This window comes from Rhizobium leguminosarum, from assembly GCF_004123835.1.
In the GTDB taxonomy this organism is placed as follows: Bacteria; Pseudomonadota; Alphaproteobacteria; order Rhizobiales; family Rhizobiaceae; genus Rhizobium; species Rhizobium leguminosarum_M.
Genome location: NZ_MZMU01000002.1, coordinates 342081 through 399465 on the forward strand (window position 1 = coordinate 342081; position 57385 = coordinate 399465).

The 57385-nt window shown below is 61.1% G+C and carries 50 protein-coding genes (2 of these 50 only partly in view); 31 read left to right on the top strand and 19 right to left on the bottom strand.

Features of this window, described 5'->3' with window-relative positions:
• Window positions 1-584 carry the 5' portion of an ABC transporter substrate-binding protein gene (locus B5P46_RS03040; RefSeq protein ID WP_129417407.1) on the bottom strand. It extends 433 nt beyond the left edge of the window, so only the first 584 of its 1017 coding nucleotides appear in the window; the start codon lies at window positions 582-584; its stop codon lies off the left edge, out of view.
• A gap of 281 nt (window positions 585-865) precedes the next feature.
• On the opposite strand from B5P46_RS03040, the gene B5P46_RS03045 reads away from it, so the two are divergent.
• Both B5P46_RS03045 and B5P46_RS03050 read left to right on the top strand, forming a co-directional pair.
• Window positions 866-2104, top strand: a complete 1239-nt coding sequence (locus B5P46_RS03045) for a GAF domain-containing sensor histidine kinase (RefSeq protein WP_129417408.1) — start codon at window positions 866-868, stop codon at window positions 2102-2104.
• A gap of 13 nt (window positions 2105-2117) precedes the next feature.
• On the top strand, window positions 2118-2840 hold the full coding sequence (locus B5P46_RS03050; protein ID WP_003562390.1) for a response regulator transcription factor: 723 nt from the start codon (window positions 2118-2120) through the stop codon (window positions 2838-2840).
• A 27-nt stretch (window positions 2841-2867) separates the two neighbouring features.
• Here the strand turns inward: B5P46_RS03050 and B5P46_RS03055 are convergent, their stop codons facing one another.
• A complete protein-coding gene (locus tag B5P46_RS03055) occupies window positions 2868-4193 on the bottom strand; it encodes a PLP-dependent aminotransferase family protein (protein WP_129417409.1) in 1326 nt (441 codons plus the stop codon).
• Window positions 4194-4293: 100 nt separating this feature from the next.
• On the opposite strand from B5P46_RS03055, the gene B5P46_RS03060 reads away from it, so the two are divergent.
• The 7 genes from B5P46_RS03060 (at window position 4294) to B5P46_RS03090 (ending at window position 12057) form a co-directional block, all read left to right on the top strand.
• A complete protein-coding gene (locus B5P46_RS03060; protein ID WP_129417410.1) occupies window positions 4294-5256 on the top strand; it encodes a nitrate ABC transporter substrate-binding protein in 963 nt (320 codons plus the stop codon).
• A 72-nt stretch (window positions 5257-5328) separates the two neighbouring features.
• Entirely contained in the window at window positions 5329-6219 is an 891-nt protein-coding gene (locus B5P46_RS03065) for an ABC transporter substrate-binding protein (protein WP_129417411.1), read from the top strand.
• Window positions 6216-7145 carry an amino acid ABC transporter permease gene (locus tag B5P46_RS03070; protein WP_129417412.1) on the top strand — a complete coding sequence of 310 codons (930 nt, stop codon included), beginning with the start codon at window positions 6216-6218 and terminating at the stop codon, window positions 7143-7145. Before B5P46_RS03065 ends, B5P46_RS03070 begins: the two co-directional genes overlap by 4 nt.
• Entirely contained in the window at window positions 7142-7921 is a 780-nt protein-coding gene (locus B5P46_RS03075; protein ID WP_129417413.1) for an amino acid ABC transporter ATP-binding protein, read from the top strand. The genes B5P46_RS03070 and B5P46_RS03075 overlap by 4 nt, the downstream gene beginning before the upstream one ends.
• Before the next feature lie 71 nt (window positions 7922-7992).
• Window positions 7993-9183, top strand: a complete 1191-nt coding sequence (locus B5P46_RS03080; RefSeq protein WP_129417414.1) for a M20 aminoacylase family protein — start codon at window positions 7993-7995, stop codon at window positions 9181-9183.
• A 129-nt stretch (window positions 9184-9312) separates the two neighbouring features.
• Window positions 9313-9792 (top strand): MEKHLA domain-containing protein, encoded by a 480-nt coding sequence (locus tag B5P46_RS03085; protein ID WP_129417415.1) that lies wholly within the window; start codon window positions 9313-9315, stop codon window positions 9790-9792.
• 147 nt (window positions 9793-9939) lie between these two features.
• On the top strand, window positions 9940-12057 hold the full coding sequence (locus B5P46_RS03090) for a carboxy terminal-processing peptidase (protein WP_129417416.1): 2118 nt from the start codon (window positions 9940-9942) through the stop codon (window positions 12055-12057).
• 39 nt (window positions 12058-12096) lie between these two features.
• On the opposite strand, the gene B5P46_RS03095 is transcribed toward B5P46_RS03090, so the two are convergent.
• The 5 genes from B5P46_RS03095 to B5P46_RS03115 are packed head-to-tail and all read right to left on the bottom strand — an operon-like array spanning window position 12097 to window position 17485.
• Complete coding sequence (locus B5P46_RS03095) at window positions 12097-13122, bottom strand: ABC transporter ATP-binding protein (RefSeq protein ID WP_129417417.1); 1026 nt, start codon at window positions 13120-13122, stop codon at window positions 12097-12099.
• A complete protein-coding gene (locus B5P46_RS03100; protein WP_129417418.1) occupies window positions 13119-14090 on the bottom strand; it encodes an ABC transporter ATP-binding protein in 972 nt (323 codons plus the stop codon). Before B5P46_RS03100 ends, B5P46_RS03095 begins: the two co-directional genes overlap by 4 nt.
• On the bottom strand, window positions 14090-15007 hold the full coding sequence (locus tag B5P46_RS03105) for an ABC transporter permease (RefSeq protein WP_129417419.1): 918 nt from the start codon (window positions 15005-15007) through the stop codon (window positions 14090-14092). Before B5P46_RS03105 ends, B5P46_RS03100 begins: the two co-directional genes overlap by 1 nt.
• Window positions 15004-15924, bottom strand: coding sequence for an ABC transporter permease (locus tag B5P46_RS03110; protein WP_129417420.1), 921 nt, complete (start codon window positions 15922-15924; stop codon window positions 15004-15006). Before B5P46_RS03110 ends, B5P46_RS03105 begins: the two co-directional genes overlap by 4 nt.
• 40 nt (window positions 15925-15964) lie before the next feature.
• Entirely contained in the window at window positions 15965-17485 is a 1521-nt protein-coding gene (locus tag B5P46_RS03115) for an ABC transporter substrate-binding protein (protein ID WP_129417421.1), read from the bottom strand.
• 214 nt (window positions 17486-17699) lie between these two features.
• Between B5P46_RS03115 and B5P46_RS03120 the strand changes: the two genes are divergently transcribed.
• Together B5P46_RS03120 and B5P46_RS03125 are read left to right on the top strand one after the other, a co-directional pair.
• Window positions 17700-18485 carry an IclR family transcriptional regulator gene (locus tag B5P46_RS03120; protein WP_129417530.1) on the top strand — a complete coding sequence of 262 codons (786 nt, stop codon included), beginning with the start codon at window positions 17700-17702 and terminating at the stop codon, window positions 18483-18485.
• A 70-nt stretch (window positions 18486-18555) separates the two neighbouring features.
• Window positions 18556-19293: a ribonuclease activity regulator RraA gene (locus B5P46_RS03125; RefSeq protein ID WP_129417422.1), complete on the top strand. Its 738-nt coding sequence runs from the start codon at window positions 18556-18558 to the stop codon at window positions 19291-19293.
• 173 nt (window positions 19294-19466) lie between these two features.
• Here B5P46_RS03125 and B5P46_RS03135 read toward each other — a convergent pair whose 3' ends face one another.
• The 4 genes from B5P46_RS03135 to B5P46_RS03150 all read right to left on the bottom strand — a co-directional run bounded on the left by B5P46_RS03135 (window position 19467) and on the right by B5P46_RS03150 (window position 24024).
• Window positions 19467-20489, bottom strand: a complete 1023-nt coding sequence (locus B5P46_RS03135) for a Bug family tripartite tricarboxylate transporter substrate binding protein (protein WP_129417423.1) — start codon at window positions 20487-20489, stop codon at window positions 19467-19469.
• A gap of 131 nt (window positions 20490-20620) precedes the next feature.
• Complete coding sequence (locus B5P46_RS03140) at window positions 20621-21508, bottom strand: amidohydrolase family protein (RefSeq protein WP_129417424.1); 888 nt, start codon at window positions 21506-21508, stop codon at window positions 20621-20623.
• Window positions 21508-22530 carry an amidohydrolase family protein gene (locus B5P46_RS03145; RefSeq protein ID WP_129417425.1) on the bottom strand — a complete coding sequence of 341 codons (1023 nt, stop codon included), beginning with the start codon at window positions 22528-22530 and terminating at the stop codon, window positions 21508-21510. Before B5P46_RS03145 ends, B5P46_RS03140 begins: the two co-directional genes overlap by 1 nt.
• A 243-nt stretch (window positions 22531-22773) precedes the next feature.
• Window positions 22774-24024 (bottom strand): LysR family transcriptional regulator, encoded by a 1251-nt coding sequence (locus tag B5P46_RS03150; RefSeq protein WP_129417426.1) that lies wholly within the window; start codon window positions 24022-24024, stop codon window positions 22774-22776.
• Window positions 24025-24129: 105 nt separating this feature from the next.
• Here B5P46_RS03150 and B5P46_RS03155 point away from each other — a divergent pair, with 105 nt between their 5' ends.
• From B5P46_RS03155 to B5P46_RS03180, 6 genes are all read left to right on the top strand, one after another.
• A complete protein-coding gene (locus B5P46_RS03155; RefSeq protein WP_129417427.1) occupies window positions 24130-24345 on the top strand; it encodes a hypothetical protein in 216 nt (71 codons plus the stop codon).
• A gap of 82 nt (window positions 24346-24427) precedes the next feature.
• Window positions 24428-25753, top strand: coding sequence for a C4-dicarboxylate transporter DctA (gene dctA / locus B5P46_RS03160; RefSeq protein WP_129417531.1), 1326 nt, complete (start codon window positions 24428-24430; stop codon window positions 25751-25753).
• Between the two features lie 482 nt (window positions 25754-26235).
• On the top strand, window positions 26236-27114 hold the full coding sequence (locus tag B5P46_RS03165) for a DUF6030 family protein (RefSeq protein ID WP_129417428.1): 879 nt from the start codon (window positions 26236-26238) through the stop codon (window positions 27112-27114).
• A gap of 116 nt (window positions 27115-27230) precedes the next feature.
• On the top strand, window positions 27231-28877 hold the full coding sequence (locus tag B5P46_RS03170; RefSeq protein ID WP_129417429.1) for an acetolactate synthase large subunit: 1647 nt from the start codon (window positions 27231-27233) through the stop codon (window positions 28875-28877).
• Between the two features lie 391 nt (window positions 28878-29268).
• Window positions 29269-30393 (top strand): metallophosphoesterase family protein, encoded by a 1125-nt coding sequence (locus B5P46_RS03175; RefSeq protein WP_129417430.1) that lies wholly within the window; start codon window positions 29269-29271, stop codon window positions 30391-30393.
• Window positions 30390-33017: an AAA family ATPase gene (locus B5P46_RS03180; protein ID WP_129417431.1), complete on the top strand. Its 2628-nt coding sequence runs from the start codon at window positions 30390-30392 to the stop codon at window positions 33015-33017. Before B5P46_RS03175 ends, B5P46_RS03180 begins: the two co-directional genes overlap by 4 nt.
• Window positions 33018-33030: 13 nt before the next feature.
• Here the strand turns inward: B5P46_RS03180 and B5P46_RS03185 are convergent, their stop codons facing one another.
• The 7 genes from B5P46_RS03185 to B5P46_RS03215 all read right to left on the bottom strand — a co-directional run bounded on the left by B5P46_RS03185 (window position 33031) and on the right by B5P46_RS03215 (window position 39968).
• Window positions 33031-34299: an MGH1-like glycoside hydrolase domain-containing protein gene (locus B5P46_RS03185; protein WP_129417432.1), complete on the bottom strand. Its 1269-nt coding sequence runs from the start codon at window positions 34297-34299 to the stop codon at window positions 33031-33033.
• 19 nt (window positions 34300-34318) lie between these two features.
• Window positions 34319-35377 carry an ABC transporter ATP-binding protein gene (locus B5P46_RS03190; RefSeq protein ID WP_129417433.1) on the bottom strand — a complete coding sequence of 353 codons (1059 nt, stop codon included), beginning with the start codon at window positions 35375-35377 and terminating at the stop codon, window positions 34319-34321.
• Between the two features lie 13 nt (window positions 35378-35390).
• Complete coding sequence (locus tag B5P46_RS03195) at window positions 35391-36248, bottom strand: carbohydrate ABC transporter permease (RefSeq protein WP_129417434.1); 858 nt, start codon at window positions 36246-36248, stop codon at window positions 35391-35393.
• The gene (locus B5P46_RS03200) at window positions 36245-37096 is read right to left on the bottom strand and encodes a carbohydrate ABC transporter permease (RefSeq protein WP_129417435.1); all 852 of its coding nucleotides are present in this window, start codon (window positions 37094-37096) and stop codon (window positions 36245-36247) included. The genes B5P46_RS03195 and B5P46_RS03200 overlap by 4 nt, the downstream gene beginning before the upstream one ends.
• A 72-nt stretch (window positions 37097-37168) precedes the next feature.
• Entirely contained in the window at window positions 37169-38443 is a 1275-nt protein-coding gene (locus B5P46_RS03205; protein WP_129417436.1) for an ABC transporter substrate-binding protein, read from the bottom strand.
• Window positions 38444-38485: 42 nt separating this feature from the next.
• A complete protein-coding gene (locus B5P46_RS03210) occupies window positions 38486-39496 on the bottom strand; it encodes a LacI family DNA-binding transcriptional regulator (RefSeq protein ID WP_129417437.1) in 1011 nt (336 codons plus the stop codon).
• Window positions 39497-39644: 148 nt separating this feature from the next.
• Window positions 39645-39968, bottom strand: a complete 324-nt coding sequence (locus B5P46_RS03215; protein WP_129417438.1) for an antibiotic biosynthesis monooxygenase family protein — start codon at window positions 39966-39968, stop codon at window positions 39645-39647.
• A gap of 380 nt (window positions 39969-40348) precedes the next feature.
• On the opposite strand from B5P46_RS03215, the gene B5P46_RS03220 reads away from it, so the two are divergent.
• From B5P46_RS03220 to B5P46_RS03255, 8 genes are all read left to right on the top strand, one after another.
• Entirely contained in the window at window positions 40349-42163 is a 1815-nt protein-coding gene (locus B5P46_RS03220) for a putative bifunctional diguanylate cyclase/phosphodiesterase (protein ID WP_129417439.1), read from the top strand.
• Between the two features lie 84 nt (window positions 42164-42247).
• The gene (locus B5P46_RS03225; RefSeq protein ID WP_206735305.1) at window positions 42248-43207 is read left to right on the top strand and encodes an HD-GYP domain-containing protein; all 960 of its coding nucleotides are present in this window, start codon (window positions 42248-42250) and stop codon (window positions 43205-43207) included.
• Window positions 43208-43481: 274 nt separating this feature from the next.
• On the top strand, window positions 43482-44492 hold the full coding sequence (locus B5P46_RS03230; RefSeq protein ID WP_129417532.1) for a LacI family DNA-binding transcriptional regulator: 1011 nt from the start codon (window positions 43482-43484) through the stop codon (window positions 44490-44492).
• 47 nt (window positions 44493-44539) lie between these two features.
• Window positions 44540-45832, top strand: coding sequence for an ABC transporter substrate-binding protein (locus B5P46_RS03235; RefSeq protein WP_062941620.1), 1293 nt, complete (start codon window positions 44540-44542; stop codon window positions 45830-45832).
• A gap of 71 nt (window positions 45833-45903) precedes the next feature.
• The gene (locus B5P46_RS03240; protein ID WP_129417442.1) at window positions 45904-46836 is read left to right on the top strand and encodes a carbohydrate ABC transporter permease; all 933 of its coding nucleotides are present in this window, start codon (window positions 45904-45906) and stop codon (window positions 46834-46836) included.
• Window positions 46829-47722, top strand: coding sequence for a carbohydrate ABC transporter permease (locus B5P46_RS03245; RefSeq protein WP_129417443.1), 894 nt, complete (start codon window positions 46829-46831; stop codon window positions 47720-47722). The genes B5P46_RS03240 and B5P46_RS03245 overlap by 8 nt, the downstream gene beginning before the upstream one ends.
• Window positions 47723-47724: 2 nt before the next feature.
• Entirely contained in the window at window positions 47725-49425 is a 1701-nt protein-coding gene (locus B5P46_RS03250; RefSeq protein ID WP_129417444.1) for a glycoside hydrolase family 32 protein, read from the top strand.
• A gap of 13 nt (window positions 49426-49438) precedes the next feature.
• Complete coding sequence (locus tag B5P46_RS03255) at window positions 49439-50485, top strand: ABC transporter ATP-binding protein (protein WP_129417445.1); 1047 nt, start codon at window positions 49439-49441, stop codon at window positions 50483-50485.
• A 240-nt stretch (window positions 50486-50725) separates the two neighbouring features.
• Here the strand turns inward: B5P46_RS03255 and B5P46_RS03260 are convergent, their stop codons facing one another.
• Window positions 50726-51592 (bottom strand): helix-turn-helix domain-containing protein, encoded by an 867-nt coding sequence (locus B5P46_RS03260; RefSeq protein WP_129417446.1) that lies wholly within the window; start codon window positions 51590-51592, stop codon window positions 50726-50728.
• Between the two features lie 99 nt (window positions 51593-51691).
• Between B5P46_RS03260 and B5P46_RS03265 the strand changes: the two genes are divergently transcribed.
• The 6 genes from B5P46_RS03265 to B5P46_RS03290 form a co-directional block, all read left to right on the top strand.
• Window positions 51692-53008 carry an alpha-glucosidase/alpha-galactosidase gene (locus B5P46_RS03265; RefSeq protein ID WP_129417447.1) on the top strand — a complete coding sequence of 439 codons (1317 nt, stop codon included), beginning with the start codon at window positions 51692-51694 and terminating at the stop codon, window positions 53006-53008.
• Between the two features lie 200 nt (window positions 53009-53208).
• A complete protein-coding gene (locus B5P46_RS03270) occupies window positions 53209-54003 on the top strand; it encodes a DeoR/GlpR family DNA-binding transcription regulator (protein ID WP_129417448.1) in 795 nt (264 codons plus the stop codon).
• Window positions 54000-54959, top strand: a complete 960-nt coding sequence (locus B5P46_RS03275; RefSeq protein ID WP_129417449.1) for an N-acetylglucosamine kinase — start codon at window positions 54000-54002, stop codon at window positions 54957-54959. Before B5P46_RS03270 ends, B5P46_RS03275 begins: the two co-directional genes overlap by 4 nt.
• A 31-nt stretch (window positions 54960-54990) precedes the next feature.
• Window positions 54991-56247 carry an ABC transporter substrate-binding protein gene (locus B5P46_RS03280; RefSeq protein WP_129417450.1) on the top strand — a complete coding sequence of 419 codons (1257 nt, stop codon included), beginning with the start codon at window positions 54991-54993 and terminating at the stop codon, window positions 56245-56247.
• Window positions 56244-57161 (top strand): carbohydrate ABC transporter permease, encoded by a 918-nt coding sequence (locus tag B5P46_RS03285; protein ID WP_129417451.1) that lies wholly within the window; start codon window positions 56244-56246, stop codon window positions 57159-57161. The genes B5P46_RS03280 and B5P46_RS03285 overlap by 4 nt, the downstream gene beginning before the upstream one ends.
• A gap of 23 nt (window positions 57162-57184) precedes the next feature.
• A protein-coding gene (locus tag B5P46_RS03290) for a carbohydrate ABC transporter permease (RefSeq protein WP_206735306.1) crosses the window boundary here: on the top strand, window positions 57185-57385 show its 5' portion. It continues 633 nt past the right edge of the window; the window shows 201 of its 834 coding nt (coding positions 1-201); the start codon lies at window positions 57185-57187; its stop codon lies off the right edge, out of view.

Genomic DNA, 57385 nt, shown 5'->3' on the forward strand with positions numbered 1-57385 from the left:
CCGTGCACGGAGCCGACAATCTTGAACTGCGGGAACTGCTTGACACCCTCGTGGATGCCGGCCGAGATTTCGTCGTCGACGAAGACGCCGGCAAGGCCGCGGATCTCGAGCAGGTTGCCGCCGTCCGGAAGTTTCTTCGACAAGTACTCGACCTCACTGCGGCCCATTTCCTTGAAGTTGACGGCGATGCGCCAGGCGCAGGGTTCGGTCACGATGCCGTCGAAGGAAACGACGGTGATGCCGGCGTCGCAGGCCTCCTTGACCGCGCCGTTCAGCGCCGTCGGCGAGGCGGCGTTGAGCACGATCGCGTCATAGCCCTGCAGGATCATGTTCTGAATCTGCGCGGCCTGTTCCGTCGCCTGGTTCTCGGCGGTGGTGAAAGGGTCGGCTGCGGCAACGGTGCCGGCCTTCACGGCTTCGCCTGTCACCTTGCCCCAGCTCGTCAGCATGGCCTGGCGCCACGAGTTGCCGGCATAATTGTTGGAAAGCGCGATTTTCTTGGCCGACGTGTCGGCAAAGGCGGAAACGGGCATCGCGGCGCATGCGATAGCGGCCGATGCCAGAAGCATCTTGCGGATTGTCATGTCTTCCTCCCTGATGATCGCGCCTGTCGGCGGATCGCTTCACTCCTGCCGGCCCAACTGGGTCCGAGTGAAAATTGTTCTTGCACTGAGCTTCCTCCTCTCAGTAAGGGCAGGATGCGGGAGATCGATCGGCCTGTACAGGGGCAAGGCGGCAATCCGTTTGCGGGTTTTGCGCAACAAGCTGCGGGTTTACGCAAGACGGCGGCGCTTCCGCGGGCGCTTACTGGGAAGGAGTCGCGGCGGGTTGAGGAGCCTGCTGCCGTCTCGGGGAGGAACTGACGATGCTGCATCTCGTACCCGCAGCCATGTTCGACCATTATCTCGGCATTTCCCGGCTGCTCGCGGGTCAGCTCGACTTCCGCTCGGCTATCCGTTCCGTCGCGGCCGAGGTCGCCCATATCATCCCGCACGACCATCTCGATGTCTGCGTGCTGCTTGAGGGCGGCAACTATCACACAGCCTATGAAACGGGCATCGAGACTGCCTGGGGCGGCCTTGCCGGCGCGCCTGTCGTCAACAGCCCCATCCGCTCGCTGCTCTGGGGCGAGGTGGATTTTCTGCTGGCGGACGACGCCATGACCGACCCGCGTTTCCACTTCGAGGGCGCGTTCAAACGGCCGATCGTCGAACAGTCGCTGAGAAGCCGCTTGCATGTGCCGATGAAAGTGCAGGGCACGATCATCGCAGCACTTTCCTGTTCGTCGCACAGGGCGGGCGTCTATACGATGGAGGATATCGAACGCGCCCGCATCATCGCCGACCTGCTGACGCCCTATTTCTTCGCGCTGCAGGCGGCCGAACAGGCGCAACGCTCGGCCATTGTCGAGGCAGAGGCCCGCGCCCGCGAGGAGGGCTTGCGGCAAGGTGCGCTGAAGCTTACCGAAGCGCTGGAGCAGGAACGCCAGCGCATCGGCATGGACCTGCACGACCAGACGCTCGCCGACCTGACGCGGCTCGCCCGCCGGATCGATCGGCTGTCGCGCAACGGCGAGGTGGCGCCCGAGGCGCTGGAGCCGATCTCCCGTTCCCTGCAGCACTGCATGCAGGATCTGCGGCAGATCATCGAGCAGGCAAAACCATCCGTGCTCCAGCTCTTCGGCCTCGCCCAGGCAATCGAGCATCATCTGGACCGATCGACCCGCGACACGGGATCCGGCATCGAATGGGGCCTTGTCGACGAGACGCACGGCGCGCTGGAACGACTGGAACCGACCGTCAGCGTCGCGCTGTTCCGGATCGCGCAGGAGGCGATCAACAATGCAGTGCGCCATGCCGCGCCGCTGGCCGTCATGGTGCGGCTCGAGGCCGACGACGACCGGCTGTCGATCGAAATCTCCGACGACGGAACCGGCCTCGCCAAGGCGAGGGGACGGATCGGCGGCGGCATCGACAATATGAAGACCCGTGCGCGGCTGATTTCGGCGCGCTTCACGACCGGGCCCGGCCACAACAATCGCGGGACTGCGGTGCGCGTCGTGCTACCGCTCGTACCGAACGAGCCGCCGAGCGGGCCAAACTGAGGAGAAGGGCATGATGAAGGTTCTGATCGTCGAGGACGACCCGCTGCACCGGTCCTATCTGCACGAGGCGGTCAACGCGGCTCTGCCCGAATGCGACACGGTGATCGAGGCGGAGAACGGAACCGTCGGCGAGAAGCTCGCCCGTGACCACAAGTCGGCGCATATCGTCATGGACCTGCAGATGGCGAACCGCAACGGCATCGAGGCGGCGCGCACCATCTGGAAGGAGCGGCCGGAGACCCGCATCCTGTTCTGGTCGAATTACTCGGACGAGGCCTATGTGCGCGGCGTCTCCCGCATCGTGCCGGATGGCGCCGCCTATGGTTATGTGCTGAAATCCGCCTCCGACGAGCGGCTGAAGCTTGCGCTACGCTCGATCTTCATCGAGAGCCAGTGCGTCATCGACCGCGAGGTGCGGGGCCTGCAGCAGAAGAGCCTCGGCCAGACGAACGGCTTTACCGATTCCGAATACGAGATCCTCGTCGATATCGCACTCGGCCTCACCGACCGGGCCATCGCCAAACGCCGGGGCCTGTCGCTGCGCAGCGTGCAGAACCGCCTGCAGCAGCTCTACGACAAGCTCGACGTCTACCAGAGCGCCGGCGACGACCACGAGGACGGCCGCTTCAATCTGCGCGCCCGCGCCGTCACCGTCGCTTTCCTGCGCAAACTCCTGAACTATAGCGCTCTGGAGCGGGCGGAGGCGGAGCTGCAGGAGTGGCTTGAGGGAAAGTAGTACGCGGGCTGCAGGCCGCCCCTACCTTCACGGCGCATGAGCCAGCGCGATCGCATCGGCAGCTTCCTCGCAGCGATCGCTGAGCGTGCTGGTCGCCACTCGAATATGACTGCTTGGCAAGACGGAGAATTTGTTGCCCGGATTGACGGCGATATTGCGTGCGGCGAGCGTCACCATCGCGAATGGTTCGGAAACGACAGGCACCCAGAGGCACAGGCCCTGGCCTGCAGGGATCGCTATCCCCCGTTCGCCGAGCGCATCGGCAAGAGCGTCCCGCCTCTGCTGATAGATCTCGCGCGCGTCGCCGATGAGCCGCCAGGTTGCCGGATCGCGCAATAGCCAGGCGGCGGCACCTTGCAGGATACGGCTCGTCCAGCCGGCGCTGAAGGAACGGTAAGACTGGATCTGGTCGACGATCGGCGCGGAACTCGACAGAACCGCGAGACGCAGATCCGGGCCGAGGCTTTTCGAGAGTGAGAGGATATGGATCGTCCGCTCCGCAAATCGGCGGCCCAGCGACTGCGGAGGTGCCGCCGACACGTCGCCGACGCCGTCATCCTCGATAACAAGCGTATCGCTGTCTTCCAGAACATCTCCGAGCTGACCGAGGCGGGATGAACTGACCGTAACGCCGGTCACGGAATGCAGCCGCGGCTGGAACAAAAAAGCCGCCGGACGTTGCTGCAATGCTTCGCGCAGCGAATCCGGCAGGGGGCCTTCTCCGTCGCAGGCGACGGGGATGATTTTCACGCCGAGATCTTCCAGAATATCGAGCAGCCGCATCGCGGTCGGATGTTCGATCGCGACCGACGAACCCGGGGAAACCAGAGCATGCAATATCGTATAGACGGCGTTGTAACCGCCATTGGTGGCCAGAAAGGCTTCCGCCTCATAAGGCCATCGCTCTGAAACGGCGTCCTTCAACTCAGGGACGATCCGGCTGCGCTCATAGCTGTTGAGGTCATCGACGGACGCGCCATAGGCCATGGCTTCGGCCAGGCGGGGAAGAAGTGCTGCATCCGGTCCGGCTAAGGTGAGGTCGAGCACACCTGCCGCATAATTTCCCGAGCTGGCGAGACGTTCCGGCTTGGCGACAAAGCGGTCGCCGCTGACCCAGGTGCCGTTGCGCCCCCGGCCGCTGATGATCTTCTGTCGCCGCAATTCGCCCCATGCTTGGGAGATCGTCGCCGGGCTGACACGCAATTCGTAGGCGATATCGCGGATCGCCGGCAGGCGCGTGCCGACCGGCAGGGCACCGGCGCGGATCAACGCGCTCGTTTCGAGAGCGATCCCCCGGATGCTGCGGTCGGCTATTTTTTCAGCAAACCAGGAGGCTTCGACTGTATCGCCCATTTTTCTCTCACTTTAAATGTTCAATAACGTAATAACATTTGTACTCGTCACTTTGAACATTTAATTTGCCCTTCGTCGAGCCATTCCAGTGAGTTTTTGCATGCCTGTGACGCTTCGCATCGCCCTCCGGGACTGGGATTACATGACACCGCTCGTGCTCGGTGACGTCAGTTCTTCCCGTCTCGACATCAAAGTGGATCGTGTGGGCACGCTGGTCTCCAGCCTCGCCGATGACGCGGCGCATGATGCCGCGGAAATGTCCTTCAGCCGATATTCCCAGATGCGCCATGATGGCGATGATCGGGTCATTGGCATGCCGAACTTCATCATGCGTGGCTTCCGCCATCGCTGCATCATCACCACCAAGGATAGTCCGGTCCGCAAGCTCTCCGATCTGGCTGGCAAGAACATCGGCGTGACGGGCTGGCGCGATTCCGGAAATACCTGGACCCGTGCCGCTTTGCGCCGGGAAGGCGTCGGCGTCGAGGATGCCATGTGGTATGCCGGGCGCCTGACGGAGGTTCATCCGATCGTCGACCGTCTCGATGGTTTTGGACGGCCTGGCCGCATCGAGGCTGCTCCCGGCGAGCGCCCGATGGTCGGTCTTTTGCTGGATGGCGGGCTCGATGCCGTGTTCACCCCTTTCATGCCGAAGGGCTTCTTCGATCAGGAATCGCCGTTCCGCCAGGTGCTGGATGATTTCCGCGCCGCTGAAGTCGCTTACCTCAACGAGGTCGGCTATGTACCGGGCATGCATCTGATCGGCTTCAAGGCTGATATCGTCCAGGAGCACCCTTGGATCATGGATGAACTCAGCGAACTGATCGACGAGTCCCAGCGTCTGTGGCTGGAAAAGCGTGAGAAATACGCCGACACCACGCCCTGGATGATCGACGAACTGCGCCGCTGCGCGGCCGACCTGCCGCCAAGCTGGAACGTCAGCGGGCTTGCCGAGAACGAGGCGATGATCGCCGACTTTGCCGAGGAACTCTACGAACAGAAGATCATGCCGCGCCTTTTGACGCCCGCCGATCTGTTTCCGTGGCACGCCAAGGCCCGATGAACATAGCCGGTGAAACCCTCGCAAACCTCATCGTTGAACCACCATTTTCGCAAACCAAAAAAGGGGAATGACATGCATTCGAAACCGATCGCTTCCGCCGCCCTGCTGGGACTGATGATGACGACGTCGGTCTTCGCCGAGGAGGCAGCCGTACCAAAGCAGACCGTCAACGACGCTCTTCGCGCCCGCCTGCCGGAGAAGATCCGCACGGACGGTAAGATGATCTCCGTCAACAATGGTTCCTTTCCTCCCTATGAGATCGTCACCGGTACGAAATTGACCGGCGCCAGCGCCGATCTGACCGATGCGATCGGCCAGATGCTCGGCGTCGAGATCGAGCACGAAACCGTCAGCGGGTTGAGCGCGTTGCTCGCCGGCATCAATTCCGGCCGATACCAGTTCGCCTTCGGCCCGATCGGTGACTTCAAGACCCGTGAAGAGGCCAATGATTTCGTCGACTGGGTTCAGGAATACGTGGTCTTCTCCGTCCAGAAGGGTAATCCGAAGGCCATCAGTTCGCTCGACAGCGCCTGCGGCAATCGCATCGCCGTCATGGCCGGCGGCTCCGCCGAAAAGGTGATCCAGGCCCAGGTTGAAAAGTGCAAGATGGACGGCAAGCCTGCGCCCGAAGTGCAGTCCTATACCGATCAGCCGAGCTCGATCCTGGCAGTCCGCTCCAAACGCGCCGATGCCTTCTTCTCCTCGCAGGCACCGCTGACCTATTTCGTGTCTCAGGCAAACGGCCAGCTGGAATTGAGCGGCGTCGGCCAGAAAAACGGGTTCGAGGATCTCTATCAGGGCGCCGTCGTGCCGAAGGGCTCGCCGCTCGGCCCCGTTCTGCTCGACTCGATCAAGGCGTTGATGGATAACGGCGCCTATGCCGCCATCATGAAGAAGTGGGGTCTTGAGAACAACATGATCAAGCAGCCCGGTCTCAATCTTGGTGGAGTCCTGCCGAAATGAGCAATGACCGCACGACTGCCGCACCGCCTTTGGGCGGTGTGGACTTCCGGGATGTTGCCCACGCCCACAAGCCTTTTCAAACGGGCCGGCTCGTCCTATGGGTGGCCGTGCTCTTGATTGCCGCGAACTTCCTGTGGATCGTCGCTCATAACGAGAATTTCGGCTGGCCGGTCGTCGCGGCCTATTTCTTCGATCCGACTGTCATCAGCGGCCTTTATGTCAGCCTGGGCCTGACTGTGGTGGCGATGGCCATCGGCATCGTTCTCGGCCTCGGGCTGGCGATCGCCCGGCTGTCGAATGACCGGCTCGCAAGTTCGCTGGCATCGCTGTTCATCTGGTTCTTTCGCGGCACGCCGCTGCTGGTGCAACTGATCTTCTGGTACAATCTCTCGACCCTTTTTCCCGAACTTTCGATCACTATTCCGTTCGGCCCGACGCTCGCCAGCTGGGAGACCAATTCGGTGATCACGCCGATGACGGCGGCAATCGTCGGCCTTGCCTTGAACGAAGCGGCCTACATGGCCGAAATCATTCGCGGCGGCCTGCTCTCGGTCGATCGCGGCCAGTTCGAGACGGCGGAAGCCTTCGGCATGACCAAGGCGAGGGCGCTGTGGCGGATCATCATTCCGCAGGCGATGCGCTCGATCGTGCCGCCGACGGGCAACCAGCTGATCAGCATGATCAAGGCAACCTCGCTCGTCAGCGTCATCGCCATGGCCGATCTGCTCTATTCCGTCCAGTCGATCTACAATCGCACCTTCGAGATCGTGCCGATGCTGCTGGTCGCGGTCCTCTGGTACCTCTTCATCACCTCCATCCTCAATCTCGGCCAGAGCTATATCGAGGCCTATTACGGCCGCAGCGAACGGCGCAACAATGCCGCTGCCGCCAAATCCGAGACACTTGCCGAGGAGGCAAGCCATTGACCGCTGCCGATATTGCAAAACCTCTCGTCAGAGCCCGCAACGTCCACAAGTCCTTCGACCAGCTCGAAGTGCTGAAGGGGATCGACCTCGATGTCATGCCGGGGGAAGTCGTCGTGGTGCTCGGCCCGTCCGGGTCGGGAAAATCGACCTTCCTGCGCTGCATCAACCATCTCGAAGCCATCAACAAGGGGTTCATCGAAGTCGATGGCGAACAGATCGGCTATCGCCTTCGCAAAGACCGGCTGGAAAAGCTGTCCAGCAACGGGATCGCCAGCCAGCGGCGCAAGATCGGCATGGTGTTCCAGCAGTTCAATCTCTATCCGCACATGACGGTGCTGCAGAACATCATCGAGGCTCCGATCGGCGTGCACGGAGAAAGCCGCAAGGCCGCGACCGAGAACGCCCTGCGGCTTTTGGAACGGGTGGGTCTGTCGGAAAAGGCTGGCAGCTATCCCCGCCAACTCTCCGGCGGTCAGCAGCAGCGCGTCGCCATCGCCCGCGCCCTTGCGATCAAGCCCAAGCTGATGCTGTTCGATGAGCCCACCTCTGCGCTCGACCCGGAACTGGTCGGCGAAGTTCTCTCCACCATGCGCGATCTCGCCAAACAGGGCCTGACGATGATCGTCGTGACCCACGAGATCGGTTTCGCCCGTGAGGCGGCCGATCGGGTCGTGTTCATGGATGGCGGCAACGTCGTCGAAATGGGCAAACCCGAGGATGTCATCGGCAATCCGCAACATCCCCGAACCCAGGCTTTTCTCGCCCGTTTTCTCTGACTTGTGTCAGCTCGCTGCTTCGACCCTGGGGCCGGAGCAATGGTTCTCTTCGATCAAGACTGGACGTTCTCATGCCCACGCTCGACAATGCCTATGCCCGCCTTTCCGATTTCGAAGCCATAGAGGCGGAGTTGAAGGCGACCCGCCAGTACCTGCATGCCCATCCGGAACTCTCTTTCGAAGAAGCGGAAACGGCGCGTTACGTCGCGGAAAAGCTGGAAGGCTGGGGTTATGACGTGACCCGCAATGTCGGCGGCCATGGCATTGTCGCTCGGCTCAGCGCCGGCAAGGGCAGCAAGGGCATCGCCATCCGCGCCGATATGGATGCGCTGCCGATAGCCGAGGAAACCGGACTTGCCTATGCCAGCGGCACCCCCGGCAAGATGCATGCCTGCGGCCATGACGGCCACACGACCGTGCTGCTCGGCGCCGCCGAATATCTCGCCCGCACCCGCCGCTTCAACGGCACGGTGACGCTGATCTTCCAGCCAGCGGAAGAGGCGAGCAAGAATAGCGGCGCCCAGGCAATGATCGCCGACGGTCTGTTCGAGCGGTTTCCGTTCGATGCCATCTTTGGTCTCCATAACCACCCCGGCGCTCCCGAAGGCACCATCCTGCTGCGATCCGGTCCGATGATGGCGGCGTCGGACACCGTCGAGATTACCATCAAGGGCAAAGGCGGCCATGCCTCGCGGCCGCACCTGACCGTCGATCCGGTGGTCGTGGCGTGCAACCTCGTCGTCTCGCTGCAGACCATCATCTCGCGCAACCTCGATCCGACCCAGACGGCGGTCATTACCGTCGGCACGATCCATGCCGGCGATGCAGTCAACGTCATTCCGGAATATGCCAAGCTCGCATTGAGCGTGCGCTCCTTCGAGCCTGGCATTCGCGACCTCCTGCAGGAACGCATCACCAAGCTCGCCCGCTCGGTGGCAGAAGGGCACAATGCTTCCATCGAGATCAACTACGATCGCGGCAATCCTGTCGTCGTCAATTCGCCTGCTGAGACGGATTTTGCCCGGATTGTCGCCGCAGAACTCGTCGGCGAAGACAAGGTCGCGACCTGCCCGCTCATTCCCGGCAGCGAGGATTTCTCGCACTTTCTCGAGCACAAGCCAGGCAGCTTCCTGCGTCTCGGCAATGGCATGAATTCCGCCATCCTGCATAGCGCCAAATATGATTTCGCCGATGCCAGCCTGACGGTTGGCGCGGCCATGTGGGCAAGGCTCGCGGAACGCTACCTCCAGGATGACGCCTGAAGTCCGGTTGTCCAGCTTGACCGCGTCGCATTTGGAGCTTGCACTTTCTGTAGCGCAAAAGGATTTTGTAGCCCTTTTCAAGCGAGATCATCACTTCAACATCTCTCGCTGCTATCCAGGACGCGCAGCATGATTGCCAACTATAACGACGCCGGCCTCGACTTGTCTTACGATCTCGAATTTTACGCGCTGATGGCGGAAGGCTTCGAACGAAGCGTGGGACACAGCCTGACGCCGGAAGGCCAGGGTGCTGAATGGCTTTACGACCAGTCGCCGGCAGTTGTCCTTACCCACAATACCGACGCCGATCCGCGCTTCATCTACGCAAACCGCGCTGCCCAGGCCTGCTTTGAATATTCGTGGGACGAATTCATCACTTTGCCATCGCGTCTTTCGGCGGAGGCGCCCGATCGAGCGGAACGTGAGAGGTTGTTGAATGCCGTGGCGGCCAACGGCTTTATCGCCGACTACCGCGGACTTCGCATCGCCAAATCAGGGCGGCGTTTCTATATCGAGAAAGCCATCGTCTGGGATCTCGTCGACCGCAGCGGATGCCGTCGCGGTCAAGCCGCGACATTCGATTCCTGGCAAGACGTGCAGGCGGATTGAGCGCCGGCTGCGGCGACGCCGACCACGCGCCGGATATGTTTCCGCGGCTTCAAACCATGTCGTTTGCCATTTGGTTGCCAAAAAACCATGATTGCGTCACATAGATCGCACATCGACACTCGGCATTAAGAATTGGATCAACGCTGAATGCGCATAGCCTACGTTTTCCTTGGTGCATTTCTTGCAATTGCACAGTCCGCATATGCTGAAGTCGCATCACCGCCTGTTTTGGCGCCGCTAAAGCGACAGGCGCAAGCCGCTGAGTTGAGCGCACAATTTCTTTCGCGGTATAGCTACAAGCCCGTTCCACTCGACGACGCCTTGTCGGCCAGGATCATGGATGGGTTCATCAAGTCACTTGATCCGGACCGCATGCTCTTCCTGCAAGCGGATGTCGACAGGTTCATGTCTGATCGCAGCGAGATCGACGATGCGATAGAACGGAAGGACTTGAAGATCCCGTTTGCGATTTTCAACGCTTATGAACAGCGCGTTGTCGACCGCATGAACTACGCGCGAAGCCTGCTTAAGCAGAATTTCGATTTCAGTGGGCAGGAAAATTATTCGGTGCTGCGCGATAAAGAGCCGTGGCCGCAGTCGGAAGCCGAGAGCAATGAGCTTTGGCGCAAGCGCGTCAAGAGCGACTGGTTGCGGTTAAAACTAGGCGGCAAAAACGACGCGGCGATTCGCGAAACGCTCGACAAGCGTTATGAAAACATACTCGAGCGCGCTTACAAGTTTAAAAGCGACGACGTTTTCCAATCGTTCATGGACGCCTACGCAACGTCGATCGATCCGCACACGGACTATTTCGGTGCGGCCGCTTCAGCCGACTTCAATGTCTCGATGAAGCTTTCGCTGTTTGGTATCGGTGCTGTGCTGCAGGAACGCGACGACTACACGACGATCCGTGAGCTCGTGCCTGGCGGCCCGGCACAGCTGTCCGGCAAGCTCGCGGTCGGAGACCGCATTACTGGCGTTGGTCAAGGCAAGGATGGGGCGATCAAAGAAGTGGTGGGCACGCGCCTTGATGAAGTCGTGCAGATGATACGCGGAAAAAAAGGCTCCGTCGTGCGGCTGGACATCCTGCCGGCAGATGCCGGAGCAGATGGCACGCATCGCGTCATCAGCCTGGTGCGCGATAAAATCAGTCTCGATAAGCAGGCTGCCAGGAAGACTGTGCTGTCGGTAAAAGTGGGCGACGCCACGCGTAAAATCGGGATCATCACGCTGCCGGTATTCTATGAGGATTTTGAAGCCAAGCGCAAAGGGGACCAGGATTACAAAAGCGCAAGCCGAGATGTCGCCAAGCTTCTCGACGAGTTGAAGGAAGAAAAAGCCGACAGCGTTCTCATCGACCTGCGCAACAATGGCGGCGGTTCTTTGGACGAGGCAATTGATTTGACCGGTCTGTTCATCGGCAATGGCCCGGTGGTTCAGCAACGCGGCAGCGATGGCAAGGTCGAGGTGAGGAGCTCGGAGCTTGCAGCGCCTGTCTGGACAGGCTCGATGGGTGTCCTCATCAATCGCGGCTCGGCTTCGGCTTCGGAGATTTTTGCCGCGGCAATCCAGGATTACGGTCGAGGCGTGATCGTCGGCGAACCCAGTTTCGGGAAGGGCACCGTTCAGACCGTCGTCGATCTTGACCGGATCGTCCGCAACAGCAAACCCGAATTCGGCGAGCTGAAAGTGACGATTGCCCAGTTTTTCCGGGTCAACGGCGGGACGACGCAGCTGCGCGGCGTGACGCCTGATATCAGCTTGCCCGGACTTTTCGATCCGGCGAGCTTCGGCGAGACCAGTTATGACAATGCCTTGCCGTGGGCGCAGATCAAGCCCGCGAAATACGCGCCCGCCGACACTGTCACGACGTTGCTGCCGACATTGCAAAGCCGCCATGATGCGCGGGTTGAGAGCGATCCGGACTTCCAACGCTTGTTGCAAGACATTGCCGACCTCAAGGTGCAGCGCGAAAAAGGGGTTATCTCCCTCAATGAAGCCGAACGTCGCAAAGAAGCGACGGCTCGAGAGAAACGGTTCAAGGATCGAGCGCAAGCAAGCGGTGGCGAGGATCCCGGTGGAGATGATGGTCTGGAGGCAGGCGAGCGCAGCCTGAGCGCTGATATTGCCATCGAGAATGCCCGCAAGAACGCGAAAGACGTCCTGCTCGACGAGGCAGCCGCCATTCTTGCCGACGAGGCGGATTTGCAGCAAGGCGCGCTGAAGGCAGCCACGAAACAAACGGGAAAAACGGACGGAAAATAATTATACCCGACCGGCGCAACGCCATGCGCAGCTTTGCGATCACCTTGGCATAATGGACCTGGGTTCAGTTCCCTCAAGGCGAGGGATCTCGTTGGCGATTTCCGGATCGGCGTGATGACAGGCGGTCAGAAGACCAGGGGCCGCCGTTCGCGCGGTCAGGGCAGGCTCCTGTTCTGCGCAGATCGACGTCGCTTTCCAGCAACGCGTTCGAAAACGGCATCCGCTGGGCGGATTTGCCGGGCTCGGCAGATCGCCCTGCAGAACGATGCGCTTGCGCTGCGCGCGACGCCTCGGATCCGGTGTCGGGACCGCCGACATCAGGGCCTGCGTGTAGGGATGAGCCGCCGCGTTGAAGATCGATTGCTTCGGCCCCGTTTCGATGATCTTGCCGAGATACATGACCATGACACGGTCCGAGACATGCCGCACGACGGCGAGATCATGCGCGACGAACAGCATCGCCAGATTGCGCTCGCGCCTCAGTCCGGCGAGCAGGTTGATCACCTGCGCCTGGACCGAGACGTCGAGGGCCGAGACAGGCTCGTCGCAGACAAGAAGTGTCGGATTGAGCGCGAGAGCGCGGGCAATGCCAAGGCGCTGCCGCTGGCCGCCTGAAAATTCCGAGGGATAACGGTCCGCATGCTCGGCGCGCAGCCCCACGGATTCGAGCAGCTTGACCGTCTCTTCACGCCAGTTGCTCTTGGGCACGACCCCCGGGTGCAACGCCCAGGGTTCGGAAATCAGCCGGTCGACCCGCATGCGGGGATTGAGCGACTGGTAAGGATCCTGGAAAACGACCTGCATCTTGCGGCGCAATTCATGCAGCCGCCGGCCACCGGCTGTCGTAATGTCCACGCCGTCGAGCAAAGCGCTGCCGCTTGTCGCCGGCCCAAGCTTCAAGAGCGTCCGAACCAGCGAGGTTTTGCCGCAACCGCTTTCGCCGACGAGGCCGAGCGTCTCTCCACTGGCAATCTCGAAGCTGACATCGTCGACGGCACGCACCGGCGCCGAGGCGCTGCCGAAGTGCCGGGAGAGGTTTTGGACCTTGAGCAGAGGTTCGATCATACTGGTGATACCGGGAAGTGGCAGGCGGCCTGGCGGCCGGGCCCTACGGTTTCGAGATGGGGGACGACCTCGGCACAGAGCCCTTCGGCGCGTGGACAGCGCGTTCTGAATGCGCAGCCGGAAGGCAGGGCGACAGGATTGGGGGCGGAGCCGGGGATCGGCACCAATTCGTCTGCATCCGTGTCCATGCGCGGCTGCGAGGCAAGCAATCCAACGCTGTAAGGATGCCGGGCATCCTCGAACAGTTCGAAGACGCTTGCGGTCTCGACGACGCGGCCGGCATACATGACGGCCACGCGATCGGCGAGTTCGGCGACGACGCCGAGATCATGGGTGATGAAGATCATGCCGGCATCGCTGCGTTTGCGGATCGTCTCCAGAAGATCGACCACCTGCGCCTGGATCGTCACGTCGAGCGCAGTTGTCGGTTCGTCTGCGATGATGACATCCGGTTCCAGTGCCACGGCCATGGCGATCATGATGCGTTGGCGCATGCCGCCCGAAAACTCATGCGGATATTGCCTGGCGCGGCTTTCAGGGTCGGGAATGCCGATGGCCGTCAGAAGGTCGATCACGGCTTTTTCGACACCACCTTCCGGAGTACGGCCGTGGATGCGGAACATTTCATTGATCTGCCAGCCCACGGAATAGACCGGGTTGAGCGCTGCGAGCGCATCCTGAAAGATCAGGGCGATCCGGTCGCCGCAAAGATCGCGCCGTTCGTTCCGCGAGAGCTGCAAAAGCTCGACACCGTCAAAGCGGATCGATCCTTGATTGATTTCGCCCGGCGGGTTGGGAACGAGATCCATGATGGCCGATGCGGTCACCGACTTGCCGGAGCCGCTTTCGCCGAGAAGCGCTAGGACCTCTCCGCGCTCGAGCGAGAAGGAGACGCCGTTGAGCGCGAGGATGCGGCCGGCTGCCGTATCGAAACTGACCTGCAAGTCCTTGACTTCGAGAAGAGCCATCAGCGCCTCCGGCTGACAAGACGCCAGTGCTGCGATGGGTCATTGACGATCCGGAACCAGTTGGCGAGGAGATTGAAGGACATGGTGGTGAGCATCACAGCCAGGCCGGGGAAAAAGCCCAGCCACCAGGCGGATGACAGATATCCCTGGCCCTGCGCCACCATCAGACCCCAGCTCACGGCAGGTGGCTGGATGCCGAGGCCGAGATAGCTCAGCCCGGATTCGAACAGCATGACCATGGCGAGATTGACCGAGGCGAGTGTCAGCATCGTGGGAGCGACGCTCGGGAGAATGTGATTGCGCAATATCCAGACAGGCCCGCCACCAAAGACGCGCGCCGCATCAACGAAAAGCCTCTCCCGGACTTCGAGAGTTTCGGCTCTTGCGACGCGAATATAGGCAGGCATGCGGGTAATGGCGAGCACGATCACGAGGTTGCCGACGCTCGGGCCGAACAGGTAAAGGCCAAAGAGCGCCACCAGCAGCGTCGGGAAACCCAGGATGATGTCGCACACCCGCATGACAAGGTTGCCGATAATGCCACCGAAGTAACCGGCGATCACGCCGAGCAGCGTTCCGCCGATCAGGCTTGTCAGAACAGTCACAAGCGCGATGCCGATCGTCGTCGATGCCGCCTGGATAAGGCGAACGAGAAGCGGGCGCCCGAGGGCGTCGGCGCCCAGCCACAACGTCCAGGACTGGCCGAAGTCGAAGGGCGGCAGGTTGCGCGCCTTCAGGGAAATGCGGTTTTCGCCCAGCAGCGACGATGCATCCGCAAGAATGGCAAGGACGACGATCAGCAGCCAGATTGTCGCAGCGACCGCCATCGGGTCACCCGCGAGCGCGCGCATGAGCCAAAGGATGCGGCGGCTTCGGCGCTCGCGGGCCGGGAGGAAGTCGGCGGACGTGCTGGTCATTCGACCCTCACACGCGGATCGATCGAGGCATAGAGCATGTCGACCAGGATATTGATGAAGAAAATGACGACGGCGACTGCGAAGATCGATGCCTGGACGATCGCGAAGTCGCGCTTCAGGATTCCGTCGATCAGCAGCTTGCCGATGCCGGGAAACCCGAAAACAACCTCGACGACGCCACCGCCACCGGCGAACTGGGCGGCGAGGTCACCGGTCACGGTCACCGCGGGCAGGAGGGCATTGCGCAGCGCATGCACGAAGGTAACCCGGCCGCCGCGCGCGCCCTTGGCCCGCGCAGTCCGGACGAATGTCGCGTTCAGTGCTTCGATCATCGAGCCGCGGACGATCTGCACCAGCGTCCCGAACGGTCTGGCAAAAAGACAGGCAACCGGCAGGACCCAATAGATCGGACCGCCGAAACCCGATGTCGGCAGAATGCGCAAGGTGACGGCAAACAGCAGGACGCCCATCAGCCCGAGCCAGAAATCCGGCACGCTGGCCGCTGCCTGCGACAGCACGTTGACAGCCCGGTCGATCCAGCCGCCGGCATTCACAGCGGCAATCGATCCAATGATGACGGCAGCGATGAAGGCCAGGGTCAAGGCAATGGCACCGAGCGCCAGCGTATTCGGCAACGCCTCCAGGACAACGTCCATGGCCGGGCGGTTGTGCCAAAGCGACGTGCCGAAATCGAGGCTCAGCATGTCCCCGGCCCAATCGAGGAATTGCCACGGGAGGGAACGATCGAGGCCGAGACGGACACGCATGGCTTCGCGGGCCGCATCCGAGGCATCGACGGGCAGGTAGAGATTGACGGGATCGCCCGTCAACCGCACGAGGAAGAAGGCGGATGTCATCAATGCTGCAAGTGCAAGTGCCGCAAAGGCCGCACGTTTCAGGAAGTAGGTGAAGGACATCCGCTCTCCTCAAGGGACGTTCGGCAACCAGTCTGCGCCGTCAGCGGTAGCTGATCGATTTAAGCTTGATCTCGTTGCCGGCCTGCACATCGGGCGTATAGGTGACGTTCTCGGCGACGCGGGCAATCGTGACCATGTGGAACAGCGGCACGATATTGACCGCATCGACGGCGATGTAGCTGAACGCCTCCTCAAACAGTTTCTTGCGTTCGTCGCCGGTCGCCTTCGACGCGTCGGCAATCAATGTGTCGAGCTTGGCATCGGCGATGGTCGCCTGGTTGCCGTCGGTGGTAAAGCGGTTCGGCAGCGTGAATACGGCGTCGCCCTCGGTGTTGTCGATCTGCGTCTGCAGAACCGACGGCTGGCGTTCCTTGTCCCAAGGCTTAAGAAGCTTCTTCAGCCACGGGCTTGTTTCAAGCATTTCGAGCCGGGCATTGAAGCCGGCATCCGCGAGCATCGCCTGAATGGCTTCCAGGCTTTCGGACGAATTGGGATAGATGCCGATGCGGCCGTAGATGACGATTTCCTTGTCGACCGGCACGCCATCGGCTTTCGCCGCAGCGAGCAGGGACTTCGCTTTTTCGGGATCATACGTCCAGACGGGGATGTCGGGATTGAAACCGAAGACGGACGGCGGCACCGCCTGCATCGCCTTTTGGGCATCCTGGTGGAAGATGGTGCCGACAAGTCCGTCCCGGTCGATCGCAAGATTAAGGGCTTCACGCACGCGTTTGTCGTTGAGCGGCGGAATTTCTGCATCGATCCTCAGCAGCGAGGTTTCCGCGTTCGGGAAGGCATGATCCTGTTCCGTGGTGCCGTCCTGGGGTGCTATTTCATAGGCGATCTGCGCTTCACCGGTGGCGACCATTGCCGCGCGAACAGCGGATTCGGCCCGCCAGATGATCGTTGTGTTCTTGATCGCCGGCTTGTCGCCCCAATAGCCGTCATAGGCCACAAGGTCGACCGATTGCCCGGGCGTCCACGCTGCAAGCTTGTAGGGTCCGGTTCCGGCCGGGGAGCGCGACTTGCCGTCGTTCGGGGTCGCCGGCGAACCGATGTCCACGGCGGACATTTTGTTCGGCAGGATCGGCTCGACGATATCAGTTTTGATGAGGAGGGTCGTCGGGTTCACCGCTTCTGCATTGAACTTGACGCCCTTCAACGTCGCAAGTCCGACTTCGCAGGCCAGTGCCGGATCCTGCGCCCGCTTGAGAGCGGCAACGACCGCACTGGCATCGAACGCCTTGCCGTCGTGGAAGGTGACATCGTCGCGGAGCTTGAATTCCCAGGTCAGCTCGTCCACTTGCCGCCAGCCGGTGGCAAGGCTCGGGACGACCGATCCGTCGGCTGGGCTCAGATTGACCAGCGCTTCCGTGATGTTGTTGTGTAGAATGCGAGAGTTGCCCGAAAGGTCGGTATCACAGGGATCGAGCGACTTCGGTTCGTCGGTCACCACCACCGTCAGCTTATCCGAGGCAGCGTCGGCGCGAATTGCGCTGCCCGGAGCCAGCAGAAATGCCAGTCCGATGCTCAGCGCACCAATTCCCTTCATCTTCTTCATGAAATCCCTCCTCCAGATCCAAACGAGCGGCATCCCGTCATCGCAGTGCCGTCTGTGTGAAAACCATCCGGTTGCGCACCGCCTCGGCGGCTATCCAAATGGCTTTACTTCCTCCGCCAAGCGCGTAGTGTCAAATGTGACACTCACACCACTGAGCATGCTCGCTCAGTCCGGCGAAGTCAATATTATAATTCTCATATGGAATTCAAAGTTCATGATTGAACCAAAGCATGGATCACCCGTCGTTGAAAAGACCGCCCACCTGCTTGAGGCCGTTGCCGATGCGAAGACGGGAATTTCCTTGGCCGCGCTGGTTGATCAGCTTGGAGTTCCACGCTCGACGGTTTATCGGATCCTCAATTCATTGGCCGCGCATGGGCTTGTAGCGCGGGTGAATGGTGGAGCGTCCTACGAGTTGGGGCCAAAATTCGTCGAGCTTGCGCGGCGTATCTCGCCCGGCGCCGACAGGGCAACGGTGATCGAGGCGGCGAGGCCGATCCTGACAGCTGCGGCTGACCGCATTTTCGAATCCTTCAGACTGGCCACCCCCGAAGGCAATGAGATGATGACGATATTTGCAGCCTCCAGTCCCGGCGATTATTCGCTTTTCATCAAGGTCGGCAGCCGCTCGCGTAAACATGTCGGCGCCGCCGGCAAGCTCGCTCTTGCCTATTCGGACTACGGTGACATCGAGGCCTATTGCAGCGGAGGACTGGAGTCAAAGACGCCATATACGATTACCGATCCGGAGGCGCTGAAGGAAGCACTCGTTGAAATTCGGCGCAATGGATGTGCCGAGGACAATCAGGAATCCAACCTTGGCCTCCGGGCCTTTGCCGCCCCCGTCTTCGATTCCGAAGGTCGACTCGTCGCGACGATCAGCGTCCCGTTTATTGGTGAAGCGACGCCGGACAGGGCACGGGCAATCAAGCGTGAGGTTGTGGAGGGCGCCGCCAGCTTGACAAAGGCGATCAATGGCAAACAGCCTTTATCCAAATAAGAAACACAAAATTCTTTATTGAACTATCTTCTCGTTGTGCTAGAGCTTCCACCGGACAATGGAGGATCTCATGACGGCTTTGGACCCATCAGTTTACGCAAAGCTTTTGCGGACGAATTCTGCAAGTCTCAGCACTCTGTTGCTGAAGCGTGGCCTGAAGAACACCGCGGTTCGCGGCGTGCGACCGCTGGCCAGCGCCGGCAGGCCGATGATCGGCCCAGCCGTCACCGTACGCTACATCCCCGCACGGGAGGATATCGACGGTTCGACTTACAGTTCGGATCCATCCAATCAACAACGCAAGGCCATCGATACGATCCCTGACGGCCACGTCCTCGTCTTCGATTGCCGCTCCCTGGCGGAGGTCGCCGGCATTGGCGCCATGCTCGCCCGTCGTCTCGTCTATCGTGGCGCCGCCGGTCTCGTGCTCGACGGCGGCGTCCGCGATACGGCCGATATCGCGCAGCTGGGACTCCCAACCTACTGCATGGGACCGGCAGCGCCGGCGAACCTGGTTGCCCACCATGCCTCAGACATGAACCAGCCAATCGCCTGCGGCGGCGTCGCCGTTTACCCCGATGACATCATCTTTGGCGACAGCGAAGCGGTGATCGTTATTCCGCGGGAATATGTTGATGACATTGCCGAAGAAGCTGTCGCGATGGAGGAGCAGGAAGAGTTTCTCAAGCTGGAAATCGAGTCAGGCAAATCGACCTTGGGTGTATACCCGCCAAACCAGGAGACCCTCGAGCGTTATGGGGCCTGGCGCCAAGCGAGATTGCTGAAAAGTTCCATCACCGCCTCCTAGAATAGAATGAAACGCTCTAACGGCAGCCCGAACCCGTCGCTGAAGACGGCGACCGAAAGGATCGTCAGCCGCAGCGACGGGATGATCGCGAAGTGAATGGGTGGACATGCCGGATCGGCTTGAGAAGCGACCCGGCCGGTTGAGGCACGGGAAGGCTGGCGGACGCGTTCCGTCTATTGCCGCGCGATGCCCGCATCCTTTATGACCTTTGACCACTTGTCGATATCGGCCTTCAGACGATCGCCGATTTCCTGCGGCGTGCTGGAACGGGCCTCGACGCCGAGATCCGCAAACCGCTTCTTGACATCGGGATCGCCAAGAACCTCGACGAGCGCCGTGTTCAGTTTGTTCACGACGGCCTGAGGTGTGCCTGCGGGAGCGAAGATACCGTTCCAGGACGTGACATCGAACCCTTTTACGCCTTCTTCCTGGGCCGTCGGAACGTCCGGCAAGAGGATAGAACGGGCGGAGCCAGATGATGCTATCGCAACAGCCTGGTTCTGCTGGAGTGCCGCCTTTAGCGCCGTCTGGCTATCGATGATCAGGTCAAGCTCCCCACCGAGAAGGGCAACTTGTAGATCCGGCGTACCCTTGTAGGGAACGATCGTGAGGTCCACTCCGGCCGTCGATTTGAAGAGTTCGGCCGCAAGGTTCTGGCTGCTCCCGACATTAATCGTCCCGACATTGAGCGCGCCCGGGTTTGCGCGGGCTGCTTCGAGAATATCCTTGAGGGATTTGAATTTGCCATCCGCCTTGGTCACGAATACGAAGTCGAAATAGGCGAGGCTGGATACCGGAACGAAATCGGCGACGGGATCGAACTGCAGGTTTTTGAACAACGGAACGCTGACTGCGGTTCCGTTCGACAGCAGTGCGAGCGTATATCCGTCTGGCTCCCCATTCAGCGCCACCCGTGCGGCGACCGATCCTCCCGCGCCAGGCTGATTCAGGATGACGATCTGTTTCCCAAGCTTTTTGCCGAGAGAATCCGCAACGATGCGCGCAGTGATGTCGGCAATTCCACCAGGGCCGAAGGGAATGACAAGACTGATCTCGCGGCTCGGATAGTCGTTCTCCTGCGCCGGTGCTTCCACCGCCATCGCGAGTACTAGAACGAGCGCCGGGATTATCGATTTCATCAATGTTACGATCCGCCGGGATGGCGTGCTCACTTGTTGTCCTATGCTCATGTTCATAATCTCCTCCTCTTGATAGATGTCGATGCGCGCAGCGATGTCCGCACGACCGATGCATGAATGCGTTGCGCATCCAGATCGGCGCCCTCCACCTGCGTGAAATGCGTCGCCCAGCCATCCCCGAAGGCGGGTTACCGCCAGTAGAGCCGCATAGGATTGTCAACCAGCAGCTTGCGCTGAAGCTCCTCGGACGGCGCGATGCGCGGGATGATGTCCACCAGCGCGCCGTCGTCGGGCATGTGGTCCTTCATATTGGGATGCGGCCAATCGGTGCCCCACAGGACACGCTCCGGGAAGCGCTCGACCAGCGTCCGCGCAAACGGAACGACGTCGTCGTAGTTCGGTGGACCCGATCGCGACAGTCGCTCCGGGCAGCTCACCTTGCTGACGACATTTTCATGCTCGGTCATGAACCGGATAAAGCGGCCGAACTGCGGGCCGTCGACAGGCTGTGAGACATCCGGCCGGCCCATGTGGTCGACCACGACGGTCGTCGGTAGCGAGGTGAAGAAGTCCCAGCGCTCCTCGAGATCGGCCGCCTCGAAGTAGATCACCACCTGCCAGCCAAGCGGTGCGATACGGTCGATGATCGCACGATAATAAGCATTCGGTTTCGGGTCGACCAGGCGGCGAACGAAGTTGAAGCGCACGCCGCGCACGCCTGCGTCATGCAGTTCGGCGAGCTCCCGGTTCGTCACCGTGTCGCGCACCGTCGCTATCCCACGAGCGCGATGGCCGGCCGCATGCAGCGCATCGACCAGGGCACGATTGTCGGCGCCGTGGCATGTCGCCTGGACGATGACGTTGCGCTCGAATCCGAGAAAATCACGCAAGGAGAACAGTTGCTCTTTGCCGGCATCGCAGGGTGTGTATTTCCTCTCGGGCGCATAGGGAAACACATCCCCAGGCCCGAAGACATGGCAATGCGCATCGACTGCACCCGACGGGGGAATGTAGCGCGGTTTGCTCGGGTCGGGATGATAGCGGAGCCAATCGGGATCCATCTGGAAATTTGCCATCACAGCCCCCGTGCCTTGAGCTGTGCATCGAGACGCGGATAGACGCGGCGCGCGTTGAGTTCGAACACCTTCCGCTTGTCCTCATCGGATATCGTCAGAGCTTCGATATAGCGCTTGGTGTCGTCGAAATAGTGCCCCGTCTGCGGGTCGATCCCGCGCACTGCGCCAACCATTTCCGATCCGAACAGGATGTTTTCCACATCGATCACCTCGAACAGCAGGTCGATGCCCGGCTGATGATAGACGCAGGTATCGAAATAGACGTTCTTCATCACGTGTTCGACCAGCGGTGGCCGCTTCAGCATGTCGGAGAGGCCGCGATAACGGCCCCAGTGATAGGGGACGGCTCCGCCGCCATGCGGAATGATGAACCGCAGCGAGGGGAAATCCCCAAACAAATCGCCCTCGACGAACTGCATGAAGGCAATGGTGTCTGCGGCAATGTAATAGGCGCCTGTCGCATGCATCGCACAATTACAACTGCCGGAAACGTGGATCATCGCGGGAACGTCGAGTTCCACCATCTTTTCGAAGAAGGGGTACCAGGCGCGATCGGTGAGCGGCGGCGAATCGAACTTGCCGCCGGAGGGATCGGGATTGAGATTGCAGCCGACGAAGCCGAGCTCGTTGACGCAACGCTCCAGCTCATCGATCGCGTTGGCGATCGAGACCCCAGGGGATTGCGGCAGCTGGCACACGCCCACGAAAGTCTCGGGATAGAGATCGACCACGCGCTTGATCAGATCGTTGGAACGGCGCGCCCAGACCTTTGCCACCAATTCTCCGCCGATATGCGGCGCCATCGCCGAGGCCCGAGGCGAGAAAATAGTCATGTCGGCGCCGCGCTCGCGCAGCAGGCGCAGCTGGTTGGCCTCGATGGTCTCGCGGATCGCATCGTCGGAAATGTCTGGATAGGCGGGATCGATATCGCCGCCCGATTTGATGGCGGCCTCCTGCCGTGCTCGCCATTCGCCATGGAGCGCAGGGGCCGTGGTGTAGTGGCCGTGGCAGTCGATGATCATATCTTTGAGGTTCCTGTAGCGGCAAAGATGCGTTCGCCTCGGCAGCGAATCCAGCGGACGGAGGGGAAGGCATGGGCAGCCAGCCGGCAGTGGCGCGGCTTAGCCTCTGGACCGGCATCCGGTCGAGGTTGCAGCCGGCGCGGGCGCCAGCCCCTTCGGAAAGCCTGCGAAGGCTTTCCGAAACCGGTGAATGCGATCGTTTGGTGCTTGCTCATGCCCCCGTTCTAACGAACAGGACGACGATCAGGCATATCGGAAGGGTTCACGCTCCATTGCTTTTCCTGAAGTCCACTGCGCGCAAACCGTGCGGAAGGTATCCGTGAATGCCGTTTGCAGCTGTGTCGGACGCCAGTCATCGCGCACCGTGAGGCCGATCTGACGACGCAAGGACAGCCCAGCGCCGGCGATTTCGCCGAGCAGGCCAGCACGCCGCTCGAACAGGAACTGGTCGCGCGACATCAGCGTCAACCAATCGTCCTCCAGCATCAGCCCGCGGACCACCAGAACCGAACCGCATTCGATGCGTAGCCGTGGCGGCTCAAGGCCGTGCTCTGTGAACATCTCCTCCCACCGATGACGCACCGGCGCGCCCGTCGCGGCGATAACCCATGGGAAATCCAATAGCCGCGAGAAGGCAAATCCCGGCTTGGACAGCAGGGGATGTCCGGCGCGACCGACGATCACCGGATCATCGATGAACAACGGTTCCTGAGCGATGTCCTTGACCGGCGGGGGGTCGCGCATTGCCCCGATCAGCAGATCCATCTCGCCTTCGCGGAGTCTGGCCAACAGTTCCACATATGGCCCCTCCACCACGTTCACCGACGCCATTGGATAGGCGCGAGCGAAGCGAGCCAATGCCTGCGGCAACAGGATTGCGCGCGCCAGCGGCATGGTGCCGACGGTGACACGTCCGGCGCCCTCCGACCGCAGTGCCTCCAATTCGTCGAACCCAGCCTCCAACTCCGATTGCGCCAGACGGGCGAACCGCAGCAACATGGCGGCGGCCGCCGTCGGCTGAACGGTACGCCCCTGCCGGACGAGAAGCGGCACACCCAGCAACTGCTCCAGATCGCGGCTCGCCCGATGCAATGCCGGTTCAGACAGGCCAATTCGCTTCGATGCCAGCGCAAAGCTCCCCGCTTGATCGACCGCGATTAGCGCGCGCAATTGTCCAAAAGTGATGCGCCGCTCGATATGGGGTAGCGGCGCCAGCCGGGCGCCACGTCGCACGCTTTGGCCGCCGCGCGCCACATAGGCGAGCGCGCGTTCGATGCGGGCCGTGATCAAGCGCCCCGCCTCGGTGCTGGTAACGCCGCTCGGCTGGCGATCGAACAGCACATGGCCAAGCTGCGCCTCGACCTTGGCAACGGCCTGGGTCAGAGCAGGCTGCGACAAATTCATGGTGTGAGACGCGCTGCTGATGCTGCCCAGCCGCGCGGCGGCAGCGACGGCCTCGAGGTGGCGAAGGTTGAGTTCGCGGTGTGCAATCATCGTCACACTTCAGCACAGCTTATGACCGGTGCGCAAATCAAGTTTGCTTTGCCGCTCAATAGTCCCTCCCTTAATTCCCAGCCAGGACAGGAGGGAGGATCGAGCATGCCCGATGTGATTACCCAGATCGAACGCGCCGATACCGCCATTATCCACGGCCTGGCAGATGCCGGAGTGGCCATCGTCCACGATGCGCAGGGACGCACGGGACCGCTGGCCGGCCGGTTGCGGCCGATCTTTGCGGGTGCTCGCATCGCTGCTTCCGCAGTCACCGTTTCGGGGCCCCGCCGGGCACCAATTGGACGGTGCAGTTGCCATTGAACAATTGAAAGATGGGACATCATGGCCGGGCGGGCAGCTTGGGAGGAAATAAAACATGACGTATTTGGAGGCGAGTAAAACGATGACACCTGTGGGTGAGACGCAAAAACCGGCGGGCCGATTTGGCCTCTTTGGCCAATTGTGGTTTCAGGTGCTGGCAGGGACGCTGCTCGGCATCCTGCTGGGTCATTTCGCGCCCGCCACTGCGGTGGGGATGAAACCTTTCGGCGACGCCTTCATCAAAATGATCCGCATGATGATCGGGCCGATCATCTTCGTCACCGTTGTGCATGGTATCGCCGGCATGAACGACATGAAGAGCGTCGGGCGTGTCGCGCTGAAATCCATCATCTATTTCGAGGCGATCACGATCTTGGCGCTGATCTTCGGACTGATCGCAGTCGATCTGTGGCGTCCGGGCGAGGGCATGAACATCGACGCTGCCGCAATCGATACCGCATCGATCAAGACCTACCTCGCGACGGCGCACGACCAGTCCATTTCAAGCTATTTCCTTGACATCATCCCGGACACCTTTGCCAGCGCGCTGACGGAAGGACACGTTCTGCAGGTGCTGTTAATCTCTGTCCTGTTCGGTATCGCCATCGCCGCCATCGGAGAACGCGGACGCCCCGCGTTCCAGGTGATCGAAAGCGCCTCGCAAGGGTTCTTCAAGATCATCGGCTACATCATGTACTTCGCGCCGCTCGGCGCCTTCGGCGCAATTGCCTTTACCGTCGGTCAGTTCGGCACCGCCTCGCTCTGGTCGCTGGGCGAGTTAATCATCGAGTTCTTCGTCGTCTGCGCATTGTTCACAACAATCGTCCTCGGCAGCGTTGCCCATTGGTGCGGTGTCAGCCTGTGGCGCCTGCTGGGCTATCTCTGGGATGAAATCGTCATCGTCGCTGCGACCACCTCGACCGAAACGGTGCTGCCCCGCCTCATCCAGAAGATGCGCAAGGCCGGCTGTGAGGAAAGCGTGGTCGGCTTCGTCATCCCGGCCGGCTATTCGTTCAACCTCGACGGCACATGCCTCTATCTGACCACCGTCGCGGTGTTCCTGGCACAGGCGACGAACACACATCTGACCTTCTGGCACGAACTCGGCCTGATCGCGGTGCTGCTGCTCACCTCGAAGGGAGCGGCGGGCATCGCCGGAGCGGCGTTCGTTGTACTGGCGGCAACGCTGAATACCACCGGAACCATCCCGGTCGCCAGCATCGCACTGATCCTCGGAATTCACCGCATCCTCGCCGAGGGGCTGACTTTTGTGAATCTGATCGGCAATGCGCTTGCCACCGTCGTGGTCGCCAAATGGGAAGGCAAGCTTGACGAGCAGCTACTGGCCACCACTATCGGCAACGCCCGCTTGCGCGCCAGGCACCAAATCCCCCTTGCTGCGATATGATATCGTGAAAGACTCAGCTCTGGTCTGCGATCTATCCTATTGGAAACCGGGGTGTCGGACGGGTGTAGGTTCAGGTCCTTTGACAAAATTAGGGGACGCCACCATGTAACGACAAAATCTTGACGCCGCTTGTCCAGAGGCCAGCGTGCTGCTGAATATACCATCAACCCTGCGACGCGCAGCCTGATCAATCGCGCCGCCTGCTTGACGCTGGACACACGCGACTTCACACTTGCAGTGTCGAAGGTGAGTCGGACAGACTGTACCGTTTTTCGCATTCTTGCTCACCTCAGAAGGAGTCGCCAGCAGGGGCTGATTGATCCACGCGCCGACCGACACCGGTTGGTCGCAAATAGGATCGAGATTGATTGAGCTCGAACTCGCAGCCGCTCCTATTTTGCTTGTGAGGTCGCGCCGTGGATAAAGTGTTATCACCCGTCGATCCTCCTCGCGAGAGTCCACGTTGGCACCGGAATTTCCCGTTGCCGAGCAACCGCCGGTCTCTGCTTTGGCCGGGGCTTTTGATATCAATTTTGCTTCTTGCGGCCCTCGTCGTTTTTTTCCGTGAAGTCCACCACCTCGAAGAGCCGGTCGAGCCCTTTGAATATCGAACTTTCAATAAGGCTGCCCGATCATCTCGTATCGCCGCCCGCCCTGATCCGGTGGCTCCTTCTCCCCTCCCGTCGACGTCGATATCGCTGCAGCTGATCGAGGTCCCGAAGCTGGAATTGGCAAGTCAGTTTCTGCGGATGTGGCGCGTCTCGGGGCGGAATATGTGCGGTGCTCTTCGGGAGGCCGGCATCGAGATGAGCGAATGGAAAGCCGCATCGATGCGCAATCGCAGCTATGAATGTTATTTTCAGCGCATCTACGAACGGGACGAGGTGCGTCCCCTCAGCTCAACCTTCCTTAAGGTTCGTGGAGATGAAATGGGCGATATCCTTGAGATCCGCGCCAAGATCATTGGGCCGACGACCGACGCTCAGGGACGTCTCGCCCCGGCCGTCCTGCGCATTTTCGAGATCATCGTGAAGCAGGCGTGCTGGCGTGATTTCGAGGATACTCTTGCCTCGATCCAAAACCTTCGAAATGTCGAATACGAACGATTCGGCTCCTATCTCAGCTTCACGCGCGAAGCAGGCAGCGCAAATATCTTCAATTTTGTTCTTGGTCTTAAGGCGACTTCAAGTTCGCAGGTGAAGACCAAGACGTATTTTTCGACTGAGCGCTGGCTCCAAATGCCCGTAGTGCTCCCGCGAGCTTCATCCTCAGGGAGCGCTCGGGAACGTCCATATCAGCCAGCGCTCAATGACGGCGCAAGCACCCGGCACGATCCGAGATCCAGCTGGAACTGTGGCTGAACATCGACGATAACCGCCGATGCCGCCGAACACATGGACAGGCTCGGAAAAGAACATATCTTCGAGGGACCTTCCTTTCTGGAAGTCTCGAATCAAACAGCACGGGCACACATCCAATGACCAAAGGCTCCGACCTTCTAGTGGCAGCGCTTGAGAACGAAGGTGTCGACCGCATTTTCGGCATCCCAGGCGAAGAGAACCTCGACGTCGTCGAATCCATCCGAAAGTCGTCGATTGAGCTCGTCCTCACCCGACACGAGCAGGCGGCGGCATTCATGGCCGCGACCTATGGCCGCCTGACTGGCAAGCCCGGCGTCTGCCTGACGACGCTCGGGCCGGGTGCTCTCAACTTGTCGACGGGTGCCGCATATGCCTTGCTCGGCGCGATGCCGATGGTGATGATCACAGGTCAGAAGGGCATCCTTTCCTCCCGCCAGGCGCGGTTCCAGGTGGTCGACGTCGTCGCGTCGATGAAGCCGCTGACCAAGCTCGCAAGGCAGATCGTGTCGCCGCAGATGATCCCGACGACGGTCAGGGAGGCGTTCCGCATCGCCCAGGAGGAAAGGCCGGGGCCGGTGCATCTGGAGCTTCCAGAAGATATTGCGGCCGAAGAATGCCAGGAGGTGGCGCTGATTGCGCCGCATCAGCTCGAACTGCCGACGGCAAGCGATGCGGCCCTCGATCGCGCTGCCGCCCTCATCGCCGCAGCCAAACGTCCGCTTCTGATGTTCGGGGCCGCCGCCTCCCGTCCCCGCTCGACCTCCGACATCGCTCAATTCGTGATCCGCACGCGCATTCCGTTCTTTACCACCCAGATGGGGAAGGGAACGGTGCCCGGCGGAACCGAACTTTATATGGGCACCGCCGCGCTGTCGGAGCGGGATTATGTCCACGAGGCCATCGAACAGGCAGACCTTATCATCACGATCGGGCACGACACGATCGAGAAGCCACCGTTCATCATGGGCAAGGGCGGGCCGAAGGTCGTCCATATCGGATATCAGCCGGCGACCGTCGAGCAGGTCTATTTCCCGCAATCCGAGGTCATCGGTGACATCGGCCCCTCGCTGAAGGCGCTGGCGGATCGCCTCGAGGGCAAGCTACCAAACGCGCAGGCGCTTCTCCATCTCCGGGAGCGCATTCTCGATCGCATCGCCGCGCGGGCGACGGAGGATCGCTTCACCCCACAGCGGCTGGTCCACGATATAAGAGAGGTGATGCCGCATGACGGCATCCTGGCGCTCGACAACGGCATGTACAAGATTTGGTTCGCTCGAAACTACCGGACGCGGATGGCAAACACGCTGCTGCTCGATAATGCTCTTGCGACAATGGGAGCTGGGCTGCCTTCAGCCATGGTTGCCTCGATGCTCTACCCTGAGCGGCGTGTCATGGCGATCTGCGGCGATGGCGGCTTCATGATGAACTCCCAGGAACTCGAGACGGCTGTCCGGCTGAAGCTCAACCTCGTCGTTCTTGTCATCGAGGACAATGCTTATGGGATGATCCGCTGGAAGCAGTCGGTGGACGAGTTCCCGGATTTCGGGATGACCTTCGGCAATCCCGACTTCGTGAAATATGCCGAATCCTACGGCGCCAGGGGAACCAGGGTCGACGATATCGGCCAGTTCAAACAGGTTCTCGAAGAGGCATTCTCAGGAGGTGGCGTCCATCTGGTGAACGTCCCGGTCGACTACTCGGAAAATGAACGCGTGCTGGTAAAGGAGCTTCGCGAACGGCTCCCCGCGATATTGGAGGCCTGAGGATGCCGCCTGCCATGAAGGTCCATAGGCGTTCGACTGCGAGACGCGGCACGATGGAAGAGATGGGCGACGACACGATGATGGTACTCAACGGAGTTATCTAGGATCAGGCGGCATTCCGCCGGAGGTTCTGGGGCGGTATCAGCAGCGGTCCTCATCCGTGAACGGGTGTGGATACGGTGTCAAACATCACTCAAAATTAGACAAGTATTGGATAACGGCTTGTTCGGCCAGGATAGGCTTGCCTCGCCTGTTGCCGGGAGGCATGGTCTGTCCCGGAACAGCGGAATCACGAGACTGCGGACGAGGCCTACTGCCGCGCATCTGAATGACGCGCGGCGCTGTAGACCATGCTCGAAAGCTCGCGGCGCATCGCAAACATGGCTGGTTAATGTTTTCCTTCCTGCACAGTTCGGACCTTCATATTGGCAAGCGTTTTGGCAATCTTCCGGAGGATTTGAGAGGGCGCCTGCGCGAGGCGCGGCATGGCGTGATCGCCAGGCTTGCCGGTGCGGCACGAGAGCATGGGGCTGGTGTCATCCTGCTTGCGGGCGACACGTTCGATACCGAGACGCCAACGCCTGCCGTGCTTCGCCAGGCGCTTGGCGAGATGGCCCGGAATACGCCGCTGCGCTGGGTTCTGCTTCCGGGCAACCACGATTCGCTGCTGGCGGACCAGCTCTGGAGTGCTGCGCGTGGCGTGCTGCCCGACAATGTCATCCTGGCGACGGAAGCGGCGCCTCTTTCGCTTGGACCTGATATCATCCTGCTGCCGGCGCCTTGCACGACCAGGCGGCCGGGCCGCGACCTGACCGAATGGATGACCGGTGCCGGGACACCGGACGGCTCGATCCGCATCGGCCTCGCCCATGGCCCGATCCAGGAATTCTCGGAGGATGCCACGGCCACCAACGTGATTGCGCCGAACCGCGCGGCGCTGGCCGGCCTCGACTATATGGCGCTCGGCGATTGGCACGGATCGGTCGCGGTCGACCCCAGAACGCATTACAGCGGCGCGCCCGAGCCGGACCGTTTCAAACATGACCGGCCGGGACAGGCGATGGTCGTTTCGATTGCCGGGCAGGGAGCGATGCCGACGACCACGGCTGTGGCGACCGCCAGCTTTTCTTGGCAGACATTGCAGCTTCCGCTGCTGGCATCGGAAGACGGTGTTGAAGCGCTGAAGGCCGCACTGCCGGAACCGTTCGCGCGGCGACAAACCCTGTTGCGCGTCACGCTGTCCGGCCGTGTCCGATTGAACGGGCGCACAGCAATGACCAGCCTGCTGCAACAGGTCGCGCCGGAATTTGCGCATCTGGAGATCGATACGGAACTGCTGGGGACCGATTGTGAGAGCGATGATCTCGAGATCATCGACCGAGCCGGTGCGCTGCGCGATACAGCGGAGTTGCTGCTTGCCGAAAGCCTCGACCAATCCCGCTCGGGCGACGACAGGGGCGTGGCGCGCGAGGCGTTGATCCGCCTGTTTTCCTATTGCGAGGCGATCGATCGATGAAACTCAACGCCCTTCGCCTTCACAATGTCAAACGCTTCGCCGGCCGCGGCATATCCGTCGAAGGAATCGCCGACGGCGTCAATGTGCTCAGCGCCGCCAACGAGCACGGCAAATCGACTTGTTTCGAGGCGCTGCATGCGCTGTTCTTCCAGCCGCACGGCGGCACGCCAAAGAGCGTGCAGATGCTGCGTCCCTATAGCGGCGGCAATCCGATCGTCGAGGCCGATATCACCATCGAAGCCGGCCGCTACCGCCTGACCAAGCAGTTCTATGGCGGACGGCGCGCCAGCGTCACCGATCTCGGCAGCGGCCGGCTCGTCGCCCAGGCCGACGAGGCCGAGGCTTTCATCGGCGATCTCATTTCCGGCGGAACTGCCGGCCCGGCAGGCCTGCTCTGGGTGCGCCAGGGCATAACCGGCATCGAAAATCGCAGCAAGAGCGAGGAAGAAAATGACAAGCGGGTGCGCGAAAGCCTGCTGTCTTCGGTGCAGGGCGAGGTGGAGGCGCTGACGGGCGGACGGCGTATGTCGGCGGTGCTCGAAGCCTGCGAGGATGAACTCAATCGCCTGGTCACCGCGACGCTCCGGCCAAAGACCGGAGGCCGCTTTGCCGCCGCGCTCGACGATCGTGACCGGCTGCAGGCGGAGGAGGCGCGGCTGGCCAAGGAGGTGGAGATGCTGCACGGCGCGCTCGACCGCCGCCGCTCTGTGCAGGCGAGACTCAGCGAACTGGAAAATTCGGACGAAGAGGCCGGCCGGAAGGCGGCGATTGCCAATGCCGAGTCGGTGCTCGAGGCCGCCAAACTGCACGACAGGGAACTCAAGGCACTCGATGCCGAAGCTGCCCTGGCCGCCAGCCGTCGCGACGAGGCGCAGCAGGCATTCGACCGCTTCCACGCGGCATTGAACCGCAGTGACGAACTCGCGCGGCGTTTCGCCGTAACGGAAAAACAGCTTTCAAATGCAGCCGAGCGACGCGCGGCATCGCTGGCCGAAAGCGAGGCCGCAACGGCGGAGGTGCAGGCAGCCGAAGAGGAAGAGCGGGTAAACCGCGAATTGCTGACCCGGCTGGAGGGGGCGCTTCGTTCGCGCCACGCCGCAGAGCGGCTGGCGGAGGTTCGTCTGCATCTCGAACAGGCGGAAGCGGCGCGACGGCAGATCGAGGACGGGGAGGCTGCGCATGCATTGCTCGCCATTCCAGCCGATGCGATCGAACGGCTCGAAGCGTTGGACCTCAAGATCATTGGCTTGCGTGCAGCAGCCGAGGTCGGTCTTCCCAGGCTCAGGATCGACTATCTGAAGGACACCTCCGGATCGGTGAGCATGGACCGCCAGCCTTTGCCAGGCGGCGAAGATAGGAGTTTTGCCGGGGTGGCGAGGCTCGACATAGCAGGCGTCGGCACCCTGACGATCCATTCCAGCCGGCAGGCAGAACAGGACGGAGCGCTCGAAACCGCGGAAGCCACGCGCCAAACATTGCTTGCCAGGCTCGGTGTCGACAGTTTGCGGGCGGCGCGACAGCGCGATATTGCCGCCCGGAACAAGCAAGAGGAACTGGTGCGGGCACGCCAGCGGTTCGCCGACGTGGCGCCGAATGGCATCGACCAGCTTCACCTCGATGCCGCACGCTTTGCGGAACTCAGTCAGGGTCCAGTCGAACTCGACGCCGACCCGGAAGAGGTGCGCGCCCGTCTCGCGGATGCGACGCAGCGTATCGAACTGGCGCGAAACCGGGCGCGGGAAGCGTCGGTGATGCGTACTGAGGCCGGCGAGGCAATATTGCGCGCGCAAACGGAGCACGCCAAACTTGGCCAGGACCTCGAGGCCATCGCGGCGATCATCGGTCCCGAAGCCGGCCGACCGGAATTGCAACGGGACCTTGCGGCCAGGCTTTCCAGCGCCAAAGAACAATCCGACGCGGTTGAACTCCGGGCCGGGCCTTTGCGCAGAGCCGGGCGAGACCTCGCCGGCGCGGAAGCCGCCCTTGCCAGGGCACGTTCGGTCGCCGACGCCGCAGCACGTGAAATTGCCAGGTTACGCGAGGAGCTTGCCGACCTCGGCGGTCAAATTCGCACCCGCTCAGACAGTGCGGTGGAAGAAAACTGGTTGGAAACTCGCGGTTTGCTTGACGCGGCGCGGGAGCAGGTGAAGCGTTTCGAGACCGAGGTCGCCGTCCTGGATCGCCTGCGCAAGGCGCTGACGGCGACGCGGGCAGCCGCGCGCGACCTCTATCTCAAGCCCGTCATGAACGAACTCGCCCCGCTGGTCGGCCTGCTGTTCGACGACATCTCGATTACCTTCGACGGCGACACCTTGCTGCCGCAGATCGTGCGCCGCAACGGCCTGGACGAGGATGTCGACCGGCTGAGCGGCGGCATGCGCGAGCAGCTCTCGGTGCTGACCCGCCTCGCATTCGCCCGACTGCTCGCCCGCGACGGTCGGCCGGCACCTGTTATCCTCGACGATGCGCTGGTTTATTCCGACGACGACCGGATCGAGCGGATGTTCGACGCGCTGCACCGCCAATCACGCGACCAGCAAATCCTCGTCTTCTCCTGCCGCCAGCGCGCCTTCGCCAAGCTTGGCGGCAACGTGCTCACCATGCAGCCATGGCAGCCGGATTGATGAGGATCGATGCTCAGGCGAGCACTCTGCCGCGCTCAAGCCACAGATAGGCTGCAGCCGTCCAGGAAAAGCCGAGGCCGCCGCAGCCTTCGCCGGTGACGGGGTCGAAATATTCGGCGAAACCTTCCGTCTCGATCGCCGCAATGGTGGATTTCCGCAGCTCTTCGGCGGCATCCGCATGGCCATTGCGCTTGAGGCCGTCGATCAGGAGCCAGTTGATGATTGCCCAGGCGGGGCCGCGCCAGTAACGCTTCGGCTCCCAGCTGGCGATGCCCGGCTTGGTTGTGGGGAAGGCGACCTTGAGGTCCTTGGACCAGGCTTTCATTTCCGAGACCAAGGCGTCGGCAACCTGCTTGTCGAGGTCCAGCGAGAGGAGGGGAATGAAACCGGCTTGCGTTGCGGCTTCGACATCTTCGCCGGAGATCAGGTCTCGGGAGACGAAGCGCGCGAGGTCCGGCCGCCATTGGGCCATTATCGCCTTGCGAGTGCGGTTGTTGAAGGCAGCGATCTCAATCGCGTCCTCGGTCCGGCCGAACAGGCGGGCAAGGTGCTCGAGGTCTTCGCCGGCCTTGAGCAGGATGGCGGTCGTCTGGATCTCGGCGACCTTGAAGGACGCCTTTTCCCATTGTTTCGCCGGATCCCAGCCACAGGCGGCATAGGTATCGACCAGATGAATGAAGCGGCGGTAATCCTCATCGCGCGGACGCATGTCGGCATCGACATGGCCGGTATCCTTGCGCACCACAGGGGTATCGGTGGTGGTGGGTACACGAGCGAGCGCGATGTCCCAGGCGGGAGAATTGTCGCTGCCGCTTTCCCAGGGATGCAGGAGTGCTGCGAGCCCCGTGCCATCGGGATCGCGGGCGGAATACCACCAGCGGTGCCATTTCAACGCTGCCTCGTAGAGGGGCAGGGTGCGTGCTTCGGCATCGTTGCCGGCGGCTTCATGCAGCTTGCGCAGTGCGATTGCGAAGACCGGCGGCTGGGTTATGCCGGAGGTCGGGATCGTATGCTCAGTGCGCCAGACGTTCGGCCCCGGGAAATAGGTTTCGCTTGGCGCGTGGAAGACGATATGCGGGATCATCCCATCCGCCCACTGGCCCTCGACCAGCCGTTCCAGCTCGCGATAGGCGCGATCGATATCGTAGAGCGCGAAGCCCATGGCGACGAAGGCGGAATCCCAGTTCCACTGGAAGGGATAGAGCCGGTCGGTCGGCACGGTATAGCCGCCGCGATCGTTGGCGGCGAGGATGCGTTTCGCCTGGTCGATATGCATGTTCATGTCGGGTACTCCGGTATTCTTAGGCCAAAACGGCCGGAAAGGACTTGCCGCTTTCGGGCGAAAGCCAGGTGATGCGCTTCTGGTCGAGCTTGAGACCGATCGTCTCGCCGCTCTTCACGGTCTCCGAGGCCGGCAGGATGACACGGACCGGCTGGTCGTGGATCGAACCGGTCAGAAGCAGATGCGAGCCCATCGGCTCGGCAACGCGCACTCGCATTTCGAGACCCTGCGGCAGCGGCGCGAGTTCGACGGCCTCGCCGCGCAGGCCGAGGATGATTTGATCGCCGGATTCCCGCGGCACCGCAAGCTGTTCTATACCGGCCGCCACCTGGCCGTTGGAAACCGGCACCTGGATGAAGTTCATCGGCGGATTGCCGATGAAGCCGCCGACGAAACGTGTCGCCGGGTGATTGTAGATGTCGACCGGATGGCCGACCTGCTCGACCACGCCGCCATGCATGACGGCGATGCGGTCGGAAAGGCCCATCGCTTCCGTCTGGTCGTGGGTGACATAGATCGTCGTGGTGCCTGCCGATTGCAGCACGGTCTTGAGTTCGGTGCGCATTTCGAGACGTAGCAGCGCGTCGAGGTTCGAAAGCGGTTCGTCCATCAACAGAACCTTCGGTTCGACGGCAAGGGCGCGAGCGACCGCCACGCGCTGGCGCTGGCCGCCGGAAAGCTTGTTAGGGTACCGGTCGAGATATTGTTCGATATGCAACAGGCCGGCGGCCTTTTCGACCTGCGCCTTCACGCGTGCGTCGTCGGCCTTCTGCATCCGCAGCCCAAAGGCGACGTTTTCGTAAACAGTCATATGCGGAAAGACGGCGTAGTTCTGGAAGACCATCGCAAGGCCGCGATCCTTAGGCGGGAGGCCGATTACCGACTTGTCGCCGATGCGGACATCGCCTGATGTTGCGGTCTCGAGGCCGGCGATGATCCGCAGCAGCGTGGTCTTGCCGCAGCCGGACGGGCCGAGCAGCGAGACGAATTCGCCGTCGTTGATCGTCAGCGAGACCTCTTTCAGCGCCTGGAAGGCTCCGAAGCTCTTGCGGATGCGGTCGATGACAATATTGGCCATATCTCTGGTCCCGTTATTTGGAGGAAATGCCCCAGATCGCGAAGAGGTAACGTCTGACCGCGAAAATGAAGACAACCGAGGGAAGGATGAGCATCAGGCCCCCGGCAAACCGGTAATGCATCGGGCTTTCCGAAAGCACGGTCAGCAGGTAGGCGGTCAGCGTGCGGTTGCGCACCGTCAGCACCGAGGCGGCAAAGACCTCATTCCATGAGATGACGAAGGCAAAGACCGCGGTTGCGACGATGCCGGGGAGCGCCAGCGGCGCCACCACCTTGAAGAAGGCCTGGATGCGGGTGCAGCCGAACACCCAGGCGGCTTCCTCCAATTCCTTCGGCACACCGAGGAAAATCCCCTGGGTGACGAGTGCTGCGAAAGGCAGCGCCAGAACCGTATGGATCAGGCCGACGCCGAGGATCGTGTCGTAGAGGCCGAGCCGGATGAAGGAGACCGTCAGCGGCAGCGCCAGGATCGCCAGCGGGAAGGCGCGGGTCAGCAGTACCAGGAGGCGGTAGCTATCCTTGCCGCGGAAATCGTAGCGGGCGAGCGCATAACCGGCCGGCGCGCCGAGCAGGATCGAAAGCGCCACCGTGATGCCTGCCGCACCCAGCGAATTGAGAAATGACTGGACGACACCTTCCGTCTTCAGGAAGAGAAAAAAGGGCTCCAGTGAAATGCCCGTGGGAAGGCCGGTTTTCGGCCAGACATAGACGCCCTGGCGACCGCCGAGTGCGCCGAGTGCCACCAGATAGATCGGCACCAGCACCCAGGCACAGAGTGCGGCGATGCCGCTCCAGAGCAGCCAGCGGCGTGAAGAGACGAAGCCGGCGGCGTTGCGGGTGTCGGCACTCGTGTTGACGGTATCCGTGGTCATGGCAGGCGCTCCGGATCGACCTTCAAGGCTTTCAGATAGATAAGCGTGGCGGCAAGCGAGATGATCATGATCAGCACCGCGTAGGCGGCGGCGACGCTGTAGTTCTGGTTCTGGTTCTGCCAATTGTAGGCCTCGCCGACCAGAACCGGGAAATTGCGTCCGCCGAGCGCATAGACCACCGCGAAGACCTCGAAGGCGAGCACGGTGCGCAGGATCAGTGCCGATTGCAGGGCGGGGCGGATCAGCGGCAGGGTGATGCGCCAGAAGCGCGTCCACGGGCCAGCCCCGAAGATTTCGGCGGCTTCGCTGAATTCCTTCGGTACCTGGTTGAGACCGGCGACAATGATGACCATGACGATTGCCGTGCCGCGCCAGATTTCGGCAACCGCAATCGCGACGAAGAGCGCGACCGGCGTCTGGTAGGAGAGCCAGCTTGCCTGCCTGCCGATGATGCCGAGGCCGAAGAGCAGCGAATTCAGATAGCCGGTATTCTGCAGGATCGACAGCCAGACGAGACCGGCGGCGAGGTCGGAAATGCCGAGCGGGATCGTCCAGATCCACAGGATCGTTTCCCGCCCGCGGCCGACCTTGGCGACCATCGTGCCCATGGCAAGCGCAATGGCGATCTGCACCGGCACGACCGCGATCGTCAGCAGGAAGGTGTTCTTCACCGAGCGGGTGAAATTGATGTCGGTGACCATGCGCTCGGCATTCACGAGCGATGGCGCGCCATTGTCCGAAACCGCCAGCCAGATCGTCTGCACCAGTGGCACGACGAAGAGCAGCGCCAGGAAGGCGACGGATGGCAGGATCAGCAGATAAGGGATCCAGGGTCGGCTATTGGTCATCGGCTCCCCCTTTGACGAGCAGAGTGGTGAAGGAGCGCCCGGGCATTTCGCCCAGGCGCTTGCTAAGCGGATTTATTCAACCGGGCAGGGGCCGTCGCTCTTGGCATCGGGCGCCCAGCAGGCAGCCTTCGTGTCGGCCATCAGCTTGGCCATCGTGGCGCCCTCGGCCTTCAGCACGTCTGCAACGGGCTCGTTCTGCAGCACGATGCGCTGAAAACTGTCCATGTAGACCTTGTTGAACTCGCCGCCCTTGTCGCCGAGACCGACCGGGAGCAGCGAGATGACCGCGTCCTTGGAAGCCTGGGTGGCGGTGACCGCACCGGCGAGCAGGGCGACGCCGGCATCGAGATCCGGCGGCAGCTTGACGTTCAGGGTCGGAAAGAAGCCGACCTTGGAGGCGGTCAGGAGCTGCGTGTCCGGCATGGAAAGGTGCTCGATGATCTTTTCTGCGCCGGCCTTGTCGGGCGCGCCTTTCGGAATGGCGAGACCGGCAACGACCGGCATGTAGCCGCGACCCTTGGGACCGGCGGGGGCGGGGAAGACGACATAATCATCCGGTGCTGCGGAAATGGCATTCTTCAGACGGGCGATGTGATCCCAGGCGACCATGACTTCACCGGCCGCCAGCGGCTCCTGCATGAAGTCGTAGCTGGTCGAGTTCGGCGTCACGTAGGCCCATAGCGCCTTCAGCTTCTCCCAGCCGGCGGCAGCATCCGCACTCTGGAAGGTGCGTACGACACCGCCGGTGAAGGATGGATAGAAATAGCCCTGGAAATAACGCGCCATCAGCCCCTTCGGGCCGGCGGGAAAGCCGATCTGCGGCTGGCCTGTGGCCTCCTGCATATTCTTGCCCCACTCGATCAGTTGATCGTAGTTCAGCGCGTTCACGTCGGCTCCAGCCGGCAGGTATTGCAGGGCTTCCTTCTTGGCTGCCATCACATAGGTCGCCTGCATCCAGGGGATGTACTGCTGGGTCGACTTGCCGAGCTTGCCGAGATCGAGCAGCGACTGCGGCATACCACTCGCTGCCAGCTTCTTGGCGAGATCGTCGAGTGGCTCGAGCGTGTCCTTGTCGGCGAGCGGCGAAAGCTCGCCATGCAGCGCACCGACCAGGCTGACCGTGTGCTTGCCGGCCTGGCGTTCGGCCTCCATGCGGACCGCAAACTGCGGCGGCTCCTCGACCACGTAGTCGACCGGGCCGACGTCCTTCAGGAGTTCCTCGCGCACGACCGTCGCCTCCTCGATCGGACGAAGCTGGGTGGATACGAAAACTGTCTGGGCAAGCACCGGTGAGGCGAAGGCCAGCACGGTGGAAGCCAGAATTCCAAATGACATGATATGTTTCATCTTCTCCTCCTTCATTGTTCTTTGTTTGAGATGCACTGCTGTCTATGCCGCTCTAAGCGGACGGCGATGGCTGTCGCGATCGACGAATTCGATCGCGTGAAGCTCCTGGAGTTCTTCGGCGGGTTCGCCGCCAATGGCGCGCAGCAGCAGCGAGGCGAAGCTCGCGCCGAGGTGTTCGCCGGTCATGCGCATGGTCGAAAGCGGCGGGCTGGTGAAGGCGCCCATCGGCAGGTCGTCGTGGCCGACAATGCTGATCTGGTTGCCGCCATCGATCTCGCGCAGCGCGCGGAGTGCTCCGATCGCCATTTCGTCGGTGGCGCAGACGAGTGCGGTCGGGCGCGACGGTTGGCGCAGAAGTTCGAGTGCTGCGAGATAACCGCCCTGTTCCAGCGGCGCGCCCTCGGCGCAGAGATCGGTCGCAAGGCCGCATTCCTCCATCGCCGCCCGCCAGCCGCGGCAGCGGTCATGTGCGAAGTAATATTCCTGCGGGCCGGCGATATGGCCGATGCGGCGGTGGCCGGCGGCATGGAAGCGCAACGTCGCGGCCCGGAAGCCGGCAAAGCCGTCGCCATCGATATAGGGATGGGGCATCAGGCTTTCTGTGCGGCCGTTGGTGACGAAGGGAATGCCGCGCGACTGCAGGAATTCGACGCGCTCGTCCTTCCGCTTGGTGCGGACGAGAAGCATGGCGTCGACGCGGCGGCCATCGACGAAGCGGCGGCAGATGTCGAGTTCGCTCTCACCGCGCGGTACCGGCGCAATCACCAGATTGAGGCCGGCAGCAGCAAGATGTTCGGCGCAGCCCGACAACATATCGAGGAAATGCGGAGGGCCGATATGACCAGGATCGCTCGGCAGCGTGACGGCAACGAGCTCGGCGCGTTGCCTGCGGAGGCGGCGGGCCGAAGCATTCGGCCGGTAGCCGACCTTGTCGGCAGCCTCGCGAACCCGCTCGCGCGTGGCGGCCGACACATCGGCATAACCGTCGAGCGCACGCGACACCGTGGTGATCGACAGTCCCAGCGATTCCGCGAGTTGTTTGAGATTGGTCAAGATCCTTCCTCCCGAGTGAGAAAAAGATTCTCCAAAACGTTTTGGGAGTCAAGCCAAAACGTTTTGGGTTAATTAAAGCCACGGGAATCCTGCGATTATCTCTGGCTGGCAGAAAGCGCGGGACCTGAAGGAAGGCAGCTAACAACGCTCAACGCAGATTTGGAGGGACCACGATCTTGTGTATCTGGATACGCTCCGGAAGTTCGCACAGCAGTTCTGCATCTCGCGCCAGATGATGAACCTGCTCGGGATCACCTTTCGTAAACGCCGTCATCGATTCCATGTCGGCCCAGTAGGAGATCGTCGTGAACCATGTTTCATCCTTTCGATCTTCGCGCAGCAATTGGACGCCGAGTGCCGTCTTTAGCAGTGGCGGAACTCCCTCAGCGCGATTGTAAACTTCGTATTCATCAGCAAATTCCGGCTTCGTGCGACCGCGCCAGATACGGGCGATAGTTGGAACTTTCGTCATGTTCTGCTCTCCGTGACATTTGAATGAAGCAAGCCGACGGTCGAGGACGTCTGCCTCAAACGGCATGGGCATCGTGGAACAGGGCACCAAGCCGCGCCGATCAGAAGCGATTATGCGCAGGGCATGCACCAATCCGGGCATCACCCGTTCACAGCCTGGAACGTCTGCTCCACGAGCAAAAGGAGATGAGTCCCACCATCGATTATTCAAGGTCTGCGTGAGCCGATCGACCCGGCCTCGGGTCTGGACCTTCCAACCCGCTTGGGGGCTCGGTCGCTGATGGCTCGCGAGTGCGTTCATTCGATCAAAATCTAATCAACGGCGTAACCTGATTTGAAAGTCGGTTTGATACGGAGGGTCTCCTTCCGGGAAGTGACGTCATGATCCTTGAGTTGCAGAATGCCATTCTGGAAATGATTGCCAAAGGGGAACCGTTGGCAGCAACGATCGAGCAACTTTGCCTCCGGGTTGAGGCCGCCGTTCCCGGGATCATCGCTTCGGTGCTGACATTCGACGGGAGCCGTCTTCACACACTTGCTGGACCCTCTCTTCCGCCTGACTATTCAGCAGCTGTCGACAATCTTGAAGCCGGACCTCTTGCCGGCTCCTGTGGCGCTGCTGCCTATTTCGGAGAAGCGGTCGTTGTCACCGATATCGAGACCGATCCTCGTTGGCAGGACTTCAAGTCCCTGGTCCTTCCGTTAGGGTTACGGGCTTGCTGGTCGAGCCCGATCAAGAGCGGCGAGCGGGTGATCGGCACCTTCGCCTTCTACTATCGAGACCGGAGCGGTCCGAAGGCCGTCGAACGGGACCTCGTCGAGGCTTGTGTCCATCTCTGCACAATCGCCATCGATCGCGAAGAACGGGTGATGGAACGTCAGCGGCTGACATACAGCGACGCTATGACGGGACTGTCGAATCGCGCTCGTTTCAACCAGCTTCTCGCCGAAGAGCTGGCTCGATCCCGGCGCGCCTGGGGCATCTTGCTGGTGGACATCGACAACTTGAAACTCGTGAATGACACGTTCGGGCACGCAGCCGGCGACGCATTGATTCAAGTGGTTGCAGACCGGATCTCCGCGACAGCAGGCGCCAAAAACACGTTCAGGCTTGGTGGAGATGAGTTTGCTGTCATTGTATCGGACGACAAAGAGCTTGATCTGAGCGCGAGGGCAACCGACATCCTCGAAGCACTGTCCTCTCCTTCAACGTGCGACGGTCATGTCGTCTTTCCCGCCGCGACGATTGGCGGCGCGTTGGCGGAGACGGAAACAAACCCCGACCAGACCCGCCAGAACGCCGATGTGGCGCTCTATCATGCGAAAGAACACAACCGCGGCCGGTACGTGCAACACTATCCCGGCCTGGGCACCGCCCTCACCAGACGCTTCAGGGCGGTTCGGGACGTGGGCGTCGCCCTGGAAGACGATCGGATCGATGCGCATTACCAACCGATCTTGCGCCTGGATACGCGGGAAATCGTAGGTTTCGAAGCCTTGTGTCGAATGACCACGCCTTCCGGCGACATCATAGCTGCAGCGCATTTCCATGAGGCGACGAAAGACGCGCATATTGCTGCTGAGCTGACCCAACGGATGTTGCTGAGGGTTGCGAAAGACATCCGCAGCTGGCTCGCCCGAGGCCTTCCTCTCCAGCATGTCGGCATCAACCTGTCCGCCGCAGATTTTCGTGGCGGCAATCTGCAAGACAGGCTGTGCCGAATTTTCGGGGACGCGGAGGTTCCTCTCAAGCACATCATCCTCGAAGTGACGGAATCGGTTTATCTCGGACAACGGGACTATGTCGTAGCAGACGAGATAAAGGCTCTTCGGTCCAAGGGCTTGCGGGTTGCCCTCGACGACTTTGGCACGGGCTACGCGTCTTTGACCCACTTGCTGACGGCGCCGGTCGACATCATCAAGATCGACAAGTCCTTCATCGACCGCATGGTGCCGGGCGACGCTGGGACCTTCATCGTTGAGGGCCTGATCGGAATAGCTCACAAGCTGGGAATCCGGGTCGTCGCAGAGGGGATTGAAACAGAACCCCAAGCTGCTCAATTGAGCCAGCTCGGCTGCAAGCTCGGACAGGGCTATCTGTTTTCGAAAGCAGTCGATCGAACGGTTGCCGCGGCCATTTTACAGCAGCATGGACAACGGCTCAACCAAGACAAGACCCGTGCCGGAGCCCTATAGCTTGAGCGAGGTTTTCGCGCTCGGGCCAGCCCCGGATACCTGAGACAACGCTTGAGTACCAAGATTACTTTGAACGGATCAGAGATGCGAAAACGGATACATGTCAGCCAATTGCGGGTAGGAATGTATGTCGAGGACGTCGAAATTGAGGGAGAAGACAGGACACGCCGGTTCAAGCCGTTCCTGATCTCGGCCGCCGGTCAGGTCGAGAGTTTGATGGCAAACCGCCTGATGACGGTCGTTATCGACGTCGGAAAAGGCGCGGATGTCGACTCAGGTGCGGCACAGGACATCGACCGGACTGCGTTTGACGCCCAGCTTCGTGCCGTGTTTTCGGCAAAGGATATCAAGCAGGCGAGGGAATGCGTCGAGGATACGAGACCGCAGATCCGTCAAATGCTTGTCCACGCCAGGATCAAAGCCTCTTTTGCCAGTGATGCGGCAAGCGCAGCTGTGGAGCGGATCATGTCGGCAGCCCTCGACAACGCCGGAGCGCTGATCGCAGTCGCAAAGCTGAAGGAAAAAGATGAGCTGACGTTCCTCCACTCGCTGGCGGTTAGCGCGTTGATGATCACCCTAGGGCGCAGCCTCGGTCATGGAGAAGAGGATGTGCGGGTATTGGGGCTGGGTGGACTGGTTCACGATCTGGGAAAAATGGCGCTCCCGGACGAAATTTTGACGAAACCCGGTAAGCTGACCGCCGAGGAAATGGATCTTGTCCGCGGGCATCCTCAGCGGGGATATGAGCTGGTTTCTCATGTCGCGCATGTCCCGAAGCCGGTGCTCGACATTTGTCGCTACCACCACGAAAAGTTCGATGGCTCTGGCTATCCTGGTCGGCTCGCCGGAAAAAAGATCCCTTACGTCGCTCGGCTTGCGGCGATTTGTGACGTTTACGAAGCGCTGACCACAATCAGGCCGTATAAGCGTGCCTTCTCGCAAGCGGAGGCGATCAACATGATGATGAATTCGCCGGGCCATTTCGATAGCCAGCTTCTTTCCGCATTCGTGTCAAAAATGGTGATCAGCGGCACGCTCCACTAGGGCCATCATTTACCGGACGGCGCGTCGTACCGGCCAAACGTCAATTGCAACTCCGCTCCGGATCGGCGGTCATTTCGGCAGCAGAGGCAACCCCGGCCAGCGTCGGGCAGGCCAAGCGCTGATCGTCTACAGGGGGTAAAGATTGCGCGCCGATAGGGGCAGTTTTGTGCGCCGATTGACAGATAGGTGTTCGGAACGCTGAGCAGTGCGCGTAAAAAGCCGCTTGACAAAACGCGTCCGCCGCGACTATTGGGTAATCGATCACCCAAGGAGGATGGTGAGGATCGTGGCAGCATCTCTTTCTGACATCGCGGAACGTGCGGGCGTCTCGGTAAAGACGGTTTCCGGCGCATTGCACGGCGGCTCCGCCCGCATGTCGGACGATACGCGCCAGAAGGTCAAAGCCATTGCGGAAGAACTCGGCTACGTGACCAACCTTGCGGCGCGTGGCGTGCGTCAGGGCTGGCTGCCGCTGGTCGGAGTCGTCTCCGACGGCCTCATCACGTCGCCCTTCGCCACCGAGATCGTGCGTGGCCTCGACGGGGCGGCCCGCAGCGCCGGCATGGCTGTCTTTGCGGTCAACCACCGCAGCGGCCAGTCTATCGGCTCGGTGCTCGACGAGGTGCAGCAGTTCCGGCCGCGCGCCGTTGCTTATGCCGCCATGTACCACAAGGATGTCGCCCTGCCGGACAGGTTGGCGGGCGCCGTCGGCGTCATGATCAACTGCCGCGAGGCTGCCGGCCGCGTCACCGCGCTGGTCCCGGACGAAGAGGGCGGCGCGCGGGAGATCGTGCGTTATCTCCTCGTCGCCGGCCGCCGTCGCATCGCCTTCATCAACCTGCCGGGCATTCTCGCCGGCACGCTACGCGAGACGGGGTTTCGTGCAGCACTTGAGGAGGGGGGCATCGACCCCGTCGACGTGTTGCCGGCGGTGCGCCGCAGCGTCTACAGCGACCGCGCGCCAAGCCTTGTTGCCTCTCATGTGGAGGCGCTTCTGAAATCCGGTCAACGGCCGGACGCCATCCTGTGCGGCAATGACCGCGTGGCGATGGAAGTCTATGCGGCGCTTGCCCGTGCCGGCCTTCGCATTCCGGATGATATCGCGGTGGCAAGCTTCGACAACCAGGTCGACCTTGCCTCGCGGCTGGACCCGCCATTGACGACGATGGCCCTGCCGCACCGCGCTATGGGCCGCCTTGCCATGGAGATCCTCCTGGCCGAGCAGCCCGAACCGCCGCATCTGCATAAACTGCCGTTCCATCTGGTCGAACGGGCATCCGTCTGAACATCGAATAGTGCCAAACAGGAGGAGAATACGAAATGAGGATTTTAATGGGTAATCGTTTACTTTCCGCACTCCTAGCGTCCGCTGCCCTGGTCGCGACCGCCGGTTTCGCCGAGGCGAAGACCGTCATCCACGTCATGCACCAGGGCGATCCCGGCTGGGTGAAGGCCTATGGCGACGTTGCCACCCGCTTCGAGGCCGCCAATCCCGATGTCGACATCGAGATGATCTACGCGCCGCACGATGCCTATAACGAAAAGTTCAGCGCCGCCGTCATGGCTAAACAGCTGCCCGATATCATGGAACTCGATGCTCCCTTCCTCGCCAATTATGTCTGGTCCGGCTATCTACAGCCCGTCAAGCCGCTCATTGACAAGGACCTGCTCGATGACATGACGGATTCGAATATCGCCCAGGGCACCTATCCGATCGACAAGGACCTCTATGCGATCGGCCTCACCGACTCCTCGGTCGTGCTCTACGGCAATAAGAAATATCTTGAAGCCATTGGCGCCCGCATTCCGAAATCGGTCGATGATGCCTGGACCCGCGAGGAATTCGAAGGCTATCTCGAAAAGCTTTCCAAGCTCGAAGGCGTGAAGTGGCCGATCGACACCTTCCGAGGTTACGGCATCAAGACCGAGTGGATCACCTATGCCTACGGCCCCCTGCTCGAAAGCGCCGGCTGCGACCTGATCGACCGCAAGACTTGGAAGGCCAGCGGCACGCTCGATGGCGAGGCCTGCGTCAAGGCGCTGACGATGATGCAGGACTGGGTGAAGAAGGGCTGGGTCGTACCGACTTCGTCGGGCACCAACCAGTTCTACGCCGAAGGACAGCCGGCCGCGCTCGCCATGGGCGGCCACTGGTTCTACGCGGAGGCATCGGCAGCGATGAAGGATAATATCGTCGTCATGCCGCTGCCGAAGATCGGTGACAAGGGCGTGAGCCCGAACGGAACCTGGATCTGGGGCATTTCCGCGACCTCGGAAAACCCTGAGATCGCCGGCAAGTTCCTGAGCTTCCTGCTGAAGGACAAGGAGTACCGGGAGTACGCCAAGACCCAGTCCGCCTATCCGGGCCTGAAGAGCTTCGCCGCCGAATCCCCGCTCTATGCGGAAGGCGGTCCGCTCGCCGTCGCCTTTGAGCAGGCTTCCAAGACCGCGATCGCCCGTCCGCCGCACCCGGCCTATCCGACGATCACCTCGGCCTTCATGCAGGCCGTCGACAAGATCTTCAACGGTGGTGACGCGCAGGAAGCGCTGACGGCCGCCGCCAAGAAGATCGACGAGGATATCGAGGACAACGCCGGCTACCCGCCCTTCGACGAGCAGCAGTAAGGGTTTTGACAGGGCCGGTTCTCCGGCCGGCCCCGGACTATCTCTGGAGGATGACCGATGAGGAGGAAACAATGACTTTGCAACAGACCTCCACGCCCGCTTTGCGACGTCCGGCGAAACGCCGCGACAAGCAGCGGCTCTGGCAGGAAATGGCGATGATCGCGCCTGCCTTTCTGCTTATGGCGATATTCCTGATCACGCCGTTCCTCTTGTCCTTCTGGACGGCGATGACCAACCAGCCGCTCGTGCCGCGCCCGACGCCAGTGCGCTTCGTCGGCCTCCTGAATTTCGAGCGCGTCTTCACCGATCCGCTGTTCTGGACCTCGCTGTGGAACGTTACGCGCTTCACCATCTTGGTGCTGCCGGTGCAGTGCGGCCTCGCCTTCCTGACCGCGCTACTCTTGCACCAGAAGCTGCCGATGCAAAACCTGTTGCGCGGCCTGTTCTTCCTGCCGGCGATCACCTCCATGGTGGTGGTCTGCGTCATCTGGGGCACGCTGTTCCAGTATCCGAGCGGCCCGCTCAACCAGATCGTCGGGTCCCTTTCCGGCGGCACGATCCAGCCGATCGACTGGCTCGGCGACCCCAACTGGGCGATGTTCTCCATCGTCTTGCTTTCAGCCTGGCAGGCCTATGGCTTTCAGATGATCATCTATCTCGCCGGCCTGCAGGGCATTCCCGAAGAACTATACGATGCCGCCCGCATCGACGGGGCAAGCGCGCTACGCCGCTTCTGGCACGTCACCATGCCCGGCCTTCGCCCGACCCATGTCTTCGTGCTTGTTATCACGACCATCCAGGCCTTCAAGCTCTATACGCAGGTGGCGATCCTCACCCAGGGCGGCCCGAACGAAAGCACCGAAACCGTTGTCCACTACATGGTGCGCGCCGGCTTCGAGGAGCAGAAACTCGGCTACGCATCGGCCGTTTCCGTCATCCTCTTCGTCATCGTTCTTCTGATCGCGCTCCTGCAACGCAAACTCCTGAGGCGCTTCGATGTCTGATATCGCTTTGAGCCGGCCCGCCGCGCTGGCAATCCCACGGGGCAGCGGCAAGAGAAGCCTGCGCATCGTGCAGAGCCTCTGCATCCTGGTCATCGCGCTGGTGATGATCTCGCCGCTGTTCATGCTGCTGATCGCCAGCCTGAAGGACGACCGCTTCCGCATCCTCGCCGACATGGGCAGCTTCCGCGCCTTCTGGGTCAGCGACCCGACGCTGTCGAACTACAAGGAGATCGCCCATTTCTCCGGCGAGCTGGCCTATGGCCGATATCTCTTCAATTCGCTGGTGATCCTCGTCGCCACTGTCGTCTCGGGACTGGTCGTCAATTCCATGGCGGGCTTCGTTCTCGCCTGGGGCTCGCTGCGCGGCAAGGCGGCGCTCTTGGCGCTGGTCGTCGCGCTCTATGTCATCCCGCAGGAAAGCATCATCATGCCGCTCGTCGTCATGATGTCGCGGGCGGGGCTGACGGATACCTTCGCGGTGCAGATCCTGCCCTGGGTGGCAAGCCCGCTCTATGTCTTCCTCTTCTATCAGTTCTTCGCGCAACTGCCGAAAGAACTCTATGAAGCGGCGGAAATGGACGGCGCATCGGCCTTCCGCATCTACCGGTCGATCTACATGCCGCTCAGCCTGCCGGCGCTCGCCACGGTCTCGATCCTCATGGGCATCGAAAGCTGGAACCAGTATCTCTGGCCGACGCTGGTCACCCAGACCGACCATGCTCGGCCGATTGCCGTCGCCATCGCCACCTTCTTCGGACAGGACAGCATCTACTGGGACCGCGCCATGGCCGCCTCGGTGCTGATGATGATCCCGGTCCTCATTCTCTATCTGGCTTTCCAGCGCTGGTTCGTCAGTTCATTCGTCGGCTCCGCCGTGAAAGGTTGATCATGTCTCTGCAGGCAAAATCCGAAACGTCAGCACCTGAAACCATTGAAGCGGAGCTGCCCGAAGGCACGGTGCTGCATCTCTGGCTGAAGGCGCGCCATGCCGGCGGCGAGGCGAAGCTCTTCGTCGCCGTTGATGGCAACGACATCGGCGAGCCCTCGACCCGCCGCACCGGGGAATTTGAGTTCTTCGCTGTGCCGCTCGCGAAAGGCGGTCGTGCCACGCTGTCCTATGATGCGACAACCACAGCGCTCTCCGTCGCTTACGCCTTCCGGCCGGAAACCGTGATGAAGGAGGGCATCCGCGTCCTGCACAGCGATGCCCGCACCGCCGCCCCCGACGTGCCCGACAGCTACCATTTCCGCCCGCCCTTCGGGTGGATGAACGATCCGAACGGTTTTGGACGGTTCGGCGGAAACGCTCACCTCTTCTACCAGCACTATCCTCATGCGCCGCGCTGGAACACCATGCACTGGGGCCATGCCGTCTCGAAGGATTTCGTCCACTGGACACATCTGCCCATGTTCCTCTTCCCGGCAGCGCATCTGTCGGAAAAGGACGATGGCCGTGGCGGCGCCTTCTCCGGCTCAGCGATCCCCGGCACCGACCCGGAAGGCGAGGAAATCCGCGTCTTCTACACCGAGCATGTGCGTGATCGGCAACCGGAAGAGCAAATCCAGCTCTCCGCCGTCAGCCGCGACGGCATCGTCGCCGGCCCGTCGGAAACCGTGATGCCGCTGCGCCCGGAAGGCTTGAACCTCACCACCGATTTCCGCGACCCCTATGTCTTCAAAGGCCCGGACGGCCGCTGGAAGATGCTGCTCGGCAGCCGCGACAGGCAGGGCGGCGTCGTACTGCTCTATGAAACCGCAGACGCGCAAGGCGCCGATGGCTGGACCTTCCTCGGCATCATCCATCGCGAGGACGGTTTCGGCATGACGGCGGTGGAATGCCCCTGCATGGTGCCGCTTTCCGGCAAAAACGCAGAATCCCGCTGGGCGCTGATCTTCGGTCTGCTCACCAGCCGCGACCCGGCCACCGGCCGCCGCAACCTCACCTCCGTCACTGTCGGCGGTTTCGATGGCCGCACCTTCACTGCGGAGTTCGAGCAGGAGTTGGATTTCGGTTCGGATGCCTATGCCTTCCAGGCCTTCGTTGATGGCGACGAGCCGGTCGGCATCGCCTGGCTCGCCAACTGGACGGATTTTTCCAAGAAGGACGATTTCCCGACGACCATGACCCTGCCGCGCCGCGTGCTTCTCGACGGCGACACCGTGCTGACCCCGCCGGTCGCAGCCGTCGAAAGCTTGCGCCATCAGTTGCTTGATGACACCGCGCTTGCCGCCGGCAAGACCGTCCCGCTCGGCACCGGCGCCGTCGAGATCGTGCTTGATCTCACCGAGCCGGGCGCCGCCTTCGATCTCACCTTCGATCATCCGGATGTCGATCTAGGCGTGAAACTCGATGCCGATGGTCTGGCGATTGTCTTCGACGCTCGCACCGGTGTGACGCCGCCACGTTACGTCGCCAGCGGCGCGAAACCGTCGAGCCTGCGCATCTTCCTCGACGCCGGCTCCATCGAGGTCTTCGCCGACAACGGCCGCTGGACGGGGTCCAAACGCATTCCGGGCTTTGCCGCCGCACGTTCGGCAACGCTCACCGGTATCGTCGCCGGGGCCGTCGTCTGGCAATTGAAACTGTGAGGGAGGACAGACAATGGCATCGGTAGCAATCGACCGGGTTCTGAAGCAATACGGCGCGGCCTCGGTTATCCACGGGGTTTCCGCGGATATCCAGGACGGTGAGTTCGTCACGCTCGTCGGGCCGTCCGGCTGCGGCAAGTCCACGCTTCTGCGCATGCTGGCGGGGCTAGAGGATATCAGCGGCGGTGAAATCCGCATCGACGGCCGCGTCGTCAACGACGTCGCGCCGAAGGAGCGCGATATCGCCATGGTGTTTCAGTCCTACGCGCTCTATCCGCACATGACGGTGCGCGAAAATATGGGCTTTGCCCTGAAGCTGCAGGGGCGCGATAAAGCGACAATCGACAAGCTGGTGCGCGAAGCCGCCGGCATTCTCGCACTTGAACCCCTGCTGGAGCGCCTGCCGAAACAGCTTTCCGGCGGCCAGCGCCAGCGCGTCGCCATGGGCCGCGCCATCGTACGCCATCCGAAAGTGTTCCTCTTCGACGAGCCGCTGTCCAACCTCGACGCCAAGCTGCGGGTGACCATGCGCAGCGAGATCAAGGAGCTGCATCAGCGCCTTGGCACTACCATCGTTTACGTCACCCACGACCAGATCGAGGCGATGACTATGGCCGACAAGATCGTCGTCATGCGCGCCGGCCGCATTGAGCAGATCGGCAAGCCGCTTGATCTCTACGACCGCCCAGATAACACCTTCGTCGCCGCCTTCATTGGCTCGCCGTCGATGAACCTCTTCGAGGGTGGCGTCAGCGACGGCGGCTTCCGTATCGAAGGCGGTGTGTCCCTGCCGCTTCCGCCACAATTGAGCCAAAGCGCGGCGCGCACCTACGGCATCCGCCCGGAAGACCTCGACATTGCGGAGACTGGCATTCCGGCCACCGTGCTGACTGTCGAGCCGACCGGTGCGGAGACCCATCTTTCGGTGCGTGTCGGCACGCAGACGGCAACCATCGTGCTGCACCGGCGGGTGGATTTTAAGCCGGACCAGCAAATCCACCTTGCGTCCAAATCCGAAAAAATCCACCTCTTCTCCGCCGAAGGCAGTCGGATAGGCTGATCCCCGGCGCCTCCCGCTGAGCCGCGTCGGTCATTTGACGGGCTTGGTTCGGTTCCGGTGCGGTGATGACCAGATCTTACGGCAGAGGTGTGACAGCAGCGGGAAGCCACGCGCGCTCTCGAACGAAAAGATCAAATAGTTAGTCCGGCGGACCACTGAACTACCATCCTCACATGACCGCAATTGGTGTTTTTGAGATAAAAAATCCACCGTAATAACAGGTCGTTGGTCTATACCCCGTCAAGGCGCCGGAGTGGTCTTGGAGTTCACCGCTTCTCGGAAATGACGGGGAGTCGTCCCCGTGCGCTCCTTGAAAATCTCGTAGAAGCGACTGCTGGAACCAAACCCGCAGTCAAAACCGATCTGGAGCACAGGATCCTCCGTGTCAGTCAGAAGCTGCATCGCTCGGGCAATCCGATGTCGGGTCAGGTATTCGTTGACTGATATTCCCAGAATCTTTCGGAAAGCGCTGTTGGCGGTGCTTGGATGCATGCCCGCGAGTTTTGCGAGATCGGCTACGCTCACCGGATCTGCGTAGCGGGAATTGATGAGGTCGATCAGCAGCTCGACGTGTCGCACTGCCTGGCCGGCCAACGATGTCGGAGAGACATGGGTTGGCGAATTGTCGCTTTCAGCATTGTCCAGGATCAGGCGTCGTATTCGCAGTCGTGCTTCCTCCACGACCAATTTCCGTCTTGCCGCACTGCCGCACTGCCATTCCTTTTCCCATCGTGGGAGGGTCAACGCATCCATCGTTTCCTGATTTGCCTGCGCCAGAAATCTCCCCTGCATGATCGACTGCCTTGCCTTTCTGTCCACCGGCAGACCCAGGAAATCGATAAGGGGAAGATAGAGGCATACCAGCGGGGCGTTTTCGCTAACAGCGATCGTCTGATGCGGAATTGCGGCCCAGAATAAAACCAGGCGACCGGCCTCCACCTGTTCCTGCCTTCCATTAAAAAGGTAGGTCATCTGGCCTGCCATGAGCAGGTTTATTTCAACGTGGTCGTGCCAATGCGGTGCGGCCATCGCATCAGCGATGTGACGCTCGATCAGGAACTCCCCTCGGGATCCAATCCATTCGCCGCGGCTTTGGGGATGTTTCATGTGTCTGAGACTCGAATTCCGGAATTAATAGGCCGATGCCAGGAAGAAATTTCGATCTAGAAGGAGCAATAAGCAATCACAACCGAAGGGGAGATTGCAATGCCGAAGATTTGCCTGGTAGGCGCTGGTAGCACCGTTTTTGCACAGAATATTCTGGGAGATGTCCTGTCCTCGCAGAGAGGCGGCGACTACGTCATCAGCCTCTTCGATATCGATCCAGAGCGACTGAAGACGTCAGAGATCGTCGCTCGCCGGATCTGCGAGTCGCTTAAGCTTTCAAACGTCAGGATCGACGCCACGCTCGAGCGGCGAGAAGCGCTGCGCGGGTGTGATTTCGTCATCCTCATGATGCAGGTCGGTGGCTACAAACCGGCTACCGTCACGGACTTCGACATTCCGAAAAAATATGGCCTGCGTCAGACAATCGCCGACACTCTTGGCATCGGCGGCATTTTCCGCGGTTTGCGGACGATACCAGTCCTTCAGGCGATCTGCCGAGACATGCAGGAGGTTTGCCCGCAGGCTCTTCTGATGCAGTACGTCAACCCGATGGCCATCAACTGCTGGGCAATCAAGGATCTGGCCCCGGAAATCCGCACGGTCGGCTTGTGTCATAGCGTGCAGCACACAGCCGGGCATCTCGCGCAATGCCTCGGCGAGGACATTGCCGACGTGAACTACGTTTCGGCCGGGATCAATCACGTCGCCTTCTTCCTCAAATATGAGAAAGTTCACAGCGACGGACGGCGGGAAGACCTCTATCCGAGACTGAAGGCTCTCGCCGCCGATGGCCGCGTTCCGCCCGACGATCGGGTGCGGTTCGATGTACTCAAACGGCTCGGCCACTTCGTCACCGAATCCAGCGAGCATTTCTCCGAGTACACCTCCTGGTACATCAAGGAGGGACGAGGGGATCTGATCGATCAACTCAATATCCCGTTGGACGAGTACATCCGGCGCTGCGAAGTGCAGATCAAAGAGTGGCATGCCCTGCGCAAGGAACTGGAAGGCGACAAGCCGATCGAGGTATGCCGCAGCAACGAATACGCGGCCGGCATCATTCATGCAGCGGTCACTGGCAATCCGGCGCTGATATACGGCAATGTCCCAAACAACGGCCTGATCGAGAATCTGCCCGATGAATGTATCGTGGAAGTGCCTTGCCATGTCGACAGAAACGGAATTCAACCGGTCCGGGTCGGTCGGATCCCCTCTCAGCTTTCCGCCGTCATGAACTTGAGCGTTTCCGTGCAGCAGTTGACGGTCGAGGCGGCTCTTACAAAAAACCGCGAACGCATCTACCAAGCCGCTCTGCTCGATCCGCACACGTCTGCTGAATTGTCTCCAGACCAAATCTGGCACCTTGTCGACGACCTGATCGACGCACACGGCGATTTGTTGCCGAGATATCAGTGAGATCCCGCGGGTAAGCCAGCCACAAGCACTGCTGCGGATGGCAGTTCATTCGTTTTAGACGCGCCGTGAATACACGGCGCGTCGTTTTTCATTTCTAGATTTCATCCAATAAATCAAAAAACGTCAGAATATTGATTGACACTGATCATTTGAAATGAAAATGTGATCGAAATTGGGATCGATCGTGAGGGAGGTTTTCGTTGAGCCAGGCAGTCGGAGTGAAGGTCGATCGGCTGGATGCCATTCGCAGCCACCTCTACGCGAACGGCTTTTCGACCATCCAGGCGCTTGCCGATGCGATCGGAGCATCGCTTGCCACGGTTCGTAGAGACCTGCAGATCCTCGAGCAGGAGGGCGCCATTGATCGCGTGCATGGTGGAGCGCGCATTGCCGAAGGATCGTCGGTAGAGGTTGCCTTTCAGGAGCGCGAAAAGCGCCATCTATCGGCCAAACGGGCGATTGCCACCGCGGCCTACGACCAGCTTCATCCGCGTACGGCAATCTTTCTCGACGCGGGAACCACCGTCCTGCAGCTTGCGCGCCTCGTTCGCATCAACCCCATGCCGCTCAGGATATTCACCAACGGCCTGACGGTAGCGCAGGAATTCCTGAATATTCCGAATTTGGAAGTGGTGCTTCTCGGCGGTCAGCTGCGTAGCGAGAATGCGTCGCTTGTCGGACCCCAGGCGGAGGCAATGCTGGAAACATTATGGTTCGACCAGCTCTTTCTTGGCGCCAGCGCCATCAGCTCCGACGGTGCGATTTATAGCGTGGACAGTGCGGAAGCGAGCCTCAACCGGCGCATGCTGGCTCGGTCTGCCAATCGTTTCGTCCTGGCCGATTCCTCGAAATTCGGAACCACGGCGACCTACAAGGTCGCGCCGCTGGACACCGCGAAAGTCATTACCGATTCCGGGCTTTCGCGGCATTGGCGCGAGGAGCTTGTCAACTTCGGCGTCGACGCAACAATCGCGGATCTGAGGGCGAAAGAGTGAGCGACGCGCTGATCCTCGGCATCGACGGTGGTGGAAGCAAGGTTCTGGTTGCCCTCGCTGACAAGCGTGGCCGGATATTGCGGCGTTCCCGCGGCCATGGGGTCAATCCCATGGATAATCCGAATTGGCTCCAGGAGCTGGAGCAGCATCTCCTTCCCTTTCGCGATGAAGGAAATCTGGCGGCGGTCGCCGCAGCGCTGCCCGCCTACGGAGAGGTCGAACGCCTGTCGGCCCTACAGCGGGATGCGATCGAGCGCCTGTTCCCAAACGTCCCCCGGCGCGTCCTCAACGACGTTGGCGCGGCGCACCTCGGTGCTTTTGCGGGCGAGCCGGGCATCCTCATTCTTTCCGGCACGGGCTCAATGGCATGGGCGCGTAATTCCAAAGGCCAGTCGGCGCGCACCGGCGGCTGGGGAGATCTCATCGGTGACGAAGGCAGCAGCCATTGGATCGGGCAGAGGGCGCTCAACCTCGTCAGCCAAAGCTTGGACGGGCGTGCTCCGGCAACAGCTCTCGCAATGGCCCTGTTTGACCACCTTGGCGTCGACCCGAGCAATCCCATGAATGGGCTCGGCGATTGGGCCAGTTCCCTGGCGAATGAACGGGCGGACATTGCAGCAATTTCGACCCTCGTCGACCAGATCGCACGTAACGGCGACACAGGAGCGGTCGGGTTGATCGAGCAGGCCGCCGATGAACTCGCGAAGCATCATGAGGCAATTGCCGGCCACTGTGATCCGGATGCCGACTGGACCTATGCCGGCGGTACTTTTTCGAGCCGGCTTCTTTTGGAGGCGCTTGAACGGCGAATTGGCAGGCCTCCTGCTTTGCCGAAACTTCCCCCGATTGGCGGCGCGCTCCTGGCTGCCGCCCAGCTTCTCGACTGGCCGTTAGACGACGGCTGGTTCGGGCAAATCGTGGCCACGGCCGAAGGCGGTGACTGCGCACCCCAGTGAATTGAGCTCAAGAATAATGAAGGATGGGAACATGCATAAATTGATCTTGCCTCTACTTGCATCAGCGGCTTTGGCAATCGCCGCACCCGCTCTTGGCCAGGATGCCAAGCCACTTGCCGGTCAATCGATCACGGTGCTCATGCCATCGCCGCAGGGACCGAACATCGCCTCTGACTTCGAAGCCGAAACCGGCATTCACGTCGACCTGCAGACCCTGTCGTGGGACGACATCCGCCCGAAGCTGGTGACGGCTTTGGTTGCCGGTACAGCGCCAGCGGATGTGACCGAATTCGATTGGTCCTGGACCGGTCAGTTCAGCGCAGCCGGTTGGTATATGCCGCTCAACGACGTGATCGACGCCGATACGGTGAAAGATATCGGCGTTGCCAAGATCTTCACGGTTGACGGCAAGTTATTGGGAATTCCCTACACCAACGACTTCCGGGTGATGCTCGTCAACAAGAAGCATTTCGCGGATGCAGGCATCACCGAGATGCCGAAAACATTGGACGCCCTGGTCGCTGCAGCCAAGAAGATCAAGGAAAAGGGCATTGTCGAGTATCCGATCGGCCTGCCGGTTTCAGCGACGGAAGGCGCATCAACGAGCTGGTACTTGCTGACCAAGGCCTTCGGTGGCGAACTCTTCGACAAGGACTTCAATCCGCTGTTCACCTCGCCGGATTCGGCTGGTTACAAGGCGCTTGCTTTCGAGTTGATGCTCCTCAAGGAAGGGCTGGTCGATCCGGCGTCTACCGGCCTGAAGGACAGCCAGATCAATGAGAGCATGTTCGCGCAGGGCATCACCAGCATCATGATCTCCGGTGAGCCTGGTCGTCTTGGCCAGATGAACGATCCCAAGCAGTCGAAAGTCGCCGGCCAGGTAGAGGCGATCCTCGTGCCGACGGCAAGCGGTGAAACGCGCAGTTTCGGCCTTCCGGAAGCGCTGGCTATTCCAAATGTCTCTCCCAACAAGGAGGCGGCGATCGCCTTCGTCAAATGGTTTACCAGCAAGGACTTCCAGAAGAAGAATGCAGTGAACGGCTTCCTGCCGACACGCACGTCGGCGCTTTCCGAACTCAACGAGTCCGGAAAGCTGAACAGCGGCGACGCTCTCGTGGCGCAGGCGAAGACGGTTGAGCCGCTGTTCCCGCAAGGCACGCCGCCTTGGTACCCGCAATTTTCCAGCGGCGTGAACACAGCCATCAATAGCGCTGCCAAGGGACAGATGAGCGTCGACCAGGCGATGGAGGCCATCGCTTACGCCGCAAAGCAGGCAATGGCGCAATGACCGCTTTGGCGTCCGAAGGGGCCACCAGCAAACGTGGGGTCGGCTTCAACGCCGACGCCACACTCGGCTTGCTGTTGGTGTCGCCCATCATTCTCACGATGGCAGCTTTGGTCTTCTACCCGATGGGAAGAACCGTCTGGGACAGCCTGCACAGGGTCAACCCCATGCAGGCCGGCACGCCATTCGTCGGTCTTGAGAACTACAGCCGAATGCTGTCGGATGGCCAGCTCGCGACGACCTGGAGCAACACGCTCATGTACGTTGTTCTGGCCGTCACCGCCGAAACCGTGTTCGGCGTTCTTGCGGCCGCTCTCATCAATCAGATCAAGGTCGGGCGGCAGTGGGTTCTCGCAGCGGTGATCTTGCCCTGGGCGCTGCCCGGCGTTGTGAATTCGGTCATTTGGCTTTGGATTTATCAACCGGGCGCGGGTCTGTTGAACGGTATTCTTTCCGCACTCGGGCTCCCCTTCGAAAATCACGTCTGGTTCAACGATCGCACCAGCGCCATCGTCGCCGTAACGGTCGTCCATGTCTGGCGCATGATGCCTTTGACGATCGTCATCGTCCTTGCCGCGATGCAGAGCATACCTGCGCATCTCTACGAGGCTGCGCGGATCGATGGGGCAACGCGCATCCAGATGTTCGGATGGGTAACCCTTCCGCTGGTTCGCAGTGCGATCGCTGTCGCCATGACGAACGCAACCGTGAACGCTTTCAATCTCTTCGACGAGGCCTGGGTTCTGGCGGGTGCCAGCCTCGAGACCCGACCGGTGCTCGTCCAGATCTACCTCGAAACCTTCCAGAATCTCCGCTTCTCGTATGGCATGGCGCTATCGGTCGTGATCACTCTCGTGTCTCTGCTGATTTCGCTCGTCTACGTCCTTCGTGTCTATCGCAACACACGGTTCGACTGATGAGATCCACTATTGCCTATCGAATGATGATTTGGACCGGTGTCGTCGTCCTGTTGATCTGGTCTCTGGGGCCGATCTACTGGACCATCGCGAGTTCCGTTACGCCCAGCGAAGACTTCTCGACCCGACCGATCAACTTCTTTCCGCAGCACTTTACGCTCGATCACTACTCCCGGCTGCTCGGCATCGATATCGCGCGGATCGGAGGTGTGGAGGTATTCAAA

Excerpts from the sequence above, each read along its gene's own strand:
- B5P46_RS03255 (WP_129417445.1), top strand. The coding sequence starts at position 49,439 with ATGGCATCGGTAGCAATCGACCGGGTTCTGAAGCAATACGGCGCGGCC.
- B5P46_RS03050 (WP_003562390.1), top strand. The coding sequence starts at position 2,118 with ATGAAGGTTCTGATCGTCGAGGACGACCCGCTGCACCGGTCCTATCTG.
- B5P46_RS03215 (WP_129417438.1), bottom strand. The coding sequence starts at position 39,968 with ATGACGAAAGTTCCAACTATCGCCCGTATCTGGCGCGGTCGCACGAAG.
- B5P46_RS03185 (WP_129417432.1), bottom strand. The coding sequence starts at position 34,299 with ATGAACATGCATATCGACCAGGCGAAACGCATCCTCGCCGCCAACGAT.
- B5P46_RS03120 (WP_129417530.1), top strand. The coding sequence starts at position 17,700 with ATGATTGAACCAAAGCATGGATCACCCGTCGTTGAAAAGACCGCCCAC.
- B5P46_RS03110 (WP_129417420.1), bottom strand. The coding sequence starts at position 15,924 with ATGTCCTTCACCTACTTCCTGAAACGTGCGGCCTTTGCGGCACTTGCA.
- B5P46_RS03265 (WP_129417447.1), top strand. The coding sequence starts at position 51,692 with ATGCCGAAGATTTGCCTGGTAGGCGCTGGTAGCACCGTTTTTGCACAG.
- B5P46_RS03225 (WP_206735305.1), top strand. The coding sequence starts at position 42,248 with ATGCGAAAACGGATACATGTCAGCCAATTGCGGGTAGGAATGTATGTC.
- B5P46_RS03190 (WP_129417433.1), bottom strand. The coding sequence starts at position 35,377 with ATGGCCAATATTGTCATCGACCGCATCCGCAAGAGCTTCGGAGCCTTC.
- B5P46_RS03240 (WP_129417442.1), top strand. The coding sequence starts at position 45,904 with ATGACTTTGCAACAGACCTCCACGCCCGCTTTGCGACGTCCGGCGAAA.
- B5P46_RS03090 (WP_129417416.1), top strand. The coding sequence starts at position 9,940 with ATGCGCATAGCCTACGTTTTCCTTGGTGCATTTCTTGCAATTGCACAG.
- B5P46_RS03145 (WP_129417425.1), bottom strand. The coding sequence starts at position 22,530 with ATGATCATCGACTGCCACGGCCACTACACCACGGCCCCTGCGCTCCAT.
- B5P46_RS03205 (WP_129417436.1), bottom strand. The coding sequence starts at position 38,443 with ATGAAACATATCATGTCATTTGGAATTCTGGCTTCCACCGTGCTGGCC.
- B5P46_RS03230 (WP_129417532.1), top strand. The coding sequence starts at position 43,482 with ATGGTGAGGATCGTGGCAGCATCTCTTTCTGACATCGCGGAACGTGCG.
- B5P46_RS03125 (WP_129417422.1), top strand. The coding sequence starts at position 18,556 with ATGACGGCTTTGGACCCATCAGTTTACGCAAAGCTTTTGCGGACGAAT.
- B5P46_RS03115 (WP_129417421.1), bottom strand. The coding sequence starts at position 17,485 with ATGAAGAAGATGAAGGGAATTGGTGCGCTGAGCATCGGACTGGCATTT.
- B5P46_RS03085 (WP_129417415.1), top strand. The coding sequence starts at position 9,313 with ATGATTGCCAACTATAACGACGCCGGCCTCGACTTGTCTTACGATCTC.
- dctA (WP_129417531.1), top strand. The coding sequence starts at position 24,428 with ATGACACCTGTGGGTGAGACGCAAAAACCGGCGGGCCGATTTGGCCTC.
- B5P46_RS03045 (WP_129417408.1), top strand. The coding sequence starts at position 866 with ATGCTGCATCTCGTACCCGCAGCCATGTTCGACCATTATCTCGGCATT.
- B5P46_RS03195 (WP_129417434.1), bottom strand. The coding sequence starts at position 36,248 with ATGACCACGGATACCGTCAACACGAGTGCCGACACCCGCAACGCCGCC.
- B5P46_RS03280 (WP_129417450.1), top strand. The coding sequence starts at position 54,991 with ATGCATAAATTGATCTTGCCTCTACTTGCATCAGCGGCTTTGGCAATC.
- B5P46_RS03285 (WP_129417451.1), top strand. The coding sequence starts at position 56,244 with ATGACCGCTTTGGCGTCCGAAGGGGCCACCAGCAAACGTGGGGTCGGC.
- B5P46_RS03080 (WP_129417414.1), top strand. The coding sequence starts at position 7,993 with ATGCCCACGCTCGACAATGCCTATGCCCGCCTTTCCGATTTCGAAGCC.
- B5P46_RS03245 (WP_129417443.1), top strand. The coding sequence starts at position 46,829 with ATGTCTGATATCGCTTTGAGCCGGCCCGCCGCGCTGGCAATCCCACGG.
- B5P46_RS03200 (WP_129417435.1), bottom strand. The coding sequence starts at position 37,096 with ATGACCAATAGCCGACCCTGGATCCCTTATCTGCTGATCCTGCCATCC.
- B5P46_RS03135 (WP_129417423.1), bottom strand. The coding sequence starts at position 20,489 with ATGAACATGAGCATAGGACAACAAGTGAGCACGCCATCCCGGCGGATC.
- B5P46_RS03170 (WP_129417429.1), top strand. The coding sequence starts at position 27,231 with ATGACCAAAGGCTCCGACCTTCTAGTGGCAGCGCTTGAGAACGAAGGT.
- B5P46_RS03095 (WP_129417417.1), bottom strand. The coding sequence starts at position 13,122 with ATGATCGAACCTCTGCTCAAGGTCCAAAACCTCTCCCGGCACTTCGGC.
- B5P46_RS03105 (WP_129417419.1), bottom strand. The coding sequence starts at position 15,007 with ATGACCAGCACGTCCGCCGACTTCCTCCCGGCCCGCGAGCGCCGAAGC.
- B5P46_RS03260 (WP_129417446.1), bottom strand. The coding sequence starts at position 51,592 with ATGAAACATCCCCAAAGCCGCGGCGAATGGATTGGATCCCGAGGGGAG.
- B5P46_RS03055 (WP_129417409.1), bottom strand. The coding sequence starts at position 4,193 with ATGGGCGATACAGTCGAAGCCTCCTGGTTTGCTGAAAAAATAGCCGAC.
- B5P46_RS03065 (WP_129417411.1), top strand. The coding sequence starts at position 5,329 with ATGCATTCGAAACCGATCGCTTCCGCCGCCCTGCTGGGACTGATGATG.
- B5P46_RS03070 (WP_129417412.1), top strand. The coding sequence starts at position 6,216 with ATGAGCAATGACCGCACGACTGCCGCACCGCCTTTGGGCGGTGTGGAC.
- B5P46_RS03180 (WP_129417431.1), top strand. The coding sequence starts at position 30,390 with ATGAAACTCAACGCCCTTCGCCTTCACAATGTCAAACGCTTCGCCGGC.
- B5P46_RS03155 (WP_129417427.1), top strand. The coding sequence starts at position 24,130 with ATGCCCGATGTGATTACCCAGATCGAACGCGCCGATACCGCCATTATC.
- B5P46_RS03100 (WP_129417418.1), bottom strand. The coding sequence starts at position 14,090 with ATGGCTCTTCTCGAAGTCAAGGACTTGCAGGTCAGTTTCGATACGGCA.
- B5P46_RS03175 (WP_129417430.1), top strand. The coding sequence starts at position 29,269 with ATGTTTTCCTTCCTGCACAGTTCGGACCTTCATATTGGCAAGCGTTTT.
- B5P46_RS03150 (WP_129417426.1), bottom strand. The coding sequence starts at position 24,024 with ATGATTGCACACCGCGAACTCAACCTTCGCCACCTCGAGGCCGTCGCT.
- B5P46_RS03220 (WP_129417439.1), top strand. The coding sequence starts at position 40,349 with ATGATCCTTGAGTTGCAGAATGCCATTCTGGAAATGATTGCCAAAGGG.
- B5P46_RS03235 (WP_062941620.1), top strand. The coding sequence starts at position 44,540 with ATGGGTAATCGTTTACTTTCCGCACTCCTAGCGTCCGCTGCCCTGGTC.
- B5P46_RS03250 (WP_129417444.1), top strand. The coding sequence starts at position 47,725 with ATGTCTCTGCAGGCAAAATCCGAAACGTCAGCACCTGAAACCATTGAA.
- B5P46_RS03060 (WP_129417410.1), top strand. The coding sequence starts at position 4,294 with ATGCCTGTGACGCTTCGCATCGCCCTCCGGGACTGGGATTACATGACA.
- B5P46_RS03140 (WP_129417424.1), bottom strand. The coding sequence starts at position 21,508 with ATGGCAAATTTCCAGATGGATCCCGATTGGCTCCGCTATCATCCCGAC.